We start from the raw sequence: 54,920 nt of genomic DNA, 5'->3' as shown, positions 1-54,920 counted from the left end.
GATGGCGGCTTCCGGCCACTTTCGCGGGAGCCGCGCCTACTGGCGCTTGAGCCTGAGCGCGAGGCTGGGGACGAAGAACGACAAGAGAAAGATCGGCAGGATGCTCTTTCCGGTGCATCGGAAGGCGACGGTCTCGCCGTCAACAGCATCAAAGGTCGTGGTTCGGCTGGAGTTTCGGCCGCTGCGGACTCGCAGCGTGTGACGTCCAGGTTCGATGGGCGACTCGAACGTCTCGTTCATTTCGACTGACCCGACGCGCTCCCCATCGAGCACGACGTCGTACGCGGCGCGGCGGACCTCCGCCCCGATCGCTTTGTGGGTCAGCGTCAGCGTCGCAGACATTGTTGATCTCCCTCTCAGGCCGCCGGAGACGTGTCGACGTCACGCTCAGGTCGCGTCGCGGGTGGCCGACGGCGTCAGTGTCTGCTCGTCGCGGGTCTCCGCGGTGAAGGCGTCGCGGCGGGCGAGGGTCACGGCCAGAGGCAGGCCCAGCCGCTCAGCCGCGCGCCGCCGGACGCGCACCTGCGCCTTGGTCCGGGGCCGGAACGACGGGAGCCGCGAGCAGCCGCAGCCCGGGCGGTGATCGTAGATCAGCCCCTCCGCGAGCACGGTCGCAACGACGGACCACGCCTTCGCATCGCGTCGCCGAGGCGCGGCGAAGTCGTAGCCGGCGAAGACGAGCTGCCCACGACAGCCGGGACAGACGCGCTTCCGGATCGGCCAGGTGCTGGCCTTGAAGGCGAGCCGGCATGCGACGCACACGTAGTGCCGGAAGGCGCCGTTGAACGCGTGGTAGCACATGCTCCGACAGGTTACGCGAGTGGCGCCCGCCCGCCCGCTCATTGGCCCCAGGCCGTCAGCCGGGTGGCGCAGCGGCCTCCCCGCGCAGGCCTTCGGCCTCCGTCAGGCGCTGGCCCACACGGCGGGCGGTGCCCGGGGCGGCGCACGCCACGACCACGGCGGCCGCCAGCCAGCCGCCCGCGACGATCGGGAACCAGTGTCCCGGGCCCGACGCCGGATAGGGGATGACGTTTCGGTAGACGGTGTAGCCGAGCAGGCCCAGCGCCCCGATGGGGATGACGATCTGCCACATGGGCACGGGCATGCGGCGTTGGACGAAGATCAGTCGGATCGCGCCCAGCGTCGTCAGCACGTAGGCGACCAGCAGGATCAGCGTGCCGATGGTGCCGCCCCAGACGAAGGTGTCCTCCGGCACCGCGGAGAAGGCCACCACGCAGATCCCCAGCACCAGGGCCATCGCCAGCGAGACCGCCGTCGCCGCCCAGGCCGGTGCGCCGGAGCGGGAGACCCGGCCCAGTCCCCGGTCGCCCAGGCTGTCGCGGCTCAGCGCGAAGAGGAGTCGGGCCGAGCCGACCGTGCAGGCCAGGCAGCAGCCGAAGGCGCTGACCGTCGCCCCCAGCGTGACCGCGTCGCCCACCCATGGGCTCAGATACGCCCCGCCGAGGTCGCCGATCAGCGAGGAGGAGTTGCCGAAGGCCGTCACCCCGGACGTGTTCGCGCCGAAGCCCATCATCTCGATCCCCGTCACGACGACGAAGAACACGCCTCCGAAGAGCGTGGTGCCGAGGATGGCTCGAGGGATGTCGCGGCGCGGCTCGTTCGCCTCCTCGCCCAGGGTTGAGGCGGCCTCGAAACCGGCGAAGGAGAGGAAGCCGAAGACCACGCCCAGGAAGAGCGCGGACGGCGCGGTGCCCGGCGGCACGCTGAAAACGGACATCGTGAACCGGTGCCCGGCCGGCGCGTTGCCGACCACCAGCCGGACCAGCACGACGGCGCTGACGGCGAGGATCAGCGCCACGGTCGCGCCCTCGACGGTCAGGAGCACGTTCGTGCCGCGGCGGACCGAAGCGACCGTCAGCCACCAGGCCAGGACGAGAACACAGCCGGTGAGGATGAACGGCGCGTCCACGGGCGGATGCGGCCACACGCCGGTCCGCTGAAGGAAGGAGGTGCCGAAGATGCCGACGACGGAGGAGGTGGTGACGCCGTAGAAGAGATAGGTGCCGATCAGCCCCCAGCCCGCCACGACTCCGCAGCGCGGGCCCAGCGTGGCCCCGACGAAGGCGTAGACGGAGCCGGAGTGGTGGAAGTACTGGCACAGCCGGACGAAGACGTAGGCCACCAGCAGCACTCCGACGGTGGCGATCAGGAAGGCGAGCGGGACTGCGCGGCCTACGCTCGGCGCGGCCGCCTGCGGGTTGATGTTGACCGCCATGCTGGGCGCCATCAGCGCCATGGACAGGCCGACCGCCTGCCAGACGTTGAGGCTCCTGCGCAGGCGCGGTTCCTCGGGCGCGGCCTCGGCCGCGGCGACGGATGAGCCGGATCTCGAGTGGGGACGTGCACTTGAGTCGGACATGGCTTCGAGTGTGACTCCCGCTCGGTTCGGGCGTAAGACCTCCGACGCGGGGCGACCTCCAGCTCCCGCCTCGTTCACGGCGCGCGCCTACGGCCACGAACCACGGTGCTTTGTCTCATCCACGCCGGCGGAATCGGTCGGCGGCGGCGTTCAGCGCGGAATCACCCAGCTCGGCGCCCAGGTCCCGGCGGCGTCGTGGCCGGCCGCCGTGGCGGCGAGGTGGGCGCGGAGGGTGGCCAGCGCCGGGTGGGGGTTGTCGCGGTGCCAGAGGAGCGAGTGCGGGTAGACGGGCGTCGGGTCGGTCACCGGGATGCGGCGCAGGCCGTGGTCGGCGGGCCAGACGAGGCGCGTGTGCTCGCCCATGAACGTGGCCAGGGCGGGGGTGTCCGCAATGGTGTCGAGGAGCGCGTCGGAGCCGAAGTTGGGGCCGGTCGCCTCGATGGTGAGGCCGAACTCGGCGACGAGGTCGTCGTAGTAGGCGGCCCACTCGGTGCCGGGGACGATGCCGGGCATCCAGATCCGGTGCCCGGCGAGCTGAGCGACGGTCACCGACCGGGAGCCCGCCAGCGCGTGGGCGGGACCGGTCAGGAGCTGGAGCGACTCGTCGAGCACCCGGACCGACTCGATGTCCTCGGGAAGGGGCCGGCCGGGCACGGCGACGGCGCGGAAGGACGCGTCGATCGCGCCGGACCGGATGGCGGCGACGGCCGTCTCGACGTCGAACAGCATCACCACGTCGAGCTCGATCTCGAGGTGCGCGCGGTGGAAGCCGCGCATCAGGCCCGATTGCGCGGTGCGCGAGGCGATCACGTCGACGCGCAGCGGACGACGGCCGGTGCGCACGGACGCGACCGCGCGCTCGGCGACGCGCAGCAACTCGCGCGCGTGGGGCAGGAACGCCTGCCCGTCGATGGTGAGCTCGGCGCCGCGCGCGGTGCGGGTGAACAGCCGCACGCCGAGGTTGCGCTCCAGCGTGGCGATGCGCTTTGAGACAGCCTGCTGGGTGACCGCGAGCTCGGCGGCGGCCTCCTGGAACTGCCCCGTGTCGGCGGCGGCGACGAAGGTCCGGACAGTGTCGAGGTCCATGGCGCTACCCTATGGGAACAACCATTGGTTGTGGCTGCCGACCCTTCGGTTGTTTGATCCCCGGGTACGGTGCTCGCTTAGATGCTGCTGATCGCGGATCGGTTGTGCGGGCGAGTGGCGAGGGGCGTCGGGCATGAGCAGCGAGCACCGGCTGGGACATCGGCTGGGGCGGCGGTTCGGGTGGCTCTGGGGAGCGTACGGGACCAGCGCGCTGGGCACGTGGCTCGCGTTCGGCGCGTTCCCGCTGATCGCCATCCGGGTGCTGCACGCCGGACCCGCCGAGGTCGCCGCGCTCTCCTCCGTCGGGGCCGCGGTAGGCGCGGCCGTGGCGGTGCCGCTGGGCCCGTGGGTGGAGTTCCGCCGCAAGCGGCCGGTGCTCATCGCGATGGACCTGGTGCGGTTCGCGGCGCTGCTGACCATCCCCGCCGCGTTCGCGCTCGGCCGGCTCACCTTCCTTCAGCTCCTGCTGGTCTCGGTCGTCGTCGCGGCGGCCGACATCACCTTCCGCGCCGCCTCCGGCGCGTACCTCAAGACGCTGCTGCCGACCGAGCACCTGCTCGTCGCCAACTCCCGATTCGAGTCCACGGCCTGGACGACCACGATCATCGGACCGCCACTGGGCGGCGCGGCCATCGGGCTCCTCGGTCCGGTGGCGACAGTGGTGGCCGACGCAGTCAGCTACCTGCTCTCGGCCCTGGGCATCCGCGCGACGGGCGGGCACGAGCCGCCGCCCGAACGCCGGGAGGCCGCGCGCATGCGGGCCGGGGACCTGCTGGACGGTTGGCGGTACATCCTCGCCGACGCGACGCTGCGTCCGCTGTTCTTCAACACCGCCGTGTTCAACGGTCTGGTGATGGCCGCCGAGCCGCTGCTGGCCGTCCTGATGCTCGGCCGGCTCGGGTTCGCACCCTGGCAGTACGGCCTTGTCTTCGCCGCGCCCTCGATCGGCGGGCTGCTCGGCTCTCGGCTGGCCCGACCGCTCGCTACCCGCTTCGGGCAGCACCAGGTTCTGGTCGTGACCGGGACGCTGCGCGCGCTCTGGCCCATCGGCCTGGCCTTCGTGGGGCCGGGCACCGGCGGGCTGCTGCTGGTGATGGGCGTCGAGCTCGGTCTCATCTTCTGCTGCGGGGTCTTCAACCCCGTGTACGCCACCTACCGCCTCGAGCGCACCGCGACCGACCGGGTCACCCGCACGCTGTCCGCCTGGGCGGTGACGACCAAGGCCTCGACCTCGCTCCTGACGGCCGTCTGGGGCGTGCTGGGCAGCCTGCTCGGCCCGCGTACGGCCATCGGCCTGGCGGGCGCGCTCCTGCTGGCGACCCCGCTGCTGCTACCCCGCCGCGCGGCACCGCTTCGCTCCGAGCCGGAGCCGGAGGCGATGCCGGCATCGAACCGCGCCTGACGGGCCGCCCCGGGCCCGGCGCGATCCCGTTGCTCGTTGGGCGATTCGCGCAATTCCGCCCTCGCGAGGTCCGCTGATCGTCCGTCCGGCCAGGCTGAACGCGGCGCCTTGCGCCGGCTCACGGGGACTAGCAGCGGTCCCGCAGGGTCGTGACACCATCGCCATGGAGTTCGTCGCAGTAGGTAACGCGTCCCGCCATCGTCATGGTCAGCGCCAGGGTGGTGCCGGACACGAGCGGTCCGGAGCCGGCGGTGAAAGGGCCGTCGGTCGCGACGAGTCGGAGGCCACTGATCCGTCGTTTGCTGAGAACCGGTAGGTCGGAGCCCTGGTAGTACTCGGCCACCCGCGTGACCGTTTCGATCGGGTAGTCGTGGCGGAGGCCCAGCGGACGCCGAATGTCCTCCGCGTGCACGACCGTTTCGCCGAGCATCGCCACGGTCCGCAGGGGTTTGGTCGTGCTCGTGACGACTCGGCGGAACCGCTCCAGTGTCTCAGCCGGGGTCGCGCCCAACTGCTCGGCCAGCCGCATGGCCACCTGCTTGTCGAAGTCGAACCGACAGCGGATCACGCCCGCCATCCACCGCACGGGATTGAGGCTCGCCCCGGCCGTGAGGTGTGCCAGTACCTCGCGCACGGTCAATCCGGTGCACAGCGACGGCGTGGTCCACTGCTCGTCGGCCAGGCCCCCGAGATCGGCCACAAGGGCCGCTCGCTCGGCGTGGACGAGCGGCCAGAGGTCGGCCGAAGGGTGGAGGTCCGTCTTCGGTTCTGATTCGGTCATGTCGGCCGGTCTCCCTGTCGTGGGTGATGACTCTCGCTGCCGCGTGAGCAGCGGGGGCGCGGGTGCGCGGGTGTTCGTGGCCGTCAGCGGCTGAGGAGTCCGATGAGGTTGCCGTCGGGGTCGGCGAAGACGGCGATCCGGCTGACGGGAGTCTCCGTCGGCTCCATGACACGGGTTCCGCCGAGTGCCTCCGCGCGAACGAGGGTGCTGTCGACGTCGTCGACTCGGAAATAGACGACGATACCGGTGAACGGGCTGTCGGGACCGCTCTGGCCGATCCCGCCCGTCGGCCGGCCGTCCGTGTCGCCGACGAGCGCGTAGGTCTCGTCGAGAACGTTGACCGGCCAGCCGAACATCTCCTGGTAGAAGCGTCGTGAGCGTGCGGCGTCGGGAGTGGAGATGTCGAACCACGCGGGCGCAGGGTGGTGTCCGGTCGGCGTCATGAGGATTCCTCCGTGTCAGGGGATCGTCGTGCTGGTCACGGGTGGGACTCCAGCCATGAGGCAGAATCGTCGCTCGTGGAGGATTTTGCTTCCGGACGGTCGCCGGTCACGGCAACCGGAGACGCCGACGAAGCCGACCTGGCGCGGGCGCGCGCTGGGGACGACGCGGCGTTCAGCCGCCTCGTGGAGCCGCTGCGCCGGGAGCTGCACGCCCACTGCTACCGCATGCTCGGCTCGACCCACGACGCCGACGACGCCCTGCAGGACGCCTTGCTGCGGGCGTGGCGGGGGATGGCGCGCTTCGAGGGACGGAGCACGCTGCGCACGTGGCTGTACACGGTGGCTACCCGCACGTGCCTTGACGTCGCCCAAGCCCGTGGCAAGCGGGCCCTGCCCGTCGACCTCGGCCCGTCCAGTGAGCGCGCCGTGCTCGACGGCAACGCCCCGCTGGCCGACGTCGCCTGGCTGGGCCCCTACCCCGATGCCGGCCTCACCGACAGCCCGGCCGACCCGGGCGCGCGTTACGAGCAGCGTGAGGCAGTCGAGCTCGCCTTCGTCGCCGCTCTGCAGCACCTGCCGGGCAACCAGCGGGCGGCGCTGCTGCTGTTCGAGGTCCTCGGCTTCTCGGCGGGCGAGATCGCCACCATCATGGACACCTCGACCACGTCGGTGAACTCCGCGCTGGCGCGAGCCCGCAAGATCGTCGCGGAGAGGGTTCCCTCCCGCAGCCAGCAACGGACGCTGCGCCAGGTCGGGGACGCCCGGGTGCGGGAGATCGTCACCCGGTACGCCACCGCCCTGCAACGCGGTGACGCCGACGTCCTGGTCTCGCTGCTCACCGAGGACGTCACCTGGTCGATGCCGCCGCTGCCGCACTGGTACCACGGCATCGAGGCAGTCACCGACTTCGCCGTCCAGGTCCCCATGACCCGTTGCCCGAGCTGGCGCTACCTCGTGACCAGCGCGAACGGCCAGCCGACAGTGGCGTTCTACGTCGGCATCGACAGCGCCGGCCCGCACGTCGCCTGGTCGATCACCGTACTGACCCTGCGCGGCGAGCACATCACCGAGCTCACCTCGTTCCTCAGCCCCGACCACTTCGCGCCCTTCGGGCTACCCGCCTCGCTGCCCTGACGCATCGGTTGGAGCGTTTTCGCAGGTCAGACCTGCGGTATAGGGTTGCAGCGCACGATCACGCCGGAGCCGCTGTCCGAGCTGGCCGGCTGACGCTTCGGTTGGTCACCCAGGGATGGTGCCTGTCTGCCTACGATGCGATCCGAAGCAATTTCGCACTGGAGGACGTTTATGACCGACTGGCCCTTGACGCTGATGGCAGTGCACGCCCACCCCGACGACGAGGCGACCGGCACAGGGGGTGTCCTCGCGCGGTACGCGGCGGAGGGCATTCGCACGGTCCTCGTCACGTGTACCGACGGCGGTTGCGGTGACGGACCAGGGGGAGTCAAGCCGGGTGAGCCCGGGCACGATCGGGTGGCCGTCGCCGCGATGCGGCGTCAAGAACTCAAGGCGAGCTGCGACGTCCTGAAGGTCAGCCATCTGGAGATGTTGGACTACGCCGACTCCGGGATGATGGGCTGGCCGGACAACGATGCCCCCGGGTCCTTCTGGCAGACGCCCGTGGAAGAGGCCGCTGCGCGCCTCGCCGAACTCATCCGGCGCTACCAGCCCGATGTGGTCGTGACTTACGACGAGAACGGATTCTACGGCCACCCCGATCACATCCAGGCAAACCGCATCACGATGGCGGCGCTGGCGATGACCGCGATGACGCCGAAGGTGTACTGGACGACGGCGCCGCGCTCGATGATGCAGCGGTTCGGGGAGGTCATGCGCGAGTTCGGCGCGGACTGGGAGGAGCCGGATCCGGCCGGGGCCGCCGAGATGCCCGAGATCGGTCTCCCCGACGAGGAGATCACCACCTGGGTGGACACCACCGAGTTCGGCGGTCAGAAGTTCGACGCGCTGGCTGCGCACGCCAGCCAGGGCGAGAACATCTTCTTCCTCAAGATGGGCAAGGAGAAGTTCACCGAGCTGATGGGCGTGGAGACCTTCGTCCGGGTCCAGGACGACACCGGCGCGGCCGTGCCCGAGAACGACCTCTTCGCCGGACTGCGCTGATCCCAGCAGCCCCCGGGCCGCTGGCGGGTCTGGAATGGCACTGACGGTCTGATCATGCGCGGGCGTGGGCTCGGTGCAGGCGGCCGCGCCCCGCCCGCTGCCCGTACCGTGCACGGAGGCCCGTGGCCGTCCGGCCGATCACAGTCCAGCGTGACTACGGTTTGCGGGCGAGTCCGGCGTAGGCCATGACCTCGTGGTCCGCCGGGGCCGGGCCTTCGGCCGGATCGGGGTGCCATCGGTTGATCAACACCACGCCGGGTTCGTCCAGTTCCAGCCCGGTGAAGAACCGCTCCACCTGGGCCCTGGTCCGCAGGTGGTTCTCGATGCCGGCCTCGCGGTAACGCCGGGAGGCGATGGCCGCCCGCTCGGGCGCCGAGTCGCCCGTTCCGGCGGTCAGCGCGAGGAAGCTGCCGGAGGGCAGGGCATCGAGCAGCCGGCCGACCAGCGGGCGCACGGCCGCGTCGGAGAGGAAGTGCACGACGTTGATCAGCGTCAGCGCCACCGGCCTGCTGAGATCCAAGGTGTCGTCCCGCTTCACGTCGGCGAGGATCAGCTCGGGCTCGCGCAGATCGCCGTCGATGTACGCGGTTCGGCCCTCGGGTGTGCTGGTGAGCAGGGCGCGCGCGTGGGCGAGCACGATCGGGTCGTTGTCCGCGTAGACGATCCGACAGGCGGGGTCGACGCCCTGGACGATCTCGTGCAGGTTGGGCGTGGTGGGGATCCCGGTGCCGATGTCGAGGAACTGCCGGATGCCATGCTCTCCGGCCAGGCGCCGAACCATCCGGTGCATGACGGCGCGGGCCGCGCGGGCGGAGGCGCGAGAGCCGGGCCATTCTGCGATGATCTTGTCACCGGCGTCACGGTCAGCGGCGAAGTTGGTCTTGCCGCCCAGCATGTAGTCGTAGACCCGTGCCGAGTGCGCACGGTCGGTGCGCAGGTCCGCCGTCGGTATCGGGTCGTGCTGGGACGGCCTCATCCACGAGGCAGTCTCGGAACGCTCCACTCTTCAACCTCCGTATCCTATGTCGAGCTCACTGAACCACACGGAGTGGTGGTGCGTCAGCCCGCGCCCGTCGGCCGGTGGTCCTTGACGACGTGCAGCGGCGTGATGCCGCCGCTGGCGCGACCCGCCGGTAGCCGTCCGGCCGCCTCGATCAGAACCGCACCGCGACCGCAGCCCAGGTCCAGCAGCCGCTCGTCACCCTTGAGGCCGATTCTTGGGCATACGCGCAGACGACAGCTGGGCCCTCATGATCCGAGGACCCTGCTGTTCTGTTCTTCTGTTCTTCGCTCAGATCGGCTTGGGCTCCCGCTCGTACAGCCGCCGCGACCACGCGTACGACAGCACCGCGACCCCGACGCACCAGGCGATCGTGATGACCAGGTTGTCGCCGATCTTCGTACCGGTCAGCAGTCCGCGCAGCGTCTCGTTCACCGGGGTGAACGGCTCGTACTCGGCGAACCAGCGCATCCCCGTCGGCAGCGAGCTGGTCGGGACGAACCCGCTGCCGAGGAACGGCAGGAGGATCAGGAACATCGGCGAGTTGCTCGCGGTCTCCACGCTCTTGGCCGACAGTCCCAGGCCGACGCACAGCCACGTCACGGCGAAGGTCAGCAGCAGGACCACGCCGAAGGCGGCCAACCACTCGGCTGGGTTCGCGTGCGGCCGGAAGCCGACGGCCACCGCGGCGCCGGTGACGACCACGACGCCGATCATCGTCTGGATGGTCGCGCCCACCACGTGCCCGGTCAGCACCGACGACCGGGCGACGGCCATGGTCCGGAAGCGGGCGATGATGCCCTCGGTCATGTCCTGCGCGACGGCGATCGCCGTGCCCTGCGCTGCGGCGGCCACCGCCATCAGGATGATCGCCGGGGCGACGTAGTTGGCGTACGCGGTGCGGCCGCCGTGCAGGCCGGCCGGCATCCCGCTGCCGAGCCCCGACCCGAGCGTCCCGCCGAAGACGTAGACGAACAGGAGCAGGAAGACTATCGGCATCAGGGTGATCATCAGGGTCAGGGACGGATAGCGCTGCATGTGCCGCAGGTTGCGGCGCAGCATGATCCGCGCGTGGACGAGGGCGTGGGAACGGCCGTCGGCGGCGCCGAGGCCCGCGTCGGGGCCCGCGGCGTGGCCCGCGTCGTCCATCGTCATGGTGCTCATCGTCAGGCTCCCTTCCTGCCGGTGAGGGCGAAGAAGACGTCGTCGAGATCGGGGGTGTGCACGGTGAGCGACTCGACCTCGAACGAGGCCTCGTTCAGCTGCTGAAGCAGCGTCCACAGGGTGCTGACGCGGCCGTCGCCGGCGAGCTGGAGCGTGAGCGCGTCGTCGTCGCGGCCGGTCGGGGCGAGCACCGCCGCGGCGGCGTCGAGGTCGGCGCGGTCGGCGAAGGCCAGCTCGATGTGTCCGCCGGGGATGCGCGCCTTGAGCTCGGCGGGCGTCCCCTCGGCGACGATCCGGCCGCCGTCCAGCACCGCGACGCGGTGGGCGAGTTGGTCGGCCTCGTCCAGGTACTGGGTCGTGAGCAGGATGGTCGTCCCCTCGGCGACCAGCCCGCGGATGATGTCCCACATCGTGCGCCGGCTGCGCGGGTCCAGGCCCGTGGTCGGCTCGTCGAGGAAGATCACCTTCGGGTTGCCGACCAGGGTCATCGCCAGGTCGAGCTTGCGCTTCATGCCGCCGGAGTAGGTCGACGCCGGCTTGTCCCCGGCCTCGGTCAGCTCGAACCGCTCCAGCAGATCCTCGGCCCGGCGGCGTCCGACGCGTTTGGGCAGCAGGTGCAGATCGGCCATCAGCATCAGGTTCTCGCGGCCGGTGAGGTATCCGTCGACGGCGGAGAACTGGCCGGTGACGCCGATCGCACGCCGGACCGCCTGCGGGTTCCTGGTCGGGTCCTGGCCGGCGATGCGGATCTCGCCTGCATCGGCCTGGAGGTAGGTGGTCAGCAGGTGGACGGCGGTGGTCTTGCCGGCCCCGTTCGGGCCGAGCAGGGCCAGGATGGTTCCCTGCTGGACGGTCAGGTCGATGCCGTCGAGCACGGTCTTCTCGCCGAAGGACTTGCGCAGGCCGCGGGCCGAAATCGCGGCGACGGCGGTGGTCACGCCGGTGGTCGCCCCGCTGGTGGTGGTTGCCACGGTGTTCACGCCTCCTGGTCGAGGCGCGGGGCGCGACGGATGGTGACGTCGCCGAGTTTGGTGCCGGCGCGGACCTCGACCTTGTCGACGGGCTCACCGGCCTCGGGGGCGTCGGAGGAGGAGAGCTCGTTGTAGACGCGGCCGAGACTGGTGTTCAGCTCCAGCCAGGCGGCGCTGCCCTCGCGGACGCCGACCTCGACGCCGCCGTTCTTGGTCGTGGCGGACACCTTGCCGCGCACGACCTCGCCGATCCGTACCTCGCCGTTGGAGCTGGCCGCGGTGATGTCGGACAGCGCGCGCTCGACGGACACCGATCCGTTGGAGGCCTTGATGTTCGCGGGACCGGTGACGACGCCGACCCGCACCTTCCCGTTGCCCGTGGAGACATCGGCGGTGCCGTCCACGGCGCCGATACGAATGTCGCTGGAGCCGCTGTGCACGTCGGCGGAGCCGCTGACACCCTCGACGGTGATCGCGCCGACGCCGCCGCGGAGGCTCAGCGGCCCGGTCTCGGCGAGCCGGACGGCGCCCAAGTCGGTCTTGAGCTGGACGGTGCCGAGCACGCCGTCGGACTGGAAGTCGCCGATCCCGGCTTCGCCGCGGACATCGGAGTCGGTGGGCAGCGCGATGACGACGTCGATCGACTCGGGGCGCTTGCTGCTGAAGTTGACGAACCGGTTGAGGGGCTTCCTCGAGACGATGCTCAGCGTCCGGGCCGAGTGGTCGTACTCGACGCGGGTGTTCTCGGCGGCCTTGGTATCGGCGGCCTTGTTCGGGTCGCTGGGCAGGACCTCGACGATCGTGTCGGTGCGGTCGGAGACGGAGAAGCGGACGTCGGCGACGTAGAGGTCGAGGATGACGGCGATCGGGGACGGGGTGTTGAAGTTCGAGAGGGACATCTCGGGTTCCTTCGCTCAGGACGGCCTTGGCCGGTGGGTTCTGCGTCGGTCGTGCAGTGGTGCCGGGCTGTGATGTTGTTCGGGGATCAGCGGGCCCAGCCGCTGTAGCTCTCTCCGACGATCCGGCCGGGTTTCTGCGCGGGGGCAGGCCGCGCGGCCAGCCGGCCCTCGTTGGCGAGCCCGGCTGCGGCGGATCGGACGATCCAGGCGTTGACGGAGAGCCCGGCGCCGGCGGCGGCGTCCTCGATCAGGGCCTTGAGGTTGGCGGGCAGCCGCAGGTTGATCCGGACCATGGCGGCGTCGTCGCCTTCGGCGAAGGGCAGCCGCACCGAGGCGGTGGCGGCCGGGGCCTCGTCGGCGACTGCAGCGGCGGGGGGTGGCGTCACGACGAACGCAGCCGTCCCGCCCCGCAGCCGGACATCGACCGAGCCGGGCGCGAGTTCGGCGGAGATCTCCTCGGCGGCGTCGGAGAGCGCGTCCAGCAGGGTGAGTCGCACCGCGGCGTCGAGCGGGGGGAGGAGCCGGTCGGCGAGCGCTCGGGCGTCCTCGCCGCCGACCTCGGCCGCGGTCGTCAGTTCGCGGCGGAGGTTTTCGACGTACTGGGTGAGTTCCATGGCTCAAAGATGGCACCACTTTGGCACCAGTACAAGCCCATTTGGCTCAGCGCGGCGTATTGGCAGGTCACCAGTGGTGCCATGAGTGCGAGAGCATGGCACCACGTGGCACCCAGATGATTTCCCTTGACTGTCGTCGCGACAACTAATACTGTAGTCACGACAACGAAAAGCTTCCGAAGGAGGCACGGCCATGCACCACGACGTGCGAGTGGAAACCACGGCCGAAGCAGACGCCGCGATGGTCTGGCGCGTCTGGTCGGACTTCGACCGCTTCCCGGAGTGGGACCCGCGCGAGGAGGAGTCGAAGCTCGACGGCCCGTTCACGGTCGGAACGCAGGGCTGGAGCAAGCAGAGGGGCTACGGCCGCAACCGCATCACGCTGACGGCGGTCGAGGAAGGCAGGCGCTGGCAGGCGACGACGCCGCTGCCGGGCGGCACGCTGGTGATCGACCACGCACTGACGGACCTGGGAAACGGCCGAGTCCGCCTGACCAAGAACTACACGGCCACCGGCCCGCTCGCGATCGCGTTCCGCCTCTACTACGCCCGCCGCATCCGCCGCGAAGTCCTGCCGTCCTTCGAGGCGTTGGCGGCGGAGGCGAACCGCCTGGCAGAGTCGTCGCCATGATCGACTATCGCGGCCCGCATGCCAGCCCGGGCTACTGGCTGCACCACGCGGCCCTCGTCTGGCGCCAAGCCTGCGAAGCGGGCCTCGGAGAGGCGACCTACCCGCAGTTCAACGTCCTGTCGGCGGTCAGCCTGCTGGCGGGCACGGACGGCACGGCGCCGACGCAGCAGCAGGTTGCGGACTTCGCCCGGATGGACCGGATGATGACCTCGAAGCTGGTCCGCACCCTGGAAGAACGTGGCCTGCTCACCCGAGCAGCCGACCCGGAGGACGCCCGCCGCCAGCGCCTGGCGCTCACGGCGGAGGGCAAGGAGGTCCTCCGCACCTGCATCGCCGCCGCGCGCCGGGCCGACGAAGAAGTCTTCGGCACCGGCCCGGACGTCGAACCGCTCCGTGAGCGCCTGCGCGCCGTCGCCGAACGGAGGCCGCCCGGCCAAAGCTGACGTCGCGCACGTGAAGGCGCGGTCAGGCGGGCTGCCACAGCTCGACGCGATTGCCTTCAGGATCGGTGACCCAGCCGAAGCGACCGACACCCTCCATGTCCTGCGTCTCTCCAGCCACGTCCGCTTCCTGCTCGCGCAATTGCGCGAGCATCGCATCCAGGTCGCGGACCCGGAAGTTGAGCATGGTCTGCTGGGCGCGGGACCCGAAGTAGTCGGTCCCGGACTCGAACGTCGCGAACACCGTCAGCCCGGTTTCCTGACGCCACAGGCCGTACTCATCGGCGTCCAGGCCCAGGCAATCGCGATACCACGCGCCCAGGGCCGCCGGGTCGGCGGCCCGCAGGAAGTAACCACCGATTCCCAGCACACGTTCCATGCCGCCATCCTGCCAGGACGGAAAGCCGAAGCGCCGTCTGCGCCGCTCGTGTCACGATGCTCGGCATGTCTGCTCGTGCACTGAGTTTCGGCGCAATCGCGGAAGCCTACGAACGGTTCCGGCCGGGGTACCCCAAAGAGCTCTTCGACCTGGTGATGACGTATGCGGGCCGGCCGGTTCGGACTGCGCTGGAAATCGGTGCAGGGACCGGCAAGGCAACCCGCCTGTTCGCCGAGCACGGGGTGATGGTCACGGCGACGGAGCCCGACGCGGCCATGCTCACCGAGCTGCGCAAGTCGGTGCCTGCCGACGTGAGAACCGTCCGGGCCGCGTTCGAGGACCTGCGGCCCGGTGAAACGTACGGGCTGGTCTATGCGGCAGCAGCCCTGCACTGGACCCGCCCGGAGGGTCGGTGGTCGAGCGTGGCTGCCCTATTGGAACCAGAGGGGGTGTTCGCCTCGTTCGGCGGTCCGGTTCAGCTGGCGGACCCGGCTGTTGAGGAAGCTGTGTGTGCGGCACGGGCGCCATTTCTGGAAAGCGATGAGTTTCCCTCTCCCGACGGGACCGCTCCGGATGAGCAGATGCAGTGGCCGGGCACGGAGCTGCAACGGTCTCCGCTGTTCTGCGACGTTCGGCAGGCCGTGGTCGAGCGGCGCTTGACCATGGGCGCGTCGCACTACATCGGTCACCTGTCGACTGTCTCGGCGTATCTCCAACTGCCTCAGTCCAGGCAACGTCAGGCGTATGACGCGATCGCGCAGGTCCTTCCCGAGAGGGTCGAGATCGCCGCTGACATCACCGTTCATCTCGCGCGTCGCCGGTCCGTTTCGCCGACCAGGGCTACGCGCCCCCGTCTGTGATCCGGGAGCGTGTAGCCCGAGTGGGGTACTGCCTCGCTACCACCCCCGTCGCCGGTACGACCGAAGGCCGACGCGCCACGCCCAGCCCCCGACTCCGAGCCACGCGACTGCGACGACCGGCGCCACCAGCGTCAGCGCCGGACCGTACGGCACGGACTGCGCCTTCCCCAGCACCTTCGCCACTGGATAGAACGCCACGAACGCCACCGGCACCACGAACGTGAACGCCGCCCGCAGCACCGCGGGAAAGACGTTCAGCGGGTAGTTGCCGAAGGTACCGATCACCGTGTCCAGCCAGGAGAACAGCGCTTCGCTGCCGGGGCGGCGCAGCACGATGCCCGCCGCGCACAGCGCGAGCGCGAGCTCGAGGACGGCCCCGCTCACCACCGCGAGGACGAGGAAGCAGACCCGTGCGATCGTCCAGTCCCACCGCAGCATCGAAAGGCAGACCCCGAGCGACGTCGCCGCCACCGCCAGATCTCCCACCGCGTTGAGCGGAAACCGGCTGGTGCACACCTGGAGGAATACCGGCGCCGGACGGACCAGGAAGCTGTCGAACCGCCCCTGCCGGATCAGGTACGGAATCTCCCTCAGATTCGTGAAGCCGAGAACGAACAGGGAGTGCGCGAGCAGCCGGACGCTGCTCACCAGCAGCACCTGCCCGACCGTCCAGCCGGCCAGCGCGGGAAAGCGGGTGAACACGACGGTCGCGAAGAGCAGCACCGTGATCTGGTACGTCACCCCGTTCACGATCGCCAGCGCGAAGTCCCCCTTGTTGGCCAGGCGCTCCCGCAGACCCGCCCGAGCGGCGACCCGCGCGACCCGGGCGATCCGCGCGGCGCGGCGCACCCGCGTGGCAACCGTCATCCGCCGAGCACCACCAGCCGACGTCCGGCGCGACGCCAGCCGAGGGCCGTGACCATCGCGAGCGCGAGACACCAGCCCGCCTGCCCGGCCAGCGCCGGCACCGCGTCAGCCAGCCGAATGCGCCCCGCGTACAGCGAGATCGGCGTCGACACCCCGGCCGCGAACGGCAAGCCGGCCGCCACGCCACCGAGCCATCCGGGGAAGAACCAGAGGGGTATCAGCGCCCCGGACAGCAGTGACTGCACGAACTCGTAGCAGCGGGTGACCCCGTCCGTAGAGACCGTCCAGAAGGCAGCAATGTCGATCAACACGGTCAGGCAGTACAACACCACCAGGCCGAGCCCGAAGCTGACCGCCGACACCGCGGCCACCGCCGCCGACGCCGGAGGCGCGACCAGCCCCAGGCCCAGCCCGAGCGCGAGCCCGCCGACCACCCAGGCCGAGGAGTACAGGGCCTCGCCCACCCCGTACCAGGCTCGGTAACGGCGCGCGCTCACCGGACGGAGGAACCAGTACGCGATCGAGCCGTCCAGGATCCGCGTCTTCACGGACTCCCCGGTCGCGCCGCGCATCGTGCGCGCGGTGGTGGCCAGGGCAGCCAGGGTGGAGTACGTGACGGCCTGTCGGACGTCCAGTCCGGCCACGCTCGCGGTGTGCGCGTACAACGCCCGCCACAGTTCGGCGTACAGGAGGACCTGGGTGGCGACGACGAATCCCGTCGTGGCCAGGCGGGTGCCGCGCATGCACTCGGCGAGCGGCGCGATCCGGGCCAGCCGGTGGACGCGCGTCGTCACGGGGCGCTGAGCAGACTGCGGTCGCCCGCGTAGATCGAGCGCAGGACGTCCTCAAGCCGGACGCCGTCGAAGTCGATGGCGCGCACCTCGTCGGCGGCGAGCAGTCGGGCCGCGAAGTCGGCCTGGCTCACGCCGGGTTCGAGCGCGTAGGTGGCTCGGGCGCCGTCGAGCTCCAGCAGCCGGGCGTCCGGTATCCGGCTCGGGGGGCCTTTGCCTGCGGCCAGCTCGACCACGACGGTTCGTCGGCGGGCGCCGATCCTGGTCAGGTCGGCGAGAGTCCCGTCGAAGAGCGTCTTCCCGTGGTCGATCAGGACGATCCGGGGGCAGAGCGCTTCGACGTCGGCCACGTCATGGGTGGTCAGGACGATGGCGTGGTCCCCGGTGCGGGCCAGGTCCGCGAGCATCGCCCGGACCTGGTCGTTCACCAGGATGTCCAGGCCGATGGTCGGCTCGTCGAGGAAGAGCACTCGGGGCCGGTGCAGCAGGGCGGCGGCCAGGTCGCAGCGCACCCGCTGGCCGAGCGAGAGGTGTCGCGCCTGCGTGTCCCAGAACCCGGACAGGCCGAGAACGTCGTCGAGTTCACGCATCCGCCCGGCATACGTCGTCGCGGGCAGACCGTGCATGTCCCGCAGGATCTCGAACGAGTCGCGGGCGCGCAGGTCCCACCAGAGCTGGGTGCGCTGGCCGAAGGTCACGCCGATATTGCGCGCGTTCCGCACCTGGTCCCGGTTCGGGTCCAGCCCGAGCACCCGTACCTGCCCCGCGTCCGGCACCATCAACCCGGTCATCACCCGGATCAGCGTCGACTTCCCTGCGCCGTTCCGGCCGAGCAGCCCGACGAACTCGCCGGAGTCGATCCCCAGGCTCACCCGGTCGAGGGCGACGGTCTCCGGCGGCGTCGCCCTCCAGCGCCGGATCAACGGCCCGCGTCCGCGGAAGCGCTTGCTCACCTCGCTCACGTCGATCGCGGTCATGCCGGGACCCTCCCCGCGCTGTCTCCAGCGCTGCCCGACCGGGCGGTCAAGGTCAAGGTCAAGGTCAACGTTGAGGTCAAGGCCAACGTTAAGGTCAAGGACTGCCTCCGCCGTAGCGGGCTCCCAGGCACAGTGCCGCGACCAGCGGCTCCACCATGAGCTCGCCCGCCCGCTCGAACTGACGGACCGGCAGGAACCGTCTGACCCCGCCGGGGAACATCGTCGCCAGGGCCCGAGCCGCGACCGGCTGCCGGGCCGCGTCCGGGATGCGCTCGGCAGGCAGGCCGAGATCGGCCACGACCACACCGAGCGCGCACGCGGTCAGCCACCACTGCGCGATCAGCATCTCGCTGACGATCTCACGCACCGCCGCCGGGACCGCCGCCCGGCACGCCGCGTCCAGCTCGGCGGCCGTGAGCCCGCGAGCGGCCAGGATCGGCGCGGTCCACTCCTTCCTGTACCGGTCGCGGTCGCGGTCGCGGTCGCTGTCGCCGTCGCGGACCCGGATGCAGGAGAGCCCCTCCCACCAGGAGAACTGAGGCACCATCGGCAGCGCCTCGACCGTGGGCCCGGTCCAGTCGACGGGGGAGTCGCCCTCGGCGGGCAGGCAGACGCAGCGGCGCGCGCCCATGTGGTCGTTACCGGTGAGGCTGGGCGTCTCCAGGTGGTCGGCCAGGTTCGGCACGGAGACGTACGTGCGGACGCCGAGTTCGCGCAGGTAGTCGTCGAGGACGACGTCGTCGGGGGTGGCCGGGTCCGCCTTGAGCTCGGCGTAGTCGTCGAAGCCACGGGCGAGGTGCGCGGGCAGCAGCAGTGCGGGGGCGGGCACGTACTCGTCCACGGCCCGCGCCCACGAGGCGCCGGTGAGGGCCGCGATGCGGACCATGTGCGCGGTCCGCGACCCCCACTCGGTGAAGAACGCGAGTCCGTCGTCGGGTCTGGCCTGCGCTGCTGCCGCCGCCTGGGCGGCGAAGCCGGCGCTCGGAACAGCGTCGTCCTGGAGCACGAGGTGGTGGGTGGCGCCGGGTGCGACCGTGTTCCAGGCCCGGCGGGCGGTACGCAGTGCGCTCGGCGGCCCCTGCGGATCCGGATCGAATACGACTGCGGGCGCCAGTTCGGCGAGCTCGGCCCGGAGTCGACGGGCTGCGCGCGCACGGCTCGGATGCGCCATCACGGCGGCCGATAAGTGGACCTGCGGCGCGGATTCGGCCTTCCCTGCTTTTGTCTGCGCGTTGCCGGGTTCGGTCACGATGGTAAGCGAACCGCACGCCCCACATCATGTCAATATGTGGACCCCGTTGAACATATTCGGACAAGCTAGAACAATGGAACATATATGACAGTTCGAACCAAGCCTTGTGCGGGCTTCGAGACTCGGATCTACTTCTGCAGCATCACGACAGAAGCACGGGAGGGTCGGGCATATGCCAAACATAGCGATCGCGGGCGTCGGAAACTGCAGCTCTGCGTTAGTGCAGGCGCTCCACGGTGTCGCCAACGGCACGATCGAGCACACCGACCTCGCGCCGGGGCTTGAATCCGTGCCGGTGCGCGATATCCGGATAACCGCCGCATTCGACGTCGATGCCAGAAAAATAGGCGTGCCGCTGGAAAAGGCAATCCTCGTCGAGCCCAACTGCACGACACACTACGTCGACGTCCCCACCGAACTGCCCCCGGTCACCGTGGGCCCGTTGGCGGACGGCGTGAGCGGTCCGCTCGCAGGCGTCGTCCAGGTCCACGACCTCGCCCATCGGGCAACGGCGTCGGACGTCGCCGCCGAGCTGCGGAATTCCGCGACCGAGATCCTGGTCATCTACCTCCCCACCGGCGCGCAGAACGCCGCCGAACTCTATGCCGAAGCGGCGGTCGAGGCGGGCTGCTCGCTCGTCAATTGCACACCCGCGCGGCTCGGTCGCTCCAGCACCTGGCGGGAGCGATTCGAGCGAAATGGACTCACGCTTCTCGGGGACGACATGAAGAGCCATATCGGCTCGACCACCGTGCATCAGGCGCTGCTCGGGGCGTTGCACCAGCAAGGCGTCACGGTGAGCTCCACCTACCAATTGAACATCGGCGGAAATACCGATTTCCTCAATCTGCGTGACACCGGGCGGTCCGCTGCGAAGCGGGTGACGAAAGCCACCGCGCTGCGGGAACTCGTCTCGCCGGAAACAGCCATGGATCTGGGCCCCAGCGATCACATCGCGCAGCTCAGGGACCGGAAGGTCGGCTATATCAGGATCGAAGGGCGCGGCTACATGGGTATGCCGTTCTCGATGGAAGTCCGGCTGGAAGTCGAGGACAGTCCGAACTCCGCGGCCATCGCCATCGACGCCGTCCGGGCGGCATCGAGCCTCCAGGCAGGCGTCAAGCTCGACCTCCCGCTCGTCCTCCCGGCCCTGTTCAAGGCGCCCGGACTGCCCGACCGCTGAACCGGTCGGTCTTCACGCCGCCGCGGAGAAGCGCGAGTTGGTCGCCCTTCCCCACGGCAGGTCTGTCACCTGACGGTCGCTCAGCTCGTCGGCGGCGTCCAGCGCGGGTCGCGGCCGGAGAAGGCGAGGAGCTTCGCGGCGGGCCCCGCGTCCTCGGCGGCCGGAACCGCGGCGCCGAACTTGCCGAAGTTGTCCCGAACGAAGGGGACGAGGAAGCCGGCGATGCCGTCCAGGCCCTCGGCGAGGGAGTCGCTGAGCGGCAGGTCCTGGCCGGTCGCGACGGCGATGTCCCAGGCGTGCAGGGCGGCGTCGAGCGCGGCGGCCGACGCGCCCGTCGCGGCGGGCATCGGGCCCATCGGGGTGGGCACGCTCTCGGCCTCGCGGCCGGACTCCCAGGCTGACATCGCCGCAGCGCACACCGCCTCCAGCGCGGCCGCCGCGTCGCCCTCCAACTCGTCGACCGGGGTGAAGGGGTCGCCGGCGGGAGTCACCCCCGTTATCTGCATGGTCAGCGCCTGCTGGTCCAGGCGCGCGTGGTTGAACACCTGCCGCGCCGACCACTCGTTGCAGGGCGTCGGCGCTCCCCACGCGTCCGCCGGAACGCCGCGAACGGCGGTGAGCAGGTAGTCGTGCGCCTCGGCAAGCAGCTTGAAACCGTCGACGGTCATCGTGGTGGTTCCTCTCCTCGAAGTGATCCGGACAAGAGTTAACTAGAACCTGCCCACCTCTTCGGAGAGGCGCAACTGCAGAAGTCGCGCACCGGTGCCGCGACAGACGCGCGGCACCGGTGGCGGGTGGAGTCAGCTCCAGGGCTGGTCGACCAGCCAGCTGGTGTCGTCGCTCCAACCGGTGGAGCTGTCCCAGCTGTTGCTGCCGCCGTTACTGGCGATGTAGACGGTGAAGTTGTAGTGCCGCAGGTACTTGGTGGGGTAGTTGCTGGACTGGAACGAGTAGCCCTGCCCGTTGTGACCCGTCTGCGCGCAGAAGGTGGCGTCCTGCGCGGACACCGTGCTGCCGTCGTACGCCTCGAGGTACAACTCGTAGTTGTAGTGGCGCAGGTACTGGCCGGAGTTGTTGGCGGACTCGAACGAGAAGCAGGAGCTGTTGGCCAGTCCGGGATGCACGATCCAGGTGGCGTCCGCCTTGGCGAGCGTCGTGCTGGAAGCGGTGATCGGCGAGATCACGACCTTCGTGTCGGCGTCGTCGTGGCGGATGTAGTCCGAGGTGCAGCAGGCGGTCGTCGCCTGCAGCGAGATCCGCGAACCGGCCTGGAGCGCGCCCGAGCTCGACGAGGTGTTGTAGCCGACGGCGGTGATGTTCGCCTGCACCGCGTTCTCGGTGGCGTCCGACGGGTAGCCGGAGGTCATCACGCCCTCGTAGAAGGTGCCGGCGGAACTCTTGCTGTTGTCACCGCCGATGCCGAGGATGATGGCCCCCTCCTTGTGCATCGGGTTGTAGCCCGAGACGTTGGGCCGCACTCCGCTGTAGTAGGTGGAGAGGCTGCCCGACTGCGCGTTGCCGGCCCGGATCGCCCACTGGTTGGGTCCACCCTTGACCATGGCGGTGAGGAAGCGGTCGCTCACGGTCGGGTCGTTGGCGTTGTATCCCGCGTTCACGCCGGAGAAGAGGCCGTTCTCCTGGTCGGCCATGACCCAGGGCCCGTTGCCCGTGCCGGACCCCCAGACCTTGCTGTTGCCGAAGTAGATGGCCTCCATGTGACCGTTGCCGGTGTCGGTGTTGCTGGTCTCGGCGTTGCCGTAGTCGAAGCAGCAGGCGCCGCCGTAGTGGTTGCCGTCGAGGATCGCGTACATGCCCTCCGGCTGGTCCCCGGTCGCGACGCCGGAGGTGTTGTCGTCGCGGTAGCCGGTGCCCGGCGCCACATAGACGCCGTACGCCGCGTGGCCGCCGACCGTGATCGGTGCCGCGTTCGCGTTCGCGAGCGTGTCCGGGCCGCCCGCGGCTCCCCCTGCGGGGGCCTGGGTCAGGTTGTTGCCCCGGCCCGACTGGTCGTAGATGACGGTGACGACGCAGCTCGTGCTCGCGCAGAAGGAATCCTGCGCCGCCGCGTTGGCGAAGCCGCCCGCGCTGAGCACGCCGATGTCCCGCGTGGTGCTGTCCGACGCGCGCCGGACCTGGTACAGCGGCCCGTTGTACGCCCCGTACAGCGCCCGGGTCGTGCTGTGCGCGGCGACGCAGGGCGTGCCGCCGGCGGCGTAGATGTCGCACGGCTCCTGGGTGGCCGCCTGCGACGTCGCGGCCGTCCCGGCGAGCAGACCGGCGGTCAGGCCGACGGCTGCTCCGCCGGCCAGCAGGGCGCGCCGGGCGCGGCTCAGCCACTTCTGGGCGATCATGCATGGACTCCTTTGCTCTTCGGTGAGCGTGACGTGACTCGGACTCCGTGATCGGGTGGTGGCGCGGCCTGGCCCTGTTCCAGGGCATGGGGAAGCCACCGCTCGACGCGAAGGTCCGAAGGAGTGCGCAATCCGGGCGTCTCCGTACAGAGCGGAGATCCAGGACATGTGAGCGTTAACAATTCGACCGAGGGAATGGCCTTCCACGAGGGGTGGGGGTGGAGTGCCGCATGCGGTCGCCATCACTATGGCCACGGGCCCAAGTTGCGTCAAGGTTTCTGACAGGAGCAGAGCAGGCAGGTGCGAAGGAGCGGACGAGGGCGGAGCGGGGAGTGGCCCTACTCCGCGGCCTCCTGCTGGGCCTGCACTTCGAGCAGGCGCGCCATCGACTCGGTGACGTGCTCGCCCGCACGGAAGGGCAGCGTCATGTCGTGAGCCCACAGCTCACGCGCGGCGGCGTGCGGGACCTCGTGGTCCAGGCACGCCTCGTAGTACACGAGCGTCCGGGCGACGCGCAGCGCCTCGACGTCGGCCATCGTGAGTCCTCCCCGCGGAACGTTCGACCGCTCCGGCAGATGTGAGGTGCCTGTGGCGGTCGGAACACCCTAGGTCGCCTCTCTCGATCTCAGCAAGGACGCTTCTCACAGCGTGCATTGTTCAAATTTGAATCGGGGAGTAGTCTCAGGAGGTGGTTCAGATTTGAACTACTTGAGCGTGGGGCCCGCGTTAGATCTGCGTCCGACCCGCGCCGGGCAGAAGGAGCACGACGATGACCACCGTCACCCCCAAGGGGGCACCCCCCGCCGAAGGCAGGGGGAGGATGCCCGCCCTCTACCTGGGCCACGGCGCGCCGCCGCTCGCCGACGACGCCCTGTGGACGGGCCAGCTCTCCTCCTGGGCGGCGGCCCTGCCGCGGCCCAAGGCGATCCTCATGATCTCGGCTCACTGGGAGGAGGCCCCGCTCGCCCTGAGCGCGACGACGACCGTGCCGCTCGTCTACGACTTCTGGGGCTTCCCGCAGCACTACTACGAGGTCACCTACGCCGCCCCCGGCGCGCCGGAGCTCGCCGCCAGCGTCCGCAAGCTGCTGCGTGCCCCCGGCACCCCCGTCCAGGACATCCCCGACCGCGGCCTCGACCACGGCGCCTACGTGCCGCTGGTCGAGATGTACCCGGACGCCGACATCCCGGTCCTCCAGCTCTCCATGCCCACGCTCGACCCGCGCAGGCTGATGGAGATCGGCCGCAAGCTCGCCCCGCTCCGCGACGAGGGGGTCCTGATCGTGGGCAGCGGCTTCTTCACGCACAACCTGCGCGCACTCAGCCAGGACGGCACCGTTCACTCGGTCATGTCCGAGTTCGACGACTGGGGCCGCCGCGCGCTCGAGGCCGAGGACATCGACGCGCTTCTCGACTTCGAACGCAAGGCCCCGGCCGGGCAGCTGGCCCACCCGCGCACGGAGCACTTCGCCCCGCTCTTCGTGACCCTCGGGGCGGCCGAGTCCGAGCTGAGCAGTCAGCGCAGCGTCATCGACGGCTTCTGGATGGGCATGTCCAAGCGCTCCCTCCAGTTCGGCTGATTGACCGGCCCCCGCGCCGCGCACCGGCGCGCCACCTCCGGCGCGCCGGTGCGAGGCGATCACGGCCGCGACGAAGAGCCTCCGAACTCCTCCCGGAGGGCGTCCAGTTCGGGTTCGAGCTCGAGATCGCGCCCGAGCCCAGCTACGCCTTCGGTCCCCGGGGCCGGCGCGGGCCCGGGCTCAGCGGCGTGGGTGAGGCGCTCGCCCTCGATGTCGAGGTCGGGCAGGAACCGGGCCAGCCAGGACGGCAGCCACCACGCCGCGCCGCGGGTCAGCGCCAGGACGGCGGGGACGAAGGTCATCCGGATCAGGAAAGCGTCCAGCAGGACGCCCAGCGCCAGCGCGAAGGCGATCTGCTTCAGGATCTGGTCGTCGGTGCCGAGGAAGGACGCGAAGACCGCGATCATGATCAGCGCCGCCGCGGTGACCACGCGGGCGCTGTGGCGGGCGCCGCTGTGGACCGCGTCGAGCGGTCGCCGGGCGCGGACGAGGGCCTCGCGCATCCGGGAGACGAGGAAGACTTCGTAGTCCATGGCCAGTCCGAAGAGCACCGCCAGGACGATGATCGGCAGGAAGCTGCACACCGGCCCGGCCTGGTCGACGCCGATCAGCTTGCCGAGGTGCCCGTTCTGGAAGACGCTCACCACGGCTCCGAGCGTCGCCCCGACCGAGAGCAGGAAGCCGATCGCGGCCTTCAGCGGCACCACCAGCGAGCGGAACACCAGCAACAGCAGCAGCAACGACAGGCCGACCACGACCGCCGCGAACGGCAGCATCGCCGAGTTGAGCTTGGCGGAGACGTCGATGCCCACAGCGGTGTTGCCGGTCACCCCGATCGTCGCGCCTGTCTGCTGCTGCAACGAGCCCGCGTCCGCCCGGATCGCGTTGACCAGGGTCTTGGTCGCGTCGTCGCTCGGGGCGCTGTCGGGGACGACCTGGATCAGGGCGGTGTGCGTCGCTGCGTTCGCGACGGGACGGCCGACGGTGGCGACGTCCGGCAGGGCACGGATCGTGTCCGCGATCTGGCGGGCGGCGGCCGTCGGGTCGCCGCTGTTGCCGGTGTCGGCGAGGACCAGCAGCGGGCCGTTGTAGCCGGGGCCGAACTCCCTGCTGACGGTGTCGTACGCGATCCGCTGCGAGGACGCGGCGGGCGCGGTGGAGTTGTCCGGCAGCGCGAGCCGCAGGCTGTGCACGGGCCAGGCGAGCGCGCCGACCGCGACCAGGACGGCCACGAGCGAGAGCGCGGGACGTCGGGTGACCAGGCGGAACCAGCGCTCGCCCAGGTTGGCGGGCCTCCCCGACGCCCCGCTGCCCGAGTCCCCGCTGCCCGAGTCCCCGCTTCCCCGCTCCGCGCTTCCGTGCTCCCCGCTTCCCTGCTCCGCGCCGCGTGGCTCGCTGCCCTGGCCGACGGCCAGTTCGCGCTGATGCGCCCGGGAGCCCGGCTTGGGCGCGAGTCGTGCACCGGCGAAGCCGAGCAGCGCGGGAAGCAGGGTGATCGCGACCAGCACGGCCGTCAGCACGGCTCCGGCGGCGCTCAGGCCCATGACCGTCAGATAGGGGATGCCGACGACCGAGAGTCCGGCCATCGCGATCACCACGGTCAGCCCGGCGAAGACGACCGCGCTGCCGGCCGTGCCGACCGCGAGTGCGGCGGACTCCTCCGGGTCGGCGCCGTGGGCGAGTTGGGAGCGGTGACGGCTGACGATGAAGAGCGCGTAGTCGATGCCGACCGCGAGCCCGATCATCAGTGACAGGCTCTGGGCGGTGCCGGAGATGGAGAAGACCCCGGTCAGCGACAGCACGCCCGCGATCGCGGTGACCACCCCGACGAGCGCGGAGAGCAGCGGCATCCCGGCGGTGAGCAGGGAGCCGAAGGTCAGCGCCAGGATGACCAGCGCCACACCGAAGCCGATCGCGTCGGTGGCGCCGGACTTCGACTTGGTCACGGCCGCACTGCCGCCGACCTGGACGTCGAGGTCCGGCTGTGCGGACTTCGCGTCGGTCACGGCCGTGCGCAGCGCGTCGATGGAACCGGAGTGCAGGCCGCTCTGCGGGACCTGGTACTGGACCTGCGCGATCGCGGTGGTGCCGTCGGCGGAGACGGTGTGCGCGGCGAACGGGTCGATGACCTTGGCCACCTGCGGCGCGCTCCTGGCGGCGTCGAGCGTGGCGCGGATCGCGCTGGCGTCGGCGGGATCGGTGACCTTCTGTCCGGCGGGCGCGGTGAAGACGAGCTGCGCGCTGGTGCCGGAGGAGTAGGGGAAGTCGATCTTCATCCGGTCCAGGGCCTGCTGCGACTCGGAGCCGGGGATGGTGAAGGTGTTGTCCAGCTTGCCGGTGCCGCCGGAGGCGATCATGCAGCCCACGACGGCCGCGACGACCGCGAGCCAGAGGGCGAGCACGCGCCGTCGGTGCCGGTAGGCGAGCCGCCCGAGGCGGTGGAGGAGGGAGGGCATGGGGGTCCCAGGGGTCCGTGGGTCCGTGGTGAGGGCCGGGCCCGGGTCAAAAGTGGCAGTGCTGCCACGTTAGCAAAGATGGCAGGACTGCCATTTTGCGGGGGTGGGTTCAGGCCGGACCTGGCATGATCCTGCTGTGGACATCGAGCGAGGGACCGAGGAGTCCGACTGCGGCAAGGTGGAGCTGGGCAAGCGCGAGCAGAACCGGCGCCGCACGCACGTGGCCCTGATCCGGGCGGCGACGCAGCTCTTCCGCGAGAACGGCTTCGAATCGACCACGGTCCGCGACATCGCCGCTGCGGCGGGCGTGGGGGAGCGGACCTTCTTCCGCTACTTCCCGTCCAAGGAGAGCCTGGTCCTGCAACAGGTCCGCGACCTCGTCCCGCTCCTGGCGGACGAGATCCGGGCCCGCCCCGCCTCGGCGGACCCACTGCGCGCCCTCCGCGACGCGGTACTCGAACTCGCCCGCCGCCACGGCAGCTCCCCGGCGGTACTGTTCGCCGCCCCCGGCCCGCTCCGGCTCGACCGCGACGGTCTCGGCAGCGGCCGCGGCGACCGCTTCCTGCTCCAGGACGTGGAGGAGGCCGTCGCCGCCGCCTTCCTCGACCGAATGACCGCCGCGTCATCCGCCTCATCCGGCGCGGTCGGTGCCGACCTCCGGCTGCGCGCCTTCGTCCTGGCGCGCGCGGGCGTGGGCGCGCTGCGCGAGATCCGCTTCACCTACGGCGGGCTCCCCGAGGACGAGCGAACGACAGTGGAGGTGCCGGATCTGGTGCACCGCGCCTTCGCCGTGCTCGGCGTGGGCGATCAGTAGCGGGGCCGTAAGCCGGGTGAGACCCAAGCATGACGCCCGGATTCGCGCAGTCGGTTTCGCGGGCCGCGCATTCCGTTCGCTGTGCGCGCACACCCGTTCCATTCAGGCCGATCCGCTGCGCAGACTCGGTCGCATGAAACTTCTGGTGATCGGTGGATCGGTGTTCGTCGGGCGGGCCTTCGCGGAGGAGGGGGTGCGGCGTGGCTGGGAGGTGACCGTCTTCAACCGGGGCCGCAGTCAGCAGGACCCGGACGGAGTCCGCTCGCTGCGCGGTGACCGCACGGACGACGCGGACCTCGCCGCGCTCGCCGCGGCCGGTCCCTACGACGCGGTCGTGGACGTCTGCGGCTACGTGCCGACCGAGGTCGCGAAGTCGGCCGCCGCGCTGGCCGGCCACGCGGACGCGTACCTGTTCGTGTCGACCATCAACGTCTACCCCGGCTACCCCGCCGAGCCGACGGACGAGTCCTCGCCCCGGCAGGGCGGCCGCCCGGACGCCGGTCCGGGGGACGGCGACTACGGTTGGCTCAAGGACGGCTGCGAGCAGGCCGTCCGCGCGACCTTCCCCGGTCGCGTGGTGGTGCTCCAGCCCGGACTCATCGTCGGCCCGCACGACCGCGCCCGCCGCACCACGGCGTGGCTGCGCCGGGCGGCGGCTGGTGGCCCGATGGCCGTCCCCGGCGCGCCCGACCGCCCGGTCCGGCTGATCGACGCCCGCGACCTCGCCGCCTTCGGCCTCGACCTGCTCTCCGCTCCGGCCCGAGACGAAGTGGAGGACTATCTGGTCCCCGGAGCATCGGACAACGGCAGCTGGGGCGACTATCTTGACGCCTGCGTGGCCGCCTCCGGCGGCAAGGCGGAGCTGGTCTACGTGGACGACCAGCTCTTCGTCGACCACGGCGTCGAGCCCTGGACGGAGGCCCCGCTGTGGCTGCCGCCGGCAGCTGACACGGCCGCTGTGTGGGAGGCCTCTACCGCCAAGGCCCTCGCGGCCGGCCTGCGCTGCCGCCCGATCACCGAATCCGTCCACGACACCGCTGCGTGGCTCTTCACAGCCGATGGCGAACGCGAAGCGTTCGAGGACTATCGCCACTTCGCCGAATGGGCCGCCGGTCTGCCCCCCGAGAAGGAACAGGCCATCCTCGCCGCCCACGCGGCGCGCCCGGCCTGAGAGCTGCCTGGCCACGTTGCGGAGCCCTTCGCGCTGAGCCGCCACGGGTTCCGCGAGTCCCGCGGCCCGCAACGCACGCTCTACGTGCCGGGCCCGGTAGAGCGCCCGGGCCGGAACCGGCTCACCGTCCCGGAAGCGCACGGCTCGCCGAGCGGTGTGGTCGAGCCGCGCGACCGACCCGGGCGCGGCCCGACCTCGGAGTGAAGCGGGGCCCGGACCGCGCTGCTCAGCGCGGCTGGGCGCCGCTCCGGCTCAGCTGGTTCGCTATCGCGACGAACGCGCGGCGCTCGGTGCGGGAGAGGGGCACCTGCTCGGCCGGGTCCAGGCCGGGCGCGCCGCCGCCGACCGCCCACGGGCGGAACGCGGCGAGCCACACGGCGCGGACGCCGATCGCAGTCCAGAGCACCGCCATCGTCAGGACGGTGTAGAGGGCGACGGTGTGGAGAGGCGTCAAGTGCTGATGCATGACCGTCCTTCACTGGTCGAGCGCCCACGTACCGCGAGGGCTTGCTCCCGCTTTCGCCTTAGTTAACACCTCCACCCGGGGCTTTGGGCACCGGGGTCCGGATCTTTGGTCCTGCCCCCGCGCCCGTGACCTGGCTTCCGCTCTCGCCTGCGCTCTCGCTTCCGCCCGCGCCGCTCGCGAGCGGATCCGCGGTCCAGCTCGCCAGCAGCCGCAGCGCTTCCGCCGACGCGGAGCCCGGCTCCGCCGCGTAGGTGATGAGCTGCTGGTCGGCGTCCGCGGGCAGCAGCATGGTCTCGTAGGCCAGGGTGATCGGCCCGACGACCGGGTGGTGCAGCTCCTTCGAGCAGTGCCCCTTCCCGCGCACGTCGTGCGCGGCCCACCAACGGCGGAATTCCGGACTCTTGACCGACAGCTCGCCGATCAGCGCGGCGAGCTTCGGGTCGTCCGGGCTGCGTCCGGCGTCCATCCGCAGGCAGGCGACCACGTCGTGGGCCTTGCCCTCCCAGTCGTCGTACAGCTCGCGCGCGAATGGGTCCATGAAGATGAGCCAGGCCATGTTCCGCTGCTCCGGCGGCCGGGACCCGAAGTCGCCCAGCAGCGCGCACGCCATCCGGTTCCAGGCGATCACATCCGTGCGGCGGCCCAGCACGAAGGCGGGCACGGTGTCCATCGCGTCCAGCAGGTGCTGCACCTGCGGACGGACCCGCTGCGGACGGTTGGCGGCCGTCCGCCCGCGGCGGGGCGCGGGCTTGGCCAGGTGGTCGAGATGCTCCCGCTCCGCTTGGTCCAGCCGCAGCGCCTCCGCGATCGCGTCGAGCACCGCCGCCGAGACGTTGCGGGCGTTCCCCTGCTCCAGCCGCGTGTAGTAGGCGGCGCTCACCCCGGCCAGCTGGGCCAGCTCCTCCCGGCGCAGCCCCGGCACGCGGCGCCGCGCGCCGTAGTAGGGCAGGCCCACGTCCTCGGGCTGCAGCCGGGCGCGGCGGGTCCGCAGGAACTCGCTCAGATCGCTGCGCGGATCGACGGCAGCGGGCTCCGAGGCACGGTCGGATGCACTGTTGGACGGAGAGGCGGGGGCGGAACCGGTCATACCTCTGAGTATGAGGGTGACTCTGCCAGTGGTAGGAACACCAGGCGTACGTTCCGTGAGTGACTGGCTGCACCCTGCGCATTCGGGCAGGGTGGACACCATGACAACCAGCACGATCCCCGCGTACGCCGCCCCCGCCGCCAAGGCCCCGCTGGAGCGCACCACCGTGCCGCGCCGCGAACTGGGCGAGCACGACATCCTCATCGACATCGCCTACGCCGGCATCTGCCACTCCGACATCCACCAGGTCAACGAGGACTGGGGCCCGGCGATCTTCCCGATGGTCCCCGGCCACGAGATCGCCGGCACCGTCGCGGCCGTCGGCTCCGCCGTCACCCGGCACGCGGTCGGCGACCGCGTCGGCGTCGGCTGCCTGGTCGACTCCTGCGGTGCCTGTGAGCAGTGCCTGGCCGGCTTCGAGCAGTTCTGCTCCGGCGAAGGCGGCGCGACCGGCACCTACAACGACACCGGCCGCGACGGCGAGCCCACCTACGGCGGCTACGCCAAGCAGGTCGTCGTCACCGAGCGCTTCGCGCTGAAGATCCCCGACGGCATCCCGCTGGACGCCGCCGCGCCGCTGCTCTGCGCCGGCATCACCACCTACTCGCCGCTCGACCGCTTCGGCGCCGGACCCGGCAAGAAGGTCGCCATCGTCGGACTGGGCGGCCTCGGCCACATGGGCGTCAAGATCGCCCACGCCAAGGGCGCCGAGGTCACCGTGCTCAGCCAGTCGCTGCGCAAGCGCGAGGAGGGCCTGAAGCTCGGCGCGGACCACTACTACGCCACCTCCGACGAGGCCACCTTCGAGAAGCTGGCCGGCCACTTCGACCTGATCGTCAACACGGTCTCGGCGGACCTCGACCTCAACGCCTACCTCGGCCTGCTCAAGCCGACCGGCGCCCTGGTCCAGGTGGGCGCGCCCTCGCACCCGGTCCCGGTGGCGGTGTTCTCCCTGATCGGCGGCAACAAGACGCTGGCCGGCTCCATGATCGGGGGAATCCCGCAGACGCAGGAGATGTTGGACTTCTGCGCGGAGCATGGGATCGGAGCGGAGGTCGAGGTGATCGGTGCAGACCAGATCAACGACGCCTACGAGCGGGTCCTGAACAGCGACGTCCGCTACCGCTTCGTGATCGACACTGCCACCATCTGACGCCTTCACCCTCTGATCCCGCACCAGCTGACCGCACACACCAGCTGATCCGCCCTCAGGAGCCAAAACCCTTATGAGCCTGCTGTTCGAGCCCCTCGCCCTGCGCGCCGTCACCGCCCCCAACCGGGTCTGGATGGCGCCGATGTGCCAGTACTCCGCGCCGGTCGAGGGGCCGGACACAGGCGTGCCGGGGGACTGGCACTTCCAGCACCTCGCCTCCCGCGCGGTCGGTGGCGCCGGCCTGATCCTGACGGAGGCCACGGCGGTCAGCCCCGAGGGCCGGATCAGCGCCCGCGACCTTGGCCTGTGGAACGACACGCAGACGGCAGCGTTCCGCCGGATCACCGCCTTCCTGCGCGAGCAGGGCGCCGTCCCCGGCATCCAGCTCGCCCACGCCGGCCGCAAGGCGTCGGTCAGCCCGCCGTGGATCGACCGCGGCGCGGCCGTCCCGGTCGGCCAGGACGGCGGCTGGCAGGCACTGGGCCCGAGTGCGGCGGCCTTCGGCTCCTACCCGGTCCCGCACGAGCTGACGACGGGGGACATCACCCGCATCGTCGAGCAGTTCGCGGCGGCAGCCCGGCGTGCGCTCGACGCCGGCTTCCAGGTGGCGGAGATCCACGGCGCACACGGCTACCTCGTGCACGAGTTCCTCTCGCCGTACTCCAACCACCGCACGGACGCCTACGGCGGCTCGCTGGAGAACCGGATGCGGTTCGCCTTCGAGATCGTCGACGCCGTCCGCTCCGTGTGGCCGGACGAACTCCCGCTCTTCTTCCGGACCTCCGCCACGGACTGGCTCGACGAGGACCCCTCCCGCGAGGGCTGGACCGGCGAGGACACGATCCAGCTCGCCAAGGAGCTCCAGTCCCGCGGCGTCGACCTCCTCGACGTCTCCACCGGCGGCAACGTCCCCGACGCGACGATCCCGGTCGGCCCGGACTTCCAGGTTCCCTTCGCCTCCGCGATCCGCTCTCGCACCGGCCTCGCCACCGCCGCCGTCGGCCTCATCACCGAGCCCGCCCAGGCCGAGGCCGTCCTCGCCAGGGGCGACGCCGACGCCGTCCTCCTCGGCCGCGCCCTCCTCCGCGACCCTTACTGGGCCCGCCACGCCGCGCGTGACCTTGGCGCGACGGTCCCCGTCCCGAACCAGTACGCGCGCGCCTGATCAGCGGCCGGGGGCATCAGCGTCAGAGCGTGACGGCCAGCTGCGGCAGCACCCGTCCGGGAATCGACTCGGACGGGGTGGTGCCGACGAATTCGGCGCCCATGGCCCGGTAGAACGCTTCCGCGTTCGGGTCGGCGTCGATCGTGAGCCGCACAAAGCCCAGCTCGCGCGCGGCGGCGAGAGCGTGCTCGTAGAGCCGACGGCCGACGCCCTGCCCGATGGCGTCCGGCGCGACGAACAGCATGCCCAGAGCTCCCTCGGGAGGGTCTCCCTCCAGCGTCGCGAAGCCCAGGATGCTGCCGTCCCGTTCTGCGACGACGGTGCGTTTTGGTGCGAGTTCTTCGGGGTGCAGGGTCAGTTCCTGCCGGCAGGCGTCAAGGAACGCCTCGTCGTAGCCCCAGTAGCCCTTCGATCGCAGTGCCAGCGCGCTCAATTGCGCGGCCTCTTCGGCCTGTGCACCCCGGATCAGCACGCCGGCCCCGTCCTTCCGCTCGTCACGACGAATCGGGCGACATGCTGCCACACAGCAGCCGCGCGAGGGGCTCACCTCCGCTCTGACCGTATGGCGGCGTCGTCAATCGGCGGCTTCGCCGAGATAGGCCGCGCGGACGCGCGGGTTGCTGAGGAGTTCGGGGGCCGGTGCGCTCATCACGATCGAGCCGGTCTCCAGGACGTAGCCGCGGGTGGCCAGTTTCAGCGCCTGTGCCGCGTTCTGCTCCACCAGAAGGACGGTGGTGCCCTGCGTGTTGATCTCCCGGATGATGTCGAAGATCTGAGCGACGATCAGCGGGGCGAGTCCCATCGAGGGCTCGTCGAGCAGCAGCAGACTGGGCCGTCCCATCAGGGCCCGGCCGATGGCCAGCATCTGCTGCTCGCCGCCGGAGAGCGTTCCCGCTTCCTGGCTGCGACGTTGCGCGAGCACCGGGAACAGGCCGAAGACCCGGTCGAGGTCCTCCTTGGGCACGCGTCGGAAGCGGTAGGCGCCCATCTGCAGGTTCTCCAGAATGGACATCAGCGGGAACACCCGCCGCCCCTCGGGGGAGTGGCCGATGCCGAGCGAGACCACCTCGTGCGGCGGGATGCCGTCGATGCGCTGGTCACGGAACCGGACTTCGCCCTGGCGCGGCCTGAGCAGACCGGAGATCGCCTGGAGCGTGGTGGTCTTGCCCGCGCCGTTGGCGCCCAGGAGAGTCACCACCTCGCCTTCGTTGACGACCAGGTCGATGCCCTTCACCGCCTCGATCGCGCCGTACGCGACGTGCAGGCCGCGCAGTTCAAGAACGGGCGCGGGCGCGTTGGCAGGCACCGGTGCGGCCATGGGGACCTCCGCGGTCATGACTCCTCCTCCGCCGAGCCCAGATAGGCCTCGATCACCGCCGGGTTGCGCTGTACCTCTTCCGGCCGGCCCTCGGCGATCACCTTGCCGAAGTTGAGCACCGTCACCCGGTCGGCCACCGACATGACCAGCTTCATGTCGTGCTCGATCAGCAGCACCGTCACATCGAGCTCGGAGTTGATCCGCCGGATCAGCCCCTCCAGCTCGCGCTTCTCGGTCGGGTTGGTACCGGCTGCCGGTTCGTCCAGGAGCAGCAGCGCCGGATCGGTGGCCAGCGCGCGGGCGATCTCCAGCCGTCGCTGCACGCCGTAGGAGAGGGAGGAGGCCAGTTCGTCGGCCACTGCCCGCAGGCCGACGAAGTCCAGCAGCTCCTCGGTGCGCCGGTCGCTGTTCCTCTCGTTGGCCCGGGCGTGGGGGAGTCGCAGCATCGCGCCGATGGGGCCCGTCCGTTGTCGGGTCTCGGCCGCGATCTTCACGTTGTCGAAGGCGGAGAGCGCGGCGAACAGACGGATGTTCTGGAAGGTCCGGGCGATCCCGGCATGGTTCACCGCATGCGGTTTGCGGCTCCTGCGGCGTCGGGCCGTACCGCTCACCAGCTGGACGGGGGTGCGGTCCGCCGTGATGAACTCGATCGTGCCCTCCTGCGGGGTGTAGACCCCGGTCAGGCAGTTGAACAGCGAGGTCTTGCCGGCGCCGTTCGGCCCGATCACCGCCAGGATCTCGCCGCGGTCCAGGTGCAGGTCCACCTCGCTGAGGCTGGTCAGCCCACCGAAGCGCAGCGTCACCTGGCGGACGGTCAGCAACACCTCCCCGGCCTTCGGCGGCGTGCGCGTCACGGGGGTGCCCATCAGCTCCTCCCTTCGGGGGACTCGGACATGGCGTCCGCGTCGGCGATGCCCTGGGCCGCGAGCCTGAGCTCCCGCCTGCGTCGCCGGGACGGGATCAGGCCCTGCGAGCGGAAGATCATCATGACCACCAGGATCGCTCCGATCCACATCGGGATGTCCTCCTGGCGGACGATGGCCTGCTCCTGGAAGACCGCGGGCAGGAAGGTCAGCAGCGCCGCTCCGACGATCACGCCGATCAGCGAGCCCATGCCCCCGAAGATCACGTACGAGAGCACGGTGATGGACAGGACGATGGGGAAGCTCGCCGGGTTGATGTAGCCGATACGCGAGGCGTAGAGCACCCCGGACAGACCGGAGGTGGAGGCGCCGATCGCGAAGGCCATCAGCTTGTACTTGACCGTGGGAACGCCGTTGGCCGCGGCCGCCACCTCGTCCTCCCGGATCGAGGTCCAGGACCGGCCGACCTTGGAGTGCTCCAGGCGATTGAAGAGGAACACCAGAATGGCCAGCATCGCGATGAACAGGTACCAGTACGGCAGCGACGCCAGGGTCCAGCTGTAGTGGATGCCGAAGAGGTTGATCGAGAAGTGGGGGATGCCGAACGCGCCCTCGTTGCCCCCGGTCCAGTTGTTCTTGTTCACCAGGAACAGCTGGACGATCTCGTGGAAGCCCAGCGTCACGATCGCCAGATAGTCGCCACGCAATCGCAGCGTAGGAGCGCCGAGCAGCAGACCGGCCGTCAGGCAGACGAGCACGGCGATCGGCAGGATCACGAAGGGGTTGAGGGCGAACGGCGGCCTCACGGGCAGTGCCCGGGTGAAGTAGGCGCAGGTGTAGGCGCCGATGGCGAAGAAGGCGACGTAGCCCAGGTCGAGCAGGCCGGCCCAGCCGACCACCACGTTCAGCCCGACCGCGAGCAGGACGAAGACCGCCACCTGGTCGACCAGGACGCGCTGGTAGAACTCGCTGAGGAACTGCGGGATCACGATCGCCGCCGCCGCCACGGCGGCCAGCATCAGCCAACGGGTGAGCGGGACCGCCGAGAGCGTGCGCAACCGGCCGCGCGGGGCGGCCGTCCAGGTCGAGACGACGGAGCCGAGTTGTCGGGCGCGCCAGACCTCCAGCAGCGCCCAGACCACCACGGCCGCCGCCAGCCACCCGATCAGCGCGGGCGATTCGAGGGCATTGCTGAGCACGTACCAGTGGTCGCTGGGCGTGCCCTCGGCGGTGTCAGTCATGATCCGCAGCAGCGCGCCCATGACCAGCCAGCCGCCCAGCCGCATCCAGCGCGGATCGACCTGCCGCGTCCGGCGCACCTGCACGGGGGGCTTGCCGATGGTCATGCGGCACGCCCCAGCCGCTGCCCGAGGATGCCCGTGGGCCGGAACATCAGGACCAGGATCAGCACCACGAAGGCGACCACGTCGATCCACTGACTCGACATGCAGGACTGGCTCAGGCTTTCGACGATGCCGAGCAGCAGGCCCCCGAGCATCGCACCGCGGATGTTGCCGATGCCGCCGAGCACCGCGGCCGCGAAGGCCTTGATGCCGGGCAGAAAGCCCATCTGGTAGTGCACGTTGAGGTAGGTGCCGAAGAGGAAGCCTGCGGCGCCGCCGAGCAGACCGCCGATCACGAAGGTCTGCGAGATCACCCGGTTGATGTTCACGCCCATCAGGCTGGCGGTCTGCGCGTCCTGCGCCACCGACCGGATGCCGGCGCCGAGCTTGGTGCGCCTGACCACGGTGTCGAGCAGCACCATCAGGCCGAGACCCGAGCCGATGATCACTAGCTGCTGGACTCGCACCTGGGCGCCGAACAGCGTGAAGACCACGCCGTTGGAGTACAGGTCGGGGATGTTCGACTTGTCCCGGCCAAAGAGCTTGCCGGCCAGGTTGGCCAGGAACAGCGACGCGCCGATCGCCGTGATCAGGTAGACCAGCCTGGGCGCGTTCCGCCGCCGCAGTGGACGGTAGGCGACCCGCTCCAGCAGGAAGGCCACGATGGCGCCGAACACCGCGGATCCGGCCAGTCCGGCCAGCATGTAGAGCACGGAGTCCGCGCCGTGCGGGGTGACTCCCGTGGTGACCAGCGCCTGAGCGATGAAGAGGCCGGCGAATCCGCCGGTCATGAACACCTCGCTGTGCGCGAAGTTGATCAGCTGCAGGACGCCGTAGACGAGGGTGTATCCGATCGCGATCAGCGCGTAGAGCGATCCGAGAGTGATCCCGGGGATGAGGAACTGCCAGAAATGTTGGGTGAGACACATGGGCGGGTGGACTTCCTCTGCGCGAGCCCGCCGGACGCCCGGCAGGCGTAGCCTCCCGGGCGTCCGTGCGGACGGTGGCCGGACGTGGATCAGCCGGAACCGGATCAGCCGGAAATCTGCTTGTCCACCGTGCCGAGCTCGGTGATCTTGCCGCCCTTGACCTCGTAGACGTAGATGCCCTTCTCGGTGACCTCACCGTTGGGCTGGAACTTGATCTCCTTGGTCAGGCCCTTGTAGTCGACGGTCTTGAGACCGTCCACGACCTTCGCGCGGGTGACGTCGCTCCCGATCCCCTTCATCACGGAGATGATCGTGTTGGCGGTGTCGTACCCCTCGGGCGAGTACGTGCCCGGAGCCTGATTCGCCAGCGCGGTGTAGTTGGTGACGAAGGCCTTGGTGGCGGTGTCGGTGGCGGCCTGTGCCGACAGGCAGGGGCAGGTGAACTGCCAGCCCTCGCTCGCCGTGCCGGCGAGAGAGATGAACTTCGGGTCGTTGGTGCCGTCGTCGGACATCTCCTTGCCGGAGAAGGAGGTGTTCTTGATCGCCTTCGCCAGCGGGGCGGCGTCCGCGTAGTAGCCCGCGTAGTAGACCGCCCCTGCGCCGGAGTTCGCGACCTTGGTGGCTACCGCCGAGTAGTCATTGGTGCCTGCGGCAACGCTGTCGCTGGTCACCGAGATACCGTCCTTGGCCAGCTCGGTCTTGATGTTGCCGGCCAGACCGACGCCGTAGTCGGACTTGTCGTCGATCAGGTAGACCGACTTCACCTTCAGCACCTTGGCCATGTAGTCGGCGGCCGAGACACCCTGGGCGGAGTCGGGCGGGACGATCCGGAAGAAGGTCTTGAAGCCGTTCGTCGGATCGGTGAGCGAGGAGTTGGTCGCCGACGCGCTCACCGAGGCCAGGTTGGCCTGGGTGAACAGCGGCTCGGCGGCCTTGGTGGCGCCGGAGAAGGTCGGACCGACGACGCCGATGACGCTGCTGTCGCCGATCAGCTGCTGTGCGGCAGTCGGGCCCTTGGCCGGGTCGCCCTGGTCGTCGGCCTCGGCGACCTTCAGCGTGAACGGCAGGTTGCCGGTGGCGTTGGCCTGCTGGACGGCGAGCTTCACCCCGTAGTCGATGTTGATGCCGAGCTGGGCGTTGGGCCCGGTCAGCGGCCCCTGGAAGCCGATCGTGTAGGTCGGCTTGCCGCCTCCGCTGCTGCTCTTGCTGCTTGAGCAGGCGCTGAGTACCAGGACACCCGCGACGAGCGGGGCACCGGCCATGATGATCGTTCTTCTGTGCATGACGCACCTTGCCTTGTGCCCGTGGCGACGCCGGCCAAGTTGAGATCCCCGAAGCTGCCCGACCTCGCGCAATTGGTAGCAAATCTGGACAACCCAAGCATGCGCATTATCAATCACCTCGTGCCCCACGTCCACCGGTGTGTACCCGAGGTTCACCTGTCGGGCCCATTCCCGGTCGATCGCGTAAGGGGCACAGCCGGGGAGCGCTCCACTACGGCGGAGACTGCGGTGGCCGGTCAGCGGTCAGCGGTCAGCGGTCAGTGGTCAGTGGGTGGGGGCTGGTGGCAGGGGCTGGTGGCTGGTGGCTGGTGGCTGGGGCTGGCGGCGAGGCGGAACAGCTCCCGTTCGGCCGGGCCGGTCCAGCAGCCGTCGCTCAGCAGCGGGCCGATGGCCGGGTACCTGGCGACCAGTTCGCCGAGGTCGAGCAGCGGCAGGTCCTCGATCGCCGGGTAGACGACGACCTTGCCCGGGATCCTGCGGTCGCGAACCGCGTCGAGACTGTCGAGAGCGCCCGCCATCCCGCTGACCGCGCCCACCGACAGGTTCGTGTCGAGTCGCCCGTCCGCGACCTCGGCGAGCACCGCGCGCATGTCCGCCACCCCACTTCCGGACGTGCCGACGAAATACAGTCCCTTCGCCACGTAGGTGTCCAGGTCGATGGGACAGGGCACGTCGGTGGCGATGCCCGCGAACAGGTTGACGATGCCGCCCTCGGCCGCGTCCTCGATCGCCGCCCGGACCAGGTCCACGACCGGTGCCATCACGAAGCAGTAGTCGACGGAACCGCGCGGGCGCTCGGTCTCCGGGTCGAAGAGACGCACCTCGACGCCTCGTTCGGCGGCGGTGCGCGTGACGCGGTGGCGCAAGGCGTCGGCGCGCCGCGGATTGCGCACAGCGCCCTCGACCAGTGCCCCCGGCCGGGATGTGACGATCGCCCGCACCATCGCCATGACTCCGGTGGGCCCGCCCGCCCCCACGACGTTGACGTGGTCGCCGTCGCGCAGTTCACCGCTGGCGGGGATCGCGTCCAGGCAGGCGGCGAAGGTGTCCGAGGTGGTCGCGGCGATCCGCAGGCCCTGGTAGTGCACCCGCCCAACCGGTACGTCGACCGGCCGCCCGAACCGGCCCCCGCCGGTCGCGACCAGGACCAGGCCGTCATGGGCCACGAGGGGCAGCAGCCGCTCCAGTTCGGTGGCGTCGGCACCGCAGTAGAGGAGATCGTCCACCGACTGCGGTGCCATCCCGGCCGGGTCGACGACCGTCAGGCCCGCGCTCTCCGCCGTGCACAGCCGCCGACCGCTTCCGGACAGGTCGAGTCCGCTCAGGCTCCCCGAGCCGACCACCAGAACGGTTCCGCCTGGCCGCAGCGCCCGGCGCTCGCGGGTGGCGAAGGCGTGCTCCACACAGGACCACGGCTCGACGAGGGCCAGTTGGCTCGCCGACGGCTCCTCGGGCGCAGGCAGCAGGTAGCTCTCGCCGTCGGCCGCGACGGTGACCCGCTCGTCGAGCAGCACGTACTGCTGGAGACCGCCCTCGAAGTTGTAGCCGAAGGCGCCGTTGGAGTCCGTCGTGGCGAGGTCGCGGAAGTTCGCCTGCACGACGTACCGGCCGCCGACGACCATGCTGGTCACGTCGGGGCCGACCGCGACGACCCGCAGCACGACCTCGTGCCCCGGCACGGTCGGCAGGCTCCCGGGCACGTAGGACGGGATGTCCCGCAGCGACTCGTCCCGAAGAACCGGCATCTTGCGCACGTGCCGGTCGAACTGGTGACGCAGCTTCACATCCGAGAAGCACAGCCCGACGCACTCCACCCGGCCGAGGATCTGACGGTCTCCCGGGATCGGGACCGGCTTGTCCCGCACCAGACGCAACCGATCAGCGCCGGTGAGTTGGACGGCGGTCTGCGTGCTGGGAGTCATGTCGTCCAACTGTCGGGTGCGGCGGCGGGTCGGTGGATCTGAACCCTGGAAGAAGATCACCGCCTTCGGCGGTTTTCAAGACCGCGTTCGAGCTCGCCCGCCCGCAGCCAGCCCGTTCTGCGACGGAACTGACACGGGAACCCTGCGCTGGTGGGCGCAGGCCCGGTATCTTGAGTTCAGCAGACCTTCGAGCGAGGAGGCAGGCGTTGAGTGCTCAGCCGGTCCAGCACGACCACGACCCGCGCGTAGCCGCCGTTCCCCGCAACATCCAGGCCATCGGCAACGCCCTCGGCGGGGCGAAGCGCCTGGCCTTCTACGCGGAGGTGCTCGGCGCCGAGGCCGGTGAGCCGATCAACCTCGTCATCGAGATGTGGTGGCGGGAGGCGATGCTCGATCAGCTGCCTGGCCGCGCCGAACGTCTGGCGGCAGCACTTGCCCGCCGGGGCGGCACCAGCCTGGACGAGCTCGCCGTTCGCGTGGGCAGCCTCGATTGACCGACCGCGATCCCGCGCGTTCGCGCTGGACCGTTCTCACCGACCCCGCGGTGGACGACGTCCTGCTCGGCATGGTCAAGGCAGGGGTCGAGGGGGAAGCGCTCTCCCGCGTGACGCTTCGCTTCCTGCGCGCCCTCGCCTTGGAGGCGGGTGCCGCCCACGAGGCGGGCAGGAAGCTACCCGGTATGCGACTCTCCGACGGCCGCCAGTCCGTCGTGGTGCCACGTGAATCCATCCTGGTTTACTACGTCGCCCTGACGGAGCATCATGAATTACGCGTCACCGACCTGATTTGGATGGTCTGATCTGGGAGATCGAGAATCGAACGGAATGACTAACTCGTTCGTGTTCGGAAGATAGTCCTGTTGGGCCATGGCGGTGGGGTGGGCGGGGATTGATAATTGGTTCTATGGACGCCTCGATGTTCGGGGGCGGGTGTGAAGACGGAGATGCGTCCATGGGTGAGGGCTGTTCTGGCCCCTCGCTCGGGGATGTGTTCCGTGCGGACCCGCTGACCCCCAAGTCTTCCCGCCAGGCCCGCGCTTGTGCGGAGCCCCTCCGCACCCTGCCCGCTTCCGCCCTCTCGTTCCTCGCTGCTCTGGCGGCGGAGGACGATGAGGTGCTGCACGCGGCCGGGGCCCGGTTCCAGTCCGAGCAACTCCTGGCGCTGGTGCGGTTCGAGGAGATGGTGGGCGCGGAGTTGGCGCGCCGCCTGGCGGTGTTCGACCGCACCGGCGGCGCCACCGCCGTCCGGTCCCGCACCACGAAGGGCTTCCTCCGCACCCACGGGCAGCTCGCGGAAAAGCACGCGAACCAGCTGGTCGGCCGGGCCCGGGACCTGGACAAGCTCCGCAGCGTCCGCACCGCCCTCGCGGCGGGTGAGCTGTCCTCGAGCCAGGTGGAGGTCATCGCGAAGGAGATCGCGCCGGTCGAGGACCCGCAGGCCCGCCAGCAGGCCGAGGAACTCCTCATCGCCCAGGCCAAGGTCCTGCACCTCGCGCACCTGCGGACGGCCGCCCAGCAGGTCCACGCCCACCTCGTCGCCGAGGAAGACCCCAAGAACGAGGATGTCCCCGCGAGTTTCCAGTCCTGGGCGAAGCTGTCGCCGACCGGCACCTCGGACGACCCGTTCTGGGTCCTGTCCGGGGAACTGTCGCCGGTGGTGGGGGAGAAGCTCCGCGTCGCCTTGGAGGCCGCCATGGGGACGCCGGTGGACGGGGACCCGCGCACGCACGCGGAGCGGATGGGCGACGCGTTCGAGACCGTCGCCGACCTGGCGCTCGGATCGGACAAGCTGCCGACCACGGGTGGTCAGCGTCCGCACCTGACGCTGATCGCGGACCTGGACGCCCTGCGGAACACCTGCCCCACCCACCCCACCCTCGACCACGACGAGTCCGAGGACGACGAGCCCGAAGAGGGTGGGGATGACCTGTCGGGGCTGCTGCGCCCTCGGGTGGCGGCGACCACGACCCGGGGCTACCAGCTGCCCGCCTGGCAGGCGCGCAAGGAAGCCTGCGACTGCCAGCTCCGTGTCATCCTGACGCGGGGCCAGGACAAGCCCGTCTCCATCGGCCGTGCCACCCGCACCGTCCCCGCGCACCTGCGCGACGCGGTCATCGCGCGGGACCGGCACTGCGTCTGGCCCGGCTGCACCCGCCCCCCGACCTGGTGCGAAGCACACCACCTGACCCACTGGGCCGACGGCGGCCACACCAGCCTCGACAACCTCGCCCTGCTGTGCGGCGAACACCACACCGACCTCCACCAAACCGGCTGGGAACTCGAAATGATCAACGGCCAACCCCAAGCCGTCCCACCACCCGACACCCCACCACCCCCCAACACCAGATACCCCCGATAACGAGCCAGCGTGCCGACGAGCCGCCCCACCAGGCGGCCCACCGGCACGCCCACACGCATGTACGGAACGGACCGGGCGTCAGATCAGCCGCTCCAAGTACCCGTTGTTGACCAGCCACAGAACGTTCAGCTGAGTCGGCCCGCCCGGGACGAGCGTGGCGTCCAGCTGGTACTGCCAGCCCAACCCCGGCTGGTTGAACCAGGGGGCGATGGGGCCCGCGTCGACCTCGAAGGTCTTCAGCACGCGGTAGTCGTGGTAATTGCAGGCAGCCGGTGGCTGGCCGTCCAGGCTCTGCGGTGGGATGGCGCGGGAGGCGTAGGGGAGGCCCTCGGGGGCGAGGAAGGAGCCGTACTCGCTGCCGAAGCGGTCGATGTCCTGGCCGGGGGCCAGGCGTTCCTTGATCTCCGCGGGCTTTCCGTTGGGAAGCAGCAGGTAGCCGTTCTGCGGTGGGTAGTGCCAGCCGCCGGCGCCGTTCCAGGCGGTCGGATCCCAGTACTGGGCGAGGAAGGCGCTGTCGGAGGCGCCGCCCGTGCGCTGGTAGCCGACGAGCTCGTGGCCGACTGGGCCGGTGGTGGGGAGTTGTTCCGGGCCGAGGCGCTTGTCACCGTGATCGAAGGAGGCGGAGCAGGCGTCGCTGGGGAGGGTGTCGGCGTGCGCGGCCGGAGCGCCCGAGAGGGCTGTGACCGCGACGACGAGGGTGAGTCCGGCACCGAGCTTGGCGAGTTTCTGAGCAACCGTCATAGATCCGATCAAAGCACGCCCGACCATGCACAAATCAATGAGTAGACGAATTCATCACCCGAAAGAGAACACGGCCCGCCGGGACACGAAGGGCCAGGAGGCCCGGGGCCCGAACACCGTGCCGAGCCCCGGCGGACCGCCTCCCTCAACGGCCCCTAACCAGCACGGTGTTCCACCAACGGGAAGCGTCCGGCGTCACTGTGCGCGATGCCCACCGCCCACAACTGCCCGTCCACAGCGCTTATCCCGCCCAGCACGGTGTCACCGACCCCCGGGTCGGGCGCGCCCGCCGCCTGCCAAGCGCCGTGCGCGTACGAGGCCACGACCGGCGCCTGATTGCCGGTCGCCGCGTTGTACCAGCTGCCGACCAGCCACGGTGTGCCGTTCGCAACGGCGACCCCGGTCACGTTGGTGAACCCGGATCCCAGCCCGGTGACCAGCGAGGCCGTCCAGCGACCGTCGGCCAGGTGCAGTGCCAGTGGCCGGGCCGCGTGGCGGGCGTCGTCGCTCTGCCCGACCGCCCACACCTGACCGTTCCCCGCTACGGCGACACCCTGCAACAGTGCGCCGCTCGTTCCCGCACCCGGTACGTCCACGACCGACCATCGCGCCCCGTCGAAGTGCTCGACCAGCGGCGCGTCCCCCGCCAGGCCGTCGCGCTGTCCGACCGCCCACACGTCGTCAGCGCCGTGCGCCGCCACGCCGTACAGGTGGTCGCCGGTCACGCCGGGGTCGGGAACCGGGACCACGTGCCAGGCGCGCCCGTCGAAGTGCTCGACCAGCGTGCCGAAGGTGCCGTCCGCGCTCTCCCGGTCGCCGACCGCCCACACGTCCTGCGCCGAGACGGCCGTGGCCGAGTAGAGCGTGTCGTGCACCGAGTCGAGCTTCGGCAGCGCCGCAGGGTGCCAGGCCGCGCCGTCCCAGGCCTGCACCAGGCTGTGGGTCTGGTAGTGGCTGTCGGTCGCCACGCCCACGGCCCAGGCGCGGCCGGGCACGGCGGCGACCCCGAACAGCGTGTTGAAGTTCGGTCCCACGTCCGGCACCGGCGTCGAGGTCCACGAGGTCCCGTCGTAGTGCGCGGCCACGCTCAGCGTCGCGTCCGTGTTGCTGCCAGGCGCGTCCGGGAGGAAGTTGCCGACCGCCCACACGTCGCTCGCCGAGACCGCGGCGACCGAGCCGAAGGAGTTGTCCGCGCTGCCCAGCATCGGGGCCGGCTGCACGGTCCAGCCGGCCGAACTGGAGCTGTCGGGGGTCTGCGAGACCGGCTCGCTCGGCAGCGGGGTCGGCGTGGCGTAGCTCGGCACCGATATCGGACGGAACGGCCGCGCGGGCGAGCCGGAGCCCGTCACCGCGAGCAGCGGAGCGAGCGTGTTCGTGCCCGGGTCGCACGAGTGCTGCAGGCAGTCGACGCCGAAGTCGTCCTGCAGGGTGCGCAGCAACGAGTAGTGGCTGTAGGCCGTGTCGTCCGCGAGATGACGCGGTCCGTGGCTGGTCACGACCACGTTGGCGGTCCGCCCGCCGCCGCCGACGTTGTCGTCGCCCTCGTCGTAGACGATGTCGATCGCGTTGTTGCCGTGCGCCCAGAACGACGCGCCGGTGATCGCGGCGACCAGCTGCCCGAGCTGCCGGTCGCCCTGGGCGACCAGCCGCTGGTCCTGCGGGTCCGCGCCGCCGAGGTTGCCGGAGTCGATGCAGTAGGGCGGGTCGCCGTGCTGGTCGAGGCACTCACTCGGGATGACATAGCCGAACGCGGGCACATGGCCGCTGTTCAGATCGGCCGTCAGTTGCCGCAGCGGTACCTGGCGGGCGCGGTCGGCCGGGTTCCAGGACGAGGTGAAGTTGGTGATCCCGTTGTGCTTGGAGACGTAGAGCGGATCCTTGTCCGGGACGCCGTTGCAGTTGGCCGGGTAGCACATGCCCTGGTAGCCGGGGTGCGGCAGGTTCTGCAGGTAGGTCTTCCAGCCGACGTGTGCGCTGTCGAGCTCGCTGATCAGGCTCGGGGCGTCGACCTTGTTGACGTAGTACGGGTTGTCGTCCTGGACGCCGAAGGTGCTGCCGCCCAGCATGGCGACGTAGTTGGGCTCACTGGGGTGGGAGACCGCGTAGTAGCGGGTCGCCGAACCGTACTCGGTGGCCAGCGCGTTGAGGTTCGGCGCGGCCGGATTGCCGATCAGGTCGCCGTAGCCGTGGTTCTCCTCGACCACCACGAACACGTGGTCGTAGTGCGGAGCCTGCGGCGAACCGGTGGGGGAGTGGGCTGAGGAGGCCTGCGGTGCGAACAGCAGGCCGGCGACCGCGACGCCGGCGACGCCGAGCGTGCGGAGATTCGCAGCGGACATGGTCCGTTCCCTTCGTGCCGTCAGATGCCGGAAGATGCCGTGCAGGGGAGGGGCACTGGAACCGTTCGGGACGGCATCATGTCGGCGCGAAGGGACGGGGCGGACCGCGCTGGCGCACCCGCCAGGGGAACACTTCGTGAACGCAGGGAGCCCGAAGCTCCGGAACGGCTGGGGGCGCGCAGGAGGGGTCGGGTGCTATCCCATCCAGTCGAAGGTGTCCGGGTCGGGGCCGATCCGACCGCCCCGGTCCAGCTCCGCGATCAGCGCGAGGTCGTCGGCGTCCAGGGTGAAGTCGAAGACCTCGATGTTCTGCCGGATCCGCTCCGGCGTCACGGACTTCGGGATCACGATGTTGCCCAGCTGCAGGTGCCAGCGCAGCACCACCTGGGCCGCGGTCTTGCCGTGCTTGGCGCCGATCGACACCAGCGACTCGTCCTCCAGCAGCCCCCGGCCCTGCCCCAGCGGGCTCCACGCCTCCGTCGCCATGCCGTGCGCGGCGTGCAGCGCGCGCAGCTCCTGCTGGGTGAAGTAGGGGTGGAGCTCGACCTGGTTCACGGCCGGCGCCAGCCCGGTCTCGGCGAAGAGCCGCTCCAGGTGCTTCGCGTTGAAGTTCGATACGCCGACCGCCCGAGCCCGCCCCTCGGCGTGGATCTTCTCCAGGGCCCGCCAGGCGTCGGTGTACCGGTCCCGGGAGGGTACCGGCCAGTGGATCAGGTACAGGTCGATGTAGTCCAGGCCGAGCCGGGAAAGGCTCGCGTCGAAGGCGCGCAGCGCGCTGTCGTGGGCGTGCTCGGTGTTCCACAGCTTGGTGGTGACGAAGAGTTCGTCGCGCGGCAGGCCGCTGTCGCGCAGGGCCAGGCCGACGCCGGCCTCGTTCCCGTAGATCGCGGCGGTGTCGATGCTGCGGTAGCCGGAGGCCAGCGCCTCGCCGACGACGGTGCGCGCCTCGGCGTCCGGCACCTGCCAGACGCCGAAGCCGAGCTGGGGCATGGTCAGACCGTTGTTCAGGGTGATCGTCTGCATGGAAACCAGTCTGCCAGCCTGGCACCGCCGTCCCGGCGAGGCACAGCCGCGCCGCGCCCCGCTACGCCTGCGAGCACCCACGTGTGCGCAGGGTTCGCTCTCGGTTCGCCGCGCGTCTCCCGCTCCGCCCCCGCTCGTTATCGCCCGTCTGCAGACAATCTGCCCTGCACCCACCGAGCCGGAAGCACCAACAGACCGGAGCCCTCATGTCCTCGCTGAACCGACGCCGCTTCCTGCAGCTCGCGGGCGGTACCGCCGCCGCGTCCATGCTGTCCACCAGCATCGCGCGTGCCGCGTCCATACCCGCGAACCGTGCCACGGGCAGCCTGCGCGACGTCGAGCACATCGTCGTGCTGATGCAGGAGAACCGTTCCTTCGACCACTACTTCGGCACCCTGCGCGGCGTCCGGGGCTTCGGCGACCCGCATCCGGTCACGCAGCCGTCCGGCAAGCCCGTCTGGTACCAGAACGACGGCGGCGCGAACGGCGGCAAGGACGTCCTGCCCTTCCACCCTGACGCGCCCGACCTGGGCCTCCAGTTCCTCGAGGACCTCCCGCACGACTGGAACAGCACGCACGGCGCGCTGAACCAGGGCCGCTACGACCGGTGGGTGCCCACCAAGAGCGCCACGACCATGGCGCACCTGACCCGCGACGACATCCCCTTCCACTTCGCGCTGGCCGACGCCTTCACGGTCTGCGACGCCTACCACTGCTCGCTGCTCGGCCCGACCGACCCGAACCGCTACTACCTGTGGACCGGGTACACCGGCAACGACGGCAAGGGCGGCGGCCCGGTCATCTCCAACGCCGAGGCCGGCTACGCCTGGACGACCTACCCCGAGCGACTGGAGCAGGCGGGCGTCTCCTGGAAGATCTACCAGGACATCGGCACCGGCCTGGACGCGAACGGCTCCTGGGGCTGGACCAACGACGCCTACATCGGCAACTACGGCGACAACTCGCTGCTCTACTTCGACCAGTACCGCAACGCCAAGCCCGGCGACCCGCTCTACGACAAGGCGCGCACCGGCACCGACGTCAGCACCGGCGGCGGCTTCTTCGACATCCTGCGCGCCGACGTCAAGGCGGGCACGCTGCCCGAGGTCTCCTGGGTGGTCGCCCCCGAGGCGTTCACCGAGCACCCCAACTGGCCGGTCAACTACGGCGCCTGGTACATCTCACAGGTCCTGGACGCGCTCACCGCCGACCCTGAGGTGTGGAGTCGCACCGCGCTGCTGATCTGCTACGACGAGAACGACGGCTTCTTCGACCACGTCGTCCCGCCCTTCGCCCCCACGAACAGCGCCCAGGGCGCGTCCACGGCCGACGTCACCCAGGAGCTGTTCACCCCGGCAGCCGGCAGCCACGCCGTCGCGGGCCAGTACGGGCTCGGCCCGCGCGTGCCGCTGCTGGTCGTCTCGCCCTGGAGCACCGGCGGCTACGTCTGCTCGCAGACCTTCGATCACACCTCGGTCATCCAGTTCATCGAGCAGCGCTTCGGCGTCCACGAGCCCAACATCTCGCCCTGGCGCCGGGCCGTCTGCGGCGACCTGACCGCCGCCTTCGACTTCCGCCGCCACGCCGCGAAGACCCCGGTGCTGCCCTCCACGGCCGGCTACGTTCCCAAGGACGCGAACCGCCACCCCGACTACGTCCCCACCCTGCCCGCCAACCCGGCGCTGCCCAAGCAGGAGCCCGGCACCCGCCCGGCCCGCGCCCTGCCGTACGACCTCGCCGCCGATGGCCGCCTCGACGGGCAGGGCGCACTCACGGTCGACTTCGCCAGCCACGGCCGCGCCGGCGCGAGCTTCCTGGCGACCTCGACGACGCCCGGCAGCACCGGACCGTGGACGTTCACGGTCGAGGCCGGCCGCAGCCTCATCCACAGCTGGCCCGCCGCAGGGCCCGGCGCCACGGCCTACGACCTGACCGTCCACGGCCCGGCCGGCTTCCTGCGTCAGTTCCGCGGCGAGCCGGGCGCCCTGGGCGCCGAGGTCGCCGCCCGCCACGAGGGCGACAGCGGCGAGCTGCGGCTGACCCTGACCAACCACGGCGCCACCACCCTGCGCCTGGTCGTGGTCGACGCCTACGGCGAGCACGCCCCGGCCAAGCTCCAACTGCGCCCCGGCGCCACCGCCGTCCACCATGTCGCCACCCACGGCACCGACGGGTGGTACGACGTCTCCGTCCTCACCGACCAGCACCCCTCCTACCTCCGCCGCCTGGCTGGCCACCTCGAAACCGGCCGTCCGAGCACCAGCGACCCGGCCATCGGCCGGGCCTGACCGCAGATCCGCCGCGCGCCGCCGATCCGCCACGCGGCGAGGGCGGGCCTCCGAACCAGCCGGAGGCCCGCCCTCGTGTCGTGCGGTGGCCGTGGCCAGTACGCGCCCGTGCACGACGAGCCGGCGCTATGGAAGTACCGGCAGCACCGCCCACAGCTTGAGACGGGGACCCCGGCCAACGACGGATCGGACTCTCGTGCCCCCGGGGGGCGCCACCCCGCCTCAGGTCAGTCGATGCCGCGGACGCGCAGCACCGCCCCGCGCCGATCAGCGAGATCACCGCGGCGACGGGGAACAGCGCCCCATAGCCGAACTGGGTGACGATCCAGCCCGCCACCGTCGGAGCCAGGATCTGCGGACCGGCGTTGGCGATGTTGATCACGCCAAGGTCCTTGCCCGCGTCCTCGGTGCGCGGCAGCGCCTTCGTGATCAGAGCCATGTCGACGGCCATGTAGACGCCGAACGCGACGCCGCCCACGATGTTGTAGCCGAGCATCCCGCCCTCAGTCGGCCACATCATGGGGATGGTCAGCGCGGCGGCCGCGACGATGCCGGAAACCAGCACGAAGGGCTTCATCCGGCCGACCTTGTCGACGAGCGGGCCGACCAGCACCGACGCCACCACCGTGAACGGCGGCCGACCCTTGGGGTAGCCTCGCGAGGTTGTTCGTCCACCCGCAGTTCGTCCACCCGCAGAAGGAGACCGCGATGGCTGTCCAGCCCTTCCCGCCGATCGAGCCGACGGAGTCGGGTCTCCTGGACGTGGGCGACGGGCAGCAGATCTACTGGGAGGTCAGCGGCAACCCCGCCGGCAAACCGGCCCTGGTCGTCCACGGCGGGCCGGGCAGCGGCGGCAAGCGTGGCGCGCGACGGATGTTCGATCCGGCGGCCTACCGGATCGTCCTCTTCGACCAGCGCGGCTGCGGCGAGAGCCGCCCGCACGCCGGGGACCCGGCGGTCGGCCTGGCGGACAACACGACCGAGCACCTGATCGCTGACATGGAGCGGTTGCGCGAGCATCTCGGCATCGACAAGTGGCTGCTGTTCGGAGGGTCCTGGGGGTCGACGCTGACCCTCGCCTACGCCGAGCGCCACCCCGGACGCGTCTCCGAGATCGTCATCAGCGGCGTCACCACGACCCGGCCGGAGGAGACGCAGTGGCTCTACCACGGCGTCGGCCGCCTCATCCCCGGCCCCTGGGAGGCGTTCCGCGACGCGGTGCCGGCCCAGGAGCGCGACGGCAATCTCGTCGCCGCCTACAACCGGCTGCTGAACAGCCCGGACGCGCCGACCCGCGAGAAGGCCGCCCTCGACTGGTGCGCCTGGGAGGACGCGGTCATCGCGCACGAGGTACTCGGCCACCCAGGCGCGTACAGCGACCGTCCGGACGCCGACCTGATGGCCTTCGTCCGCATCTGCGCTCATTACTTCGCCCACGACGCCTGGCTCGAGGACGGCCAACTCCTGCGCGACGCCCACCGCCTGGCGGGCATCCCGGCCGTCCTGATCCATGGCCGGCTCGACCTGGGCAGCCCGCTGAACACCGCGTGGGAGCTGTCCAAGGCCTGGCCGGACGCCGAATTGCAGGTCGTCGACGACTCCGGCCACACCGGCAGCCCCGCCATGCGCGACGCCGTCCTGACCGCGATCGCCCGCTTCGCCCCGACGGAGCGCTGAGGGGCACTGAGGGGTGCTGAGGTCGCCGAGGGCGTTCCACGCCCCCGTCAGGAACATGCAACGAACGCGAGGGCCCGCCGGAGCGGACCCTCGCGTGTCGTGCGATCAGTGCATCAGTGCATCAGTGCGTCAGCGTCAGCACATCAGATGGTGCGGACGTTGCCGGCCTGCGGGCCCTTCTGGCCCTGCTCGACGTCGAACTCGACCTTCGCGCCCTCGTCGAGCGAGCGGAAGCCGCTGCTGTTGATCGCGCTGTAGTGGACGAACACGTCGGCGCCGCCGCCGTCCTGCTCGATGAAGCCGAAGCCCTTCTCGGCGTTGAACCACTTCACGGTTCCGGTGGCCATGCTTGTCTCCCTGTCCGGGATCACGGGGTCAGCCATTGTGCGGACCCCTTGGGTGAGTTGATCGCCCGGGTCCTCGGATCTGCTGGTCAAGCTGGACTTCGAACCGCGCGTTCGAGCAGCACGCTACAACGACCGTGTTCGCTTGGCTACAGGGTGTCCAGGGAACGGTCCGCCGGAACAGCCGAAATCCGGCGATCTGTCCAAGTCCGTTCTGGGCACGATCGGGTGGAGCCACCCGGTCAGGCCCGCTTCCTCCGGTTGCGCTGGCGCTGCTGGTAGCCGGCGTCGAGCGCGGACAGCGGAGTGGGCATCAGGGCGCGGACGGGGATCCGGTACGCGCGGGCGATCTGTCGCTCCAGCTTGTTCGGCCCCGACCACGCCCGGCGGTGCGCGGCGGCGAGCTTCGCTCCGGTCCCGAGGTGGGCGCTGGCGACGTGAGCGAGTGCCGCGGCCACCTCCGCGGGGTCGGCGCCGGAGGCGATTCCGGTCCACTGAAGTCGCACCCCGAGGTCTTCGAGCTGCTCGCCCGCGATCCCGAGCGCCCGGCCGAGGCGATCCATCGCAGCGGTGAAGGATTCGGGGTCTCCGCTGAAGCCGGGGGGTTCATGGAGGGGTTCATGGACGTCGCCGCCGGCCCGCCAGCGCATGCTGTCGGCGCTGCCCTGCCAGTCGTCGAGGGGGCCGTCGATCAGCCCGAGGATGTCGCTCACGCCTCCATCATCCTCTGGCATGCGGGCTGCCGGGTCGGTCTGGGGGGCCGGGCTGCGGGGCCGGTCAGCGGGGTCAGTCTGCGGGGCCCGTCAGCGGAGGCAGTGCGAGCAGGGCCTGCGGCGTACCAATGCCTCGCCGAGGGGCATGTGCTGGACGTCGGCGTCGGTCCAGCCCTGGGTCCGAGCGGTCGCCCGGCCGGCCTGGAACAGTTCGCAGGTCTCGCGGGCGTGGTAGCAGTCGCTGGCGGCGGTGGTGATCACAATCTTGGGTGTGGCCATGCCCTGATGCTCCTCCCCACGGCGGCTCACGGCCAGGGTGCGGGCAGGTCCGGGTTGCCGACGCGGGCGCGGGCGGGAAGACGACCGTCGCGCACGCGTCGAGATGCCGGACCCCGAAGCAGCCGCGACCCTGGAGCCATGACCGCCTCGACCTGGCCGAACCAGGAATGCCCCGTCTACGTCGCCTCGCTCATGCCGGGCCAGGCCCAGCGGATCGTCCAGATCATGCGCGCCGACGGTACCCTCACCGAGCCGGAGGGCTGCCGCAACGCCCACGAACTCGCGCGGCTCGTCCATCACGAACGCCCCGACGTCGACCTCGCCGATCCGGCCCAGACCTACTGGGTCGACCGCCCCGGCCAGTGGCCGGCGGCCTGAGGCGACAGAGCGGCGCCGCCGTTCCCCACGCCGCTCGGAGCATCGCTCAGCTCCCGCCGTGAGCCGGGCACGGCGGCGGAGACCCGACCCGTGCCGGATCTCCGCCCACCTGCCGGTGCGCGCCCCTCGGTCGCCGCCGTCACTGGTACCGTGCGCGCAGTTCCCGCTTGAGGACCTTGTGGCTCGGCCCCAACGGGTAGGAGCCGGTGAACTCCACCCGGCGCGGGTACTTGTGCTTGGCCAGGTGCTCCTTGGACCAGTCGATGATCTCCTGCGCCGCCGGCGCGGGTGAGACGGCCGGGTCCAGGACCAGGACCGCGCAGACCTCCTCGCCGTGCACCGGGTCCGGCAGGCCGATCACCGCGGCCTCCGCCACCGCCGGGTGGCGCAGCAAGGTCTCCTCGACCTCCCTCGGGTAGACGTTGAAGCCGCCGCGGATCACGATGTCCTTCTTGCGGTCCACGATCGACACGAAGCCGTCCGCGTCCTTCGTGCCCAGGTCGCCGGTCCGGAACCAGCCGTCGATCATCGCCGCTTCGGTCGCCTCCGGGCGGCCCAGGTAGCCGAGGAAGACGTTGTGCCCACGCACCACGACCTCGCCCAGCTCGCCGACGCCCAGCAGCTCCACCCGCTCGTCGACCTCCGCGCGGGCTATCTCCACGTCCACGCCCCACACCGGGTGGCCCACCGTCCCGGCCCGGGTGCCCAGGTCCGGCTGGTTGACCGAGGCGGTCGGCGAGGTCTCCGACAGGCCGTAGCCCTCGCAGATCGAGGCCGAGAACACCTCGTTGAACCGCTCCAGCACAGTCACCGGCAGCGACGCGCCGCCGGAGATGCACAGCCGCAGCACTGGCAGCGGGCCGTCGAAGCCCTTGGCGGCCTCCAGCAGCGCGATGTACATCGTCGGCACGCCCTGGAAGGAGTTGACGCCCTCACGGATCATCAGGTCCAGCGCCTGTCCCGCGTTGAAGCGCGGCAGCAGCACCAGCGTCGCGCCCGCCCGCCAGGTGGTGTTCATGGCGACGGTCTGCCCGAAGGTGTGGTACAGCGGCAGCGCGCCCAGCACCACGTCCTCGGGGGAGGTGTGGTTGGCGTCGAACGCGTTCACCATCGCGTTCATCACCAGGTTGAGGTGCGAGAGGACCGCGCCCTTCGGTTGGCCGGTGGTGCCGCTGGTGTAGAAGACGACGGCCGGGTCCTCGGCCTCGCGGGTGACGAAGTGGCGCAGCGGCGTGGCCTTCTCGGCGAACTCCTCCAGTCGGCCGAGCGCGCCGGGGACCGGGACCGCCGGCCCCACCGTGACCAGCGGCACGCCGGTTTCGGCCGCCGCGCCCGCCGCGACGATGGCGTTGGCCGCGTGGGCGACGAGCAGCTGCGCGCCCGAGTCGCGCAGCGTGTAGGCGACCTCCTCGGCCGTCAGCAGCAGGTGCACCGGCACCACGACGCCGCCCGCCGCCAGGATCGCGTAGTAGCCGCGCGGGAACTCCGCCACGTTGGGGGCCATCAGCGCGACCCGGTCGCCCGGCTTGACGCCGAGCTGCACCAGGGCGGCGGCCTGCGCCAGCACCTGCTGCCACAGTTCGCCGAAGGCGAGTCGCGTCTCGCCCTCCACCAGGGCGAGCTTGCCGGGGCGGCGCCGCGCGTTCTCGGCGAGGACCGAGGCCAGCGACAGCATGGTCACCGGGCACCGCCGTTGACGTAGAGGGTCTGGCCGCTCACGTACGAGGCGTCCTCGGACGCGAGGAAGGCCACCACGTTCGCGACGTCCTCCGGCTGCCCGACGCGTCGCAGCGGCGTGCGCTCGGCGGCGAGCGTCTGGTGCTCCTCGGCGCTCGCGCCGACCCGCTCCGCGGTCGCCGCGGTCATCGAGGTGGCGATGTAGCCGGGCGCGACGGCGTTGACGTTGATGTTGAACGGGCCGAGCTCGATCGCCAAGGTGGCGGTCAGGCCCTGGATGCCGGCCTTGGCGGCGGCGTAGTTCGCCTGGCCCCGGTTGCCCAGTGCGGACCGCGACGACAGCGAGACGATCTTGCCGTACTTCTGCGCGCACATGTACTTCTGCGCGACGTGCGAGCAGTTGTAGGCGCTGGTCAGATTGACCGTCAGCACCGCGTCCCAGTCGTTCTTCGGCATCTTGAAGAACAGATTGTCGCGGGTGATCCCGGCGTTGTTGATCAGGATGTGGATCGCCCCGAAGTCGGCGGCGATCTGCGCGAAGACGGCGTCCACGGCGTCGTAGTCGGCCACGTCGCAACCGTAGGCGCGGGCGGTGCCGCCCTTGGCGAGGATGGCGTCGACGGTGGCCTGCGCGCGCTCGGCGGTCAGGTCGACGACGGCGACGTGGGCGCCCTCCTCGGCCAGACGCGCGGCGGTGGCGGCGCCGATGCCCTGGGCTGCGCCGGTGACGACGGCCACGCGGTCGGTGAAGCGGCTCATTGCGATGTGCTCCTGAACTCGGGTGCGTGCGAGTTGGGTGGGGTGGTGAAAGCGAGCGAGCGGGTGGCTAGTGCGGCACTGGTCCAAGCACTAGTAGATTGTCGCGGCTAAGTGTCTTTCTGATTGGTGGAGTTGGGCAGAATCCTCCTGTCGCTTCCTTTCGGCCGTCAGGGGTGCCGTGTCCT

The 54,920-nt window shown here is 70.6% G+C and carries 56 protein-coding genes; 18 read left to right on the top strand and 38 right to left on the bottom strand.

Annotated elements, in window-relative coordinates; all coding sequences use genetic code 11:
• Positions 1-36: 36 nt before the first annotated feature.
• The 4 genes from ABIA32_RS15530 to ABIA32_RS15515 form a co-directional block, all read right to left on the bottom strand.
• Positions 37-342, bottom strand: a complete 306-nt coding sequence (locus ABIA32_RS15530) for a hypothetical protein (RefSeq protein ID WP_370095273.1) — start codon at positions 340-342, stop codon at positions 37-39.
• Between the two features lie 45 nt (positions 343-387).
• Positions 388-801: a hypothetical protein gene (locus ABIA32_RS15525; RefSeq protein WP_370095271.1), complete on the bottom strand. Its 414-nt coding sequence runs from the start codon at positions 799-801 to the stop codon at positions 388-390.
• 55 nt (positions 802-856) lie between these two features.
• Positions 857-2,380: an APC family permease gene (locus ABIA32_RS15520; RefSeq protein ID WP_370095269.1), complete on the bottom strand. Its 1,524-nt coding sequence runs from the start codon at positions 2,378-2,380 to the stop codon at positions 857-859.
• A 150-nt stretch (positions 2,381-2,530) separates the two neighbouring features.
• Positions 2,531-3,466, bottom strand: a complete 936-nt coding sequence (locus ABIA32_RS15515) for a LysR family transcriptional regulator (RefSeq protein ID WP_370095267.1) — start codon at positions 3,464-3,466, stop codon at positions 2,531-2,533.
• A 133-nt stretch (positions 3,467-3,599) separates the two neighbouring features.
• On the opposite strand from ABIA32_RS15515, the gene ABIA32_RS15510 reads away from it, so the two are divergent.
• Positions 3,600-4,868 (top strand): MFS transporter, encoded by a 1,269-nt coding sequence (locus ABIA32_RS15510; protein ID WP_370095265.1) that lies wholly within the window; start codon positions 3,600-3,602, stop codon positions 4,866-4,868.
• A 127-nt stretch (positions 4,869-4,995) separates the two neighbouring features.
• On the opposite strand, the gene ABIA32_RS15505 is transcribed toward ABIA32_RS15510, so the two are convergent.
• Both ABIA32_RS15505 and ABIA32_RS15500 read right to left on the bottom strand, forming a co-directional pair.
• On the bottom strand, positions 4,996-5,649 hold the full coding sequence (locus ABIA32_RS15505) for a maleylpyruvate isomerase family mycothiol-dependent enzyme (RefSeq protein WP_370095264.1): 654 nt from the start codon (positions 5,647-5,649) through the stop codon (positions 4,996-4,998).
• 83 nt (positions 5,650-5,732) lie between these two features.
• Positions 5,733-6,092, bottom strand: coding sequence for a VOC family protein (locus ABIA32_RS15500; RefSeq protein WP_370095262.1), 360 nt, complete (start codon positions 6,090-6,092; stop codon positions 5,733-5,735).
• 75 nt (positions 6,093-6,167) lie between these two features.
• Here ABIA32_RS15500 and ABIA32_RS15495 point away from each other — a divergent pair, with 75 nt between their 5' ends.
• Together ABIA32_RS15495 and ABIA32_RS15490 are read left to right on the top strand one after the other, a co-directional pair.
• Entirely contained in the window at positions 6,168-7,226 is a 1,059-nt protein-coding gene (locus tag ABIA32_RS15495; RefSeq protein WP_370095260.1) for a sigma-70 family RNA polymerase sigma factor, read from the top strand.
• 171 nt (positions 7,227-7,397) lie between these two features.
• Positions 7,398-8,231 (top strand): PIG-L family deacetylase, encoded by an 834-nt coding sequence (locus tag ABIA32_RS15490; RefSeq protein WP_370095258.1) that lies wholly within the window; start codon positions 7,398-7,400, stop codon positions 8,229-8,231.
• A gap of 154 nt (positions 8,232-8,385) precedes the next feature.
• Here the strand turns inward: ABIA32_RS15490 and ABIA32_RS15485 are convergent, their stop codons facing one another.
• From ABIA32_RS15485 to ABIA32_RS15465, 5 genes are all read right to left on the bottom strand, one after another.
• The gene (locus ABIA32_RS15485) at positions 8,386-9,207 is read right to left on the bottom strand and encodes an SAM-dependent methyltransferase (RefSeq protein ID WP_370095256.1); all 822 of its coding nucleotides are present in this window, start codon (positions 9,205-9,207) and stop codon (positions 8,386-8,388) included.
• Positions 9,208-9,522: 315 nt separating this feature from the next.
• Positions 9,523-10,395, bottom strand: coding sequence for an ABC transporter permease (locus ABIA32_RS15480; RefSeq protein WP_370095254.1), 873 nt, complete (start codon positions 10,393-10,395; stop codon positions 9,523-9,525).
• A gap of 2 nt (positions 10,396-10,397) precedes the next feature.
• Positions 10,398-11,366, bottom strand: a complete 969-nt coding sequence (locus ABIA32_RS15475; RefSeq protein ID WP_370095704.1) for an ATP-binding cassette domain-containing protein — start codon at positions 11,364-11,366, stop codon at positions 10,398-10,400.
• 5 nt (positions 11,367-11,371) lie between these two features.
• Positions 11,372-12,265: a DUF4097 domain-containing protein gene (locus ABIA32_RS15470; RefSeq protein ID WP_370095252.1), complete on the bottom strand. Its 894-nt coding sequence runs from the start codon at positions 12,263-12,265 to the stop codon at positions 11,372-11,374.
• Between the two features lie 86 nt (positions 12,266-12,351).
• A complete protein-coding gene (locus ABIA32_RS15465) occupies positions 12,352-12,879 on the bottom strand; it encodes a hypothetical protein (protein WP_370095250.1) in 528 nt (175 codons plus the stop codon).
• A 193-nt stretch (positions 12,880-13,072) separates the two neighbouring features.
• On the opposite strand from ABIA32_RS15465, the gene ABIA32_RS15460 reads away from it, so the two are divergent.
• A complete protein-coding gene (locus tag ABIA32_RS15460; RefSeq protein WP_370095248.1) occupies positions 13,073-13,510 on the top strand; it encodes an SRPBCC family protein in 438 nt (145 codons plus the stop codon).
• Positions 13,507-13,953, top strand: a complete 447-nt coding sequence (locus ABIA32_RS15455; protein WP_370095246.1) for a MarR family winged helix-turn-helix transcriptional regulator — start codon at positions 13,507-13,509, stop codon at positions 13,951-13,953. Before ABIA32_RS15460 ends, ABIA32_RS15455 begins: the two co-directional genes overlap by 4 nt.
• A 22-nt stretch (positions 13,954-13,975) precedes the next feature.
• Here ABIA32_RS15455 and ABIA32_RS15450 read toward each other — a convergent pair whose 3' ends face one another.
• Positions 13,976-14,329, bottom strand: coding sequence for a VOC family protein (locus ABIA32_RS15450; RefSeq protein ID WP_370095244.1), 354 nt, complete (start codon positions 14,327-14,329; stop codon positions 13,976-13,978).
• Between the two features lie 65 nt (positions 14,330-14,394).
• Here ABIA32_RS15450 and ABIA32_RS15445 point away from each other — a divergent pair, with 65 nt between their 5' ends.
• Entirely contained in the window at positions 14,395-15,189 is a 795-nt protein-coding gene (locus ABIA32_RS15445; protein ID WP_370095242.1) for a trans-aconitate 2-methyltransferase, read from the top strand.
• Positions 15,190-15,225: 36 nt separating this feature from the next.
• Here ABIA32_RS15445 and ABIA32_RS15440 read toward each other — a convergent pair whose 3' ends face one another.
• The 4 genes from ABIA32_RS15440 to ABIA32_RS15425 all read right to left on the bottom strand — a co-directional run bounded on the left by ABIA32_RS15440 (position 15,226) and on the right by ABIA32_RS15425 (position 19,073).
• Complete coding sequence (locus tag ABIA32_RS15440; protein WP_370095240.1) at positions 15,226-16,056, bottom strand: ABC transporter permease; 831 nt, start codon at positions 16,054-16,056, stop codon at positions 15,226-15,228.
• Positions 16,053-16,850, bottom strand: a complete 798-nt coding sequence (locus ABIA32_RS15435; RefSeq protein ID WP_370095238.1) for an ABC transporter permease — start codon at positions 16,848-16,850, stop codon at positions 16,053-16,055. The genes ABIA32_RS15440 and ABIA32_RS15435 overlap by 4 nt, the downstream gene beginning before the upstream one ends.
• Positions 16,847-17,824: an ATP-binding cassette domain-containing protein gene (locus tag ABIA32_RS15430; RefSeq protein ID WP_370095236.1), complete on the bottom strand. Its 978-nt coding sequence runs from the start codon at positions 17,822-17,824 to the stop codon at positions 16,847-16,849. Before ABIA32_RS15430 ends, ABIA32_RS15435 begins: the two co-directional genes overlap by 4 nt.
• A 94-nt stretch (positions 17,825-17,918) precedes the next feature.
• Positions 17,919-19,073 (bottom strand): hypothetical protein, encoded by a 1,155-nt coding sequence (locus ABIA32_RS15425; RefSeq protein ID WP_370095234.1) that lies wholly within the window; start codon positions 19,071-19,073, stop codon positions 17,919-17,921.
• A 175-nt stretch (positions 19,074-19,248) separates the two neighbouring features.
• Here ABIA32_RS15425 and ABIA32_RS15420 point away from each other — a divergent pair, with 175 nt between their 5' ends.
• Positions 19,249-20,259, top strand: coding sequence for an inositol-3-phosphate synthase (locus tag ABIA32_RS15420; protein ID WP_370095232.1), 1,011 nt, complete (start codon positions 19,249-19,251; stop codon positions 20,257-20,259).
• A gap of 80 nt (positions 20,260-20,339) precedes the next feature.
• Here the strand turns inward: ABIA32_RS15420 and ABIA32_RS15415 are convergent, their stop codons facing one another.
• The 3 genes from ABIA32_RS15415 to ABIA32_RS15405 all read right to left on the bottom strand — a co-directional run bounded on the left by ABIA32_RS15415 (position 20,340) and on the right by ABIA32_RS15405 (position 23,146).
• Positions 20,340-20,927 carry a TIGR03086 family metal-binding protein gene (locus ABIA32_RS15415; RefSeq protein ID WP_370095231.1) on the bottom strand — a complete coding sequence of 196 codons (588 nt, stop codon included), beginning with the start codon at positions 20,925-20,927 and terminating at the stop codon, positions 20,340-20,342.
• A 132-nt stretch (positions 20,928-21,059) separates the two neighbouring features.
• Positions 21,060-22,610 (bottom strand): alpha-L-arabinofuranosidase B, encoded by a 1,551-nt coding sequence (locus tag ABIA32_RS15410; RefSeq protein WP_370095229.1) that lies wholly within the window; start codon positions 22,608-22,610, stop codon positions 21,060-21,062.
• A 338-nt stretch (positions 22,611-22,948) separates the two neighbouring features.
• A complete protein-coding gene (locus ABIA32_RS15405; protein ID WP_370095227.1) occupies positions 22,949-23,146 on the bottom strand; it encodes a hypothetical protein in 198 nt (65 codons plus the stop codon).
• Between the two features lie 233 nt (positions 23,147-23,379).
• Between ABIA32_RS15405 and ABIA32_RS15400 the strand changes: the two genes are divergently transcribed.
• On the top strand, positions 23,380-24,189 hold the full coding sequence (locus ABIA32_RS15400; RefSeq protein WP_370095225.1) for a dioxygenase: 810 nt from the start codon (positions 23,380-23,382) through the stop codon (positions 24,187-24,189).
• A gap of 59 nt (positions 24,190-24,248) precedes the next feature.
• Here ABIA32_RS15400 and ABIA32_RS15395 read toward each other — a convergent pair whose 3' ends face one another.
• Complete coding sequence (locus ABIA32_RS15395) at positions 24,249-26,645, bottom strand: MMPL family transporter (RefSeq protein WP_370095223.1); 2,397 nt, start codon at positions 26,643-26,645, stop codon at positions 24,249-24,251.
• Positions 26,646-26,781: 136 nt separating this feature from the next.
• Between ABIA32_RS15395 and ABIA32_RS15390 the strand changes: the two genes are divergently transcribed.
• Together ABIA32_RS15390 and ABIA32_RS15385 are read left to right on the top strand one after the other, a co-directional pair.
• Positions 26,782-27,459 carry a TetR/AcrR family transcriptional regulator gene (locus ABIA32_RS15390; protein ID WP_370095221.1) on the top strand — a complete coding sequence of 226 codons (678 nt, stop codon included), beginning with the start codon at positions 26,782-26,784 and terminating at the stop codon, positions 27,457-27,459.
• A 133-nt stretch (positions 27,460-27,592) separates the two neighbouring features.
• Positions 27,593-28,630, top strand: coding sequence for an NAD-dependent epimerase/dehydratase family protein (locus tag ABIA32_RS15385; protein ID WP_370095219.1), 1,038 nt, complete (start codon positions 27,593-27,595; stop codon positions 28,628-28,630).
• Positions 28,631-28,856: 226 nt separating this feature from the next.
• Here the strand turns inward: ABIA32_RS15385 and ABIA32_RS15380 are convergent, their stop codons facing one another.
• Both ABIA32_RS15380 and ABIA32_RS15375 read right to left on the bottom strand, forming a co-directional pair.
• Positions 28,857-29,096: a hypothetical protein gene (locus ABIA32_RS15380; RefSeq protein ID WP_370095217.1), complete on the bottom strand. Its 240-nt coding sequence runs from the start codon at positions 29,094-29,096 to the stop codon at positions 28,857-28,859.
• A 58-nt stretch (positions 29,097-29,154) separates the two neighbouring features.
• Positions 29,155-30,183: a helix-turn-helix transcriptional regulator gene (locus tag ABIA32_RS15375; RefSeq protein ID WP_370095215.1), complete on the bottom strand. Its 1,029-nt coding sequence runs from the start codon at positions 30,181-30,183 to the stop codon at positions 29,155-29,157.
• 100 nt (positions 30,184-30,283) lie between these two features.
• On the opposite strand from ABIA32_RS15375, the gene ABIA32_RS15370 reads away from it, so the two are divergent.
• Positions 30,284-31,336 carry an NAD(P)-dependent alcohol dehydrogenase gene (locus ABIA32_RS15370; RefSeq protein ID WP_370095213.1) on the top strand — a complete coding sequence of 351 codons (1,053 nt, stop codon included), beginning with the start codon at positions 30,284-30,286 and terminating at the stop codon, positions 31,334-31,336.
• A 73-nt stretch (positions 31,337-31,409) separates the two neighbouring features.
• Entirely contained in the window at positions 31,410-32,501 is a 1,092-nt protein-coding gene (locus tag ABIA32_RS15365) for an NADH:flavin oxidoreductase/NADH oxidase (RefSeq protein ID WP_370095211.1), read from the top strand.
• Between the two features lie 22 nt (positions 32,502-32,523).
• Here the strand turns inward: ABIA32_RS15365 and ABIA32_RS15360 are convergent, their stop codons facing one another.
• The 7 genes from ABIA32_RS15360 to ABIA32_RS15330 all read right to left on the bottom strand — a co-directional run bounded on the left by ABIA32_RS15360 (position 32,524) and on the right by ABIA32_RS15330 (position 40,159).
• Positions 32,524-32,973, bottom strand: coding sequence for a GNAT family N-acetyltransferase (locus ABIA32_RS15360; RefSeq protein ID WP_370095209.1), 450 nt, complete (start codon positions 32,971-32,973; stop codon positions 32,524-32,526).
• A 102-nt stretch (positions 32,974-33,075) separates the two neighbouring features.
• Positions 33,076-33,837, bottom strand: a complete 762-nt coding sequence (locus tag ABIA32_RS15355; RefSeq protein ID WP_370095207.1) for an ABC transporter ATP-binding protein — start codon at positions 33,835-33,837, stop codon at positions 33,076-33,078.
• A complete protein-coding gene (locus tag ABIA32_RS15350) occupies positions 33,834-34,685 on the bottom strand; it encodes an ABC transporter ATP-binding protein (RefSeq protein ID WP_370095205.1) in 852 nt (283 codons plus the stop codon). Before ABIA32_RS15350 ends, ABIA32_RS15355 begins: the two co-directional genes overlap by 4 nt.
• Positions 34,685-36,028 (bottom strand): branched-chain amino acid ABC transporter permease, encoded by a 1,344-nt coding sequence (locus ABIA32_RS15345; RefSeq protein ID WP_370095203.1) that lies wholly within the window; start codon positions 36,026-36,028, stop codon positions 34,685-34,687. Before ABIA32_RS15345 ends, ABIA32_RS15350 begins: the two co-directional genes overlap by 1 nt.
• Positions 36,025-36,954 (bottom strand): branched-chain amino acid ABC transporter permease, encoded by a 930-nt coding sequence (locus ABIA32_RS15340; protein WP_370095201.1) that lies wholly within the window; start codon positions 36,952-36,954, stop codon positions 36,025-36,027. The genes ABIA32_RS15345 and ABIA32_RS15340 overlap by 4 nt, the downstream gene beginning before the upstream one ends.
• 104 nt (positions 36,955-37,058) lie before the next feature.
• Positions 37,059-38,237: a branched-chain amino acid ABC transporter substrate-binding protein gene (locus tag ABIA32_RS15335; protein ID WP_370095199.1), complete on the bottom strand. Its 1,179-nt coding sequence runs from the start codon at positions 38,235-38,237 to the stop codon at positions 37,059-37,061.
• A 257-nt stretch (positions 38,238-38,494) separates the two neighbouring features.
• Positions 38,495-40,159 carry an alcohol dehydrogenase catalytic domain-containing protein gene (locus ABIA32_RS15330; protein ID WP_370095197.1) on the bottom strand — a complete coding sequence of 555 codons (1,665 nt, stop codon included), beginning with the start codon at positions 40,157-40,159 and terminating at the stop codon, positions 38,495-38,497.
• Positions 40,160-40,365: 206 nt separating this feature from the next.
• Here ABIA32_RS15330 and ABIA32_RS15325 point away from each other — a divergent pair, with 206 nt between their 5' ends.
• From ABIA32_RS15325 to ABIA32_RS15315, 3 genes are all read left to right on the top strand, one after another.
• Positions 40,366-40,653: a hypothetical protein gene (locus tag ABIA32_RS15325; RefSeq protein WP_370095195.1), complete on the top strand. Its 288-nt coding sequence runs from the start codon at positions 40,366-40,368 to the stop codon at positions 40,651-40,653.
• Positions 40,650-40,958: a hypothetical protein gene (locus ABIA32_RS15320; protein WP_370095193.1), complete on the top strand. Its 309-nt coding sequence runs from the start codon at positions 40,650-40,652 to the stop codon at positions 40,956-40,958. Before ABIA32_RS15325 ends, ABIA32_RS15320 begins: the two co-directional genes overlap by 4 nt.
• A 152-nt stretch (positions 40,959-41,110) precedes the next feature.
• Entirely contained in the window at positions 41,111-42,517 is a 1,407-nt protein-coding gene (locus ABIA32_RS15315; RefSeq protein WP_370095191.1) for a DUF222 domain-containing protein, read from the top strand.
• Positions 42,518-42,595: 78 nt separating this feature from the next.
• Here ABIA32_RS15315 and ABIA32_RS15310 read toward each other — a convergent pair whose 3' ends face one another.
• The 3 genes from ABIA32_RS15310 to ABIA32_RS15300 form a co-directional block, all read right to left on the bottom strand.
• Positions 42,596-43,258: a TNT domain-containing protein gene (locus tag ABIA32_RS15310; protein ID WP_370095189.1), complete on the bottom strand. Its 663-nt coding sequence runs from the start codon at positions 43,256-43,258 to the stop codon at positions 42,596-42,598.
• A gap of 155 nt (positions 43,259-43,413) precedes the next feature.
• Positions 43,414-45,597, bottom strand: coding sequence for an alkaline phosphatase family protein (locus ABIA32_RS15305; protein WP_370095188.1), 2,184 nt, complete (start codon positions 45,595-45,597; stop codon positions 43,414-43,416).
• A gap of 195 nt (positions 45,598-45,792) precedes the next feature.
• Positions 45,793-46,620, bottom strand: coding sequence for an aldo/keto reductase (locus tag ABIA32_RS15300; protein WP_370095186.1), 828 nt, complete (start codon positions 46,618-46,620; stop codon positions 45,793-45,795).
• 206 nt (positions 46,621-46,826) lie between these two features.
• Between ABIA32_RS15300 and ABIA32_RS15295 the strand changes: the two genes are divergently transcribed.
• Positions 46,827-48,908 (top strand): phosphocholine-specific phospholipase C, encoded by a 2,082-nt coding sequence (locus ABIA32_RS15295; protein ID WP_370095184.1) that lies wholly within the window; start codon positions 46,827-46,829, stop codon positions 48,906-48,908.
• Here ABIA32_RS15295 and ABIA32_RS15290 read toward each other — a convergent pair.
• On the bottom strand, positions 48,814-49,530 hold the full coding sequence (locus ABIA32_RS15290; RefSeq protein ID WP_370095182.1) for an MFS transporter: 717 nt from the start codon (positions 49,528-49,530) through the stop codon (positions 48,814-48,816). The two genes, ABIA32_RS15295 and ABIA32_RS15290, sit on opposite strands and share 95 nt — an antisense overlap.
• An 86-nt stretch (positions 49,531-49,616) precedes the next feature.
• On the opposite strand from ABIA32_RS15290, the gene pip reads away from it, so the two are divergent.
• Positions 49,617-50,585, top strand: coding sequence for a prolyl aminopeptidase (gene pip / locus ABIA32_RS15285; protein ID WP_370095180.1), 969 nt, complete (start codon positions 49,617-49,619; stop codon positions 50,583-50,585).
• Between the two features lie 143 nt (positions 50,586-50,728).
• Here pip and ABIA32_RS15280 read toward each other — a convergent pair whose 3' ends face one another.
• The 3 genes from ABIA32_RS15280 to ABIA32_RS15270 all read right to left on the bottom strand — a co-directional run bounded on the left by ABIA32_RS15280 (position 50,729) and on the right by ABIA32_RS15270 (position 51,921).
• Positions 50,729-50,932, bottom strand: a complete 204-nt coding sequence (locus tag ABIA32_RS15280; protein WP_370095179.1) for a cold-shock protein — start codon at positions 50,930-50,932, stop codon at positions 50,729-50,731.
• Between the two features lie 239 nt (positions 50,933-51,171).
• Positions 51,172-51,642 (bottom strand): hypothetical protein, encoded by a 471-nt coding sequence (locus ABIA32_RS15275; RefSeq protein WP_370095178.1) that lies wholly within the window; start codon positions 51,640-51,642, stop codon positions 51,172-51,174.
• A gap of 90 nt (positions 51,643-51,732) precedes the next feature.
• Positions 51,733-51,921, bottom strand: a complete 189-nt coding sequence (locus ABIA32_RS15270) for a hypothetical protein (RefSeq protein WP_370095176.1) — start codon at positions 51,919-51,921, stop codon at positions 51,733-51,735.
• Between the two features lie 138 nt (positions 51,922-52,059).
• Between ABIA32_RS15270 and ABIA32_RS15265 the strand changes: the two genes are divergently transcribed.
• Complete coding sequence (locus ABIA32_RS15265) at positions 52,060-52,299, top strand: hypothetical protein (RefSeq protein WP_370095174.1); 240 nt, start codon at positions 52,060-52,062, stop codon at positions 52,297-52,299.
• A gap of 139 nt (positions 52,300-52,438) precedes the next feature.
• Here the strand turns inward: ABIA32_RS15265 and ABIA32_RS15260 are convergent, their stop codons facing one another.
• Both ABIA32_RS15260 and fabG read right to left on the bottom strand, forming a co-directional pair.
• Positions 52,439-53,980: a long-chain fatty acid--CoA ligase gene (locus ABIA32_RS15260; protein ID WP_370095172.1), complete on the bottom strand. Its 1,542-nt coding sequence runs from the start codon at positions 53,978-53,980 to the stop codon at positions 52,439-52,441.
• Complete coding sequence (fabG, locus tag ABIA32_RS15255; RefSeq protein WP_370095170.1) at positions 53,977-54,735, bottom strand: 3-oxoacyl-ACP reductase FabG; 759 nt, start codon at positions 54,733-54,735, stop codon at positions 53,977-53,979. Before fabG ends, ABIA32_RS15260 begins: the two co-directional genes overlap by 4 nt.
• Positions 54,736-54,920 lie beyond the last annotated feature (185 nt).

Source organism: Streptacidiphilus sp. MAP12-20 (assembly GCF_041262525.1).
GTDB lineage: Bacteria > Actinomycetota > Actinomycetes > Streptomycetales > Streptomycetaceae > Streptacidiphilus.
The sequence above is the reverse complement of the archived record's forward strand: the minus strand, read 5'-3'. Positions and strand labels throughout refer to the sequence as shown.

Coding starts and splice junctions, on each gene's coding strand:
- ABIA32_RS15375 (WP_370095215.1), bottom strand. CDS start 30,183: ATGACCGGTTCCGCCCCCGCCTCTCCGTCCAACAGTGCATCCGACCGT.
- ABIA32_RS15340 (WP_370095201.1), bottom strand. CDS start 36,954: ATGTGTCTCACCCAACATTTCTGGCAGTTCCTCATCCCCGGGATCACT.
- pip (WP_370095180.1), top strand. CDS start 49,617: ATGGCTGTCCAGCCCTTCCCGCCGATCGAGCCGACGGAGTCGGGTCTC.
- ABIA32_RS15335 (WP_370095199.1), bottom strand. CDS start 38,237: ATGCACAGAAGAACGATCATCATGGCCGGTGCCCCGCTCGTCGCGGGT.
- ABIA32_RS15370 (WP_370095213.1), top strand. CDS start 30,284: ATGACAACCAGCACGATCCCCGCGTACGCCGCCCCCGCCGCCAAGGCC.
- ABIA32_RS15465 (WP_370095250.1), bottom strand. CDS start 12,879: ATGGAACTCACCCAGTACGTCGAAAACCTCCGCCGCGAACTGACGACC.
- ABIA32_RS15410 (WP_370095229.1), bottom strand. CDS start 22,610: ATGATCGCCCAGAAGTGGCTGAGCCGCGCCCGGCGCGCCCTGCTGGCC.
- ABIA32_RS15445 (WP_370095242.1), top strand. CDS start 14,395: ATGTCTGCTCGTGCACTGAGTTTCGGCGCAATCGCGGAAGCCTACGAA.
- ABIA32_RS15310 (WP_370095189.1), bottom strand. CDS start 43,258: ATGACGGTTGCTCAGAAACTCGCCAAGCTCGGTGCCGGACTCACCCTC.
- ABIA32_RS15385 (WP_370095219.1), top strand. CDS start 27,593: ATGAAACTTCTGGTGATCGGTGGATCGGTGTTCGTCGGGCGGGCCTTC.
- fabG (WP_370095170.1), bottom strand. CDS start 54,735: ATGAGCCGCTTCACCGACCGCGTGGCCGTCGTCACCGGCGCAGCCCAG.
- ABIA32_RS15510 (WP_370095265.1), top strand. CDS start 3,600: ATGAGCAGCGAGCACCGGCTGGGACATCGGCTGGGGCGGCGGTTCGGG.
- ABIA32_RS15405 (WP_370095227.1), bottom strand. CDS start 23,146: ATGGCCGACGTCGAGGCGCTGCGCGTCGCCCGGACGCTCGTGTACTAC.
- ABIA32_RS15415 (WP_370095231.1), bottom strand. CDS start 20,927: ATGACCGTCGACGGTTTCAAGCTGCTTGCCGAGGCGCACGACTACCTG.
- ABIA32_RS15505 (WP_370095264.1), bottom strand. CDS start 5,649: ATGACCGAATCAGAACCGAAGACGGACCTCCACCCTTCGGCCGACCTC.
- ABIA32_RS15380 (WP_370095217.1), bottom strand. CDS start 29,096: ATGCATCAGCACTTGACGCCTCTCCACACCGTCGCCCTCTACACCGTC.
- ABIA32_RS15315 (WP_370095191.1), top strand. CDS start 41,111: ATGGGTGAGGGCTGTTCTGGCCCCTCGCTCGGGGATGTGTTCCGTGCG.
- ABIA32_RS15295 (WP_370095184.1), top strand. CDS start 46,827: ATGTCCTCGCTGAACCGACGCCGCTTCCTGCAGCTCGCGGGCGGTACC.
- ABIA32_RS15485 (WP_370095256.1), bottom strand. CDS start 9,207: ATGAGGCCGTCCCAGCACGACCCGATACCGACGGCGGACCTGCGCACC.
- ABIA32_RS15440 (WP_370095240.1), bottom strand. CDS start 16,056: ATGACGGTTGCCACGCGGGTGCGCCGCGCCGCGCGGATCGCCCGGGTC.
- ABIA32_RS15450 (WP_370095244.1), bottom strand. CDS start 14,329: ATGGAACGTGTGCTGGGAATCGGTGGTTACTTCCTGCGGGCCGCCGAC.
- ABIA32_RS15430 (WP_370095236.1), bottom strand. CDS start 17,824: ATGACCGCGATCGACGTGAGCGAGGTGAGCAAGCGCTTCCGCGGACGC.
- ABIA32_RS15480 (WP_370095254.1), bottom strand. CDS start 10,395: ATGAGCACCATGACGATGGACGACGCGGGCCACGCCGCGGGCCCCGAC.
- ABIA32_RS15350 (WP_370095205.1), bottom strand. CDS start 34,685: ATGGGCACCCCCGTGACGCGCACGCCGCCGAAGGCCGGGGAGGTGTTG.
- ABIA32_RS15395 (WP_370095223.1), bottom strand. CDS start 26,645: ATGCCCTCCCTCCTCCACCGCCTCGGGCGGCTCGCCTACCGGCACCGA.
- ABIA32_RS15525 (WP_370095271.1), bottom strand. CDS start 801: ATGTGCTACCACGCGTTCAACGGCGCCTTCCGGCACTACGTGTGCGTC.
- ABIA32_RS15460 (WP_370095248.1), top strand. CDS start 13,073: ATGCACCACGACGTGCGAGTGGAAACCACGGCCGAAGCAGACGCCGCG.
- ABIA32_RS15530 (WP_370095273.1), bottom strand. CDS start 342: ATGTCTGCGACGCTGACGCTGACCCACAAAGCGATCGGGGCGGAGGTC.
- ABIA32_RS15265 (WP_370095174.1), top strand. CDS start 52,060: ATGACCGCCTCGACCTGGCCGAACCAGGAATGCCCCGTCTACGTCGCC.
- ABIA32_RS15300 (WP_370095186.1), bottom strand. CDS start 46,620: ATGCAGACGATCACCCTGAACAACGGTCTGACCATGCCCCAGCTCGGC.
- ABIA32_RS15455 (WP_370095246.1), top strand. CDS start 13,507: ATGATCGACTATCGCGGCCCGCATGCCAGCCCGGGCTACTGGCTGCAC.
- ABIA32_RS15345 (WP_370095203.1), bottom strand. CDS start 36,028: ATGACCATCGGCAAGCCCCCCGTGCAGGTGCGCCGGACGCGGCAGGTC.
- ABIA32_RS15355 (WP_370095207.1), bottom strand. CDS start 33,837: ATGACCGCGGAGGTCCCCATGGCCGCACCGGTGCCTGCCAACGCGCCC.
- ABIA32_RS15270 (WP_370095176.1), bottom strand. CDS start 51,921: ATGGCCACACCCAAGATTGTGATCACCACCGCCGCCAGCGACTGCTAC.
- ABIA32_RS15400 (WP_370095225.1), top strand. CDS start 23,380: ATGACCACCGTCACCCCCAAGGGGGCACCCCCCGCCGAAGGCAGGGGG.
- ABIA32_RS15500 (WP_370095262.1), bottom strand. CDS start 6,092: ATGACGCCGACCGGACACCACCCTGCGCCCGCGTGGTTCGACATCTCC.
- ABIA32_RS15515 (WP_370095267.1), bottom strand. CDS start 3,466: ATGGACCTCGACACTGTCCGGACCTTCGTCGCCGCCGCCGACACGGGG.
- ABIA32_RS15280 (WP_370095179.1), bottom strand. CDS start 50,932: ATGGCCACCGGAACCGTGAAGTGGTTCAACGCCGAGAAGGGCTTCGGC.
- ABIA32_RS15470 (WP_370095252.1), bottom strand. CDS start 12,265: ATGTCCCTCTCGAACTTCAACACCCCGTCCCCGATCGCCGTCATCCTC.
- ABIA32_RS15490 (WP_370095258.1), top strand. CDS start 7,398: ATGACCGACTGGCCCTTGACGCTGATGGCAGTGCACGCCCACCCCGAC.
- ABIA32_RS15520 (WP_370095269.1), bottom strand. CDS start 2,380: ATGTCCGACTCAAGTGCACGTCCCCACTCGAGATCCGGCTCATCCGTC.
- ABIA32_RS15305 (WP_370095188.1), bottom strand. CDS start 45,597: ATGTCCGCTGCGAATCTCCGCACGCTCGGCGTCGCCGGCGTCGCGGTC.
- ABIA32_RS15420 (WP_370095232.1), top strand. CDS start 19,249: ATGCCAAACATAGCGATCGCGGGCGTCGGAAACTGCAGCTCTGCGTTA.
- ABIA32_RS15330 (WP_370095197.1), bottom strand. CDS start 40,159: ATGACTCCCAGCACGCAGACCGCCGTCCAACTCACCGGCGCTGATCGG.
- ABIA32_RS15365 (WP_370095211.1), top strand. CDS start 31,410: ATGAGCCTGCTGTTCGAGCCCCTCGCCCTGCGCGCCGTCACCGCCCCC.